Source organism: Mycobacterium shunyiense (genome assembly GCF_058270035.1).
The window spans coordinates 213,538-271,208 of sequence record NZ_JBZDPT010000019.1 but is presented as its reverse complement, the minus strand read 5'-3'; the positions used below and the strand labels follow the sequence as shown (position 1 = coordinate 271,208).

The following is a 57,671-nucleotide window of genomic DNA, read 5'->3' as shown; positions in this document are numbered from 1 at the left end:
CGGCGCTGGACCCGCGCCCTGGCGCTGCCCGCGGTGGCCGGCGTGGCGTTGCTGGCACTCGGGGTGCCGGTGTGGGCGTGGGTGCTGTGGGGGTTGTCCGTCGGGTGCGCGGCTCTGCTGGCCGCGGACCGGGCCCGGTCCCTCGGGCACCTCGTGCGCGACGGCTGGCTGGTCGCCGGCGCCGGCAGCCTGGAGCGGCGCCGCGACCACCTGGCTGCCGCCGGGGTCATCGGATGGACGGTGCGGCAGACGTTCTTTCAGCGTCGCGCCGGTGTGGCGACCCTGATCGCCGCGACCGCCGCCGGGGAGAAGCGCTACGCCGTGATCGACCTCCCCGCTGCACAGGCGTGGTCCGTGGCGGCGGCCGCCTCGCACTGGGTGGCCGACAACAGGTGGGCCTGCGGACCGGCAGGCCCCGAGTTGCGCTGAATTCGCGGACGTTTACTGTCGCTGCATGGCTATCGGTGGAGTGCTGTTCGACATCGATGGTGTGCTGGTGACCTCCTGGCAGCCCATTGACGGCGCGGCGGAAACTTTGCGGATGCTGGCCGAGCGGCAGATCGCCCGGTCCTATCTGACGAACACCACCACCCGGACCCGCGCGCAGATCGCCGACCTGCTGACCGCCGCCGGAATGGACGTCGCCGCCGACGAGGTGATCACCGCGGCCGCCCTGACCGCCGAATACGTCCGCGACCGCTATCCCGGCGCCCGATGCTTCCTGGTCAACAGTGGGCAGATCGGTGAGGACATGCCGGGCGTCGACGTGGTCTATTCGAGCGAGTTCACCGGCCCTGCCGCACCCGACACCCCCGACGTGGTGCTGCTCGGCGGTGCCGGGCCGGAGTACAACCACCTCACGCTCAGTTGGGTCTACGACTGGATGGCCCAGGGCGTGCCCGTCGTGGCCATGCACCGCAGCACCGCGTGGAACACCACCGACGGCCTGCGGGTCGACACCGGCATGTATCTCGCCGGGATGGAAGCGACCTCGGGCCGCAAGGCCACGGCCGTCGGCAAGCCCGCCCCGGAGGGGTTTCTGGCCGCAGCCAACCGCCTCGGCGTCGACCCCGAGGAGATGTACATGATCGGCGACGACCTGAACAACGACGTGCTGGCCGCCCAGGTGGTGGGCATGGCCGGCGTTCTGGTGCGTACCGGGAAGTTCCGTCAGTCCACGTTGGATCGTTGGGCCGCAGACGAATTCGCGATGCAACCCAACCATGTCATCGACTCGGTCGCCGATTTGCCGGAGCTGCTGGGCTTGTAGGGCGTGAGTGCTCGGCCGCGCCGGGCCGCGCCGGCCGCTCGGCCGCTCGGCCGCTCGGCCGCGCCGTTTTCTACACCAGGGTCGCGATTCTTCAACGAGGACGACCCCTGGGTAGAAATCGGCGCTCGCAGTGCCCGCGGGAAGTGCGCTCCTACACCGTGTAGCGGCGGTCGTACCCGGCCTGACGGTCGGCGATCTGCTGCGCGCGGTCGTAGTCGAGCTGGTCCGGGTTGTAGTTGGGATCGTTCGGGTCGTTCACGATGCCCGGGACCTCCGACGCCTTCACCACTCGCGTCGTCACCTTCGGCATGTTCGTGGCATCCGGATCCACCCCTTGGAAGCGCATCGAGATGGTGCCCTGGTTCAGGCCGCCGGTCGACACCCAGTTCGCCACACCGGGATCAGTCTTGGACACGACGATGGTGTACGTGCCGTCCGCGTTCTTGATGGCCTGGCTGTTGTTCAGGCTGGTCTGCTGATTGCGGGTGTCGCCGGTGATGGTCCAGTCATTGGTCACCGGCACCACGAAGTACTCCGCATCACCGGGATCGACGGTGATGACCATCGCCTCGTCGTCCTTGAGCTGGAAGTAGCCGGCACTCTGCAACTGCGTGGAGAGGAACTGCGCGTTGTGCTGCGGCTGGGACAGCACGTTGGGCGCTCCGGTGGCGGTCGCCACGGACATGTAGGTGTTCTCGCCATTGATTCCGGTGACCAGCATCAGGATGGCCGTCTCGGCGGACGACAACAGCAGCGGGGCCCGGTCGAACGCCGGGACGATCGACACCAGGCTCATCAGGAGCGGATTCTTCACCACCGTCTCGCCGATGACCGGGATCGCGAATCCGCCGATCTGGCTGAACAGGCTGCTGGGCGGCCCGGCCGTCTTCTCGATGGTCAGCGTCATCGGCGTCTCGGTGTTCCAGTCGCCCAAGGTGTTTCGGGTAGCGAGGATGGTCGAGTTGGCCGGGGCCTGAATGTAGTTCATGCCCTTCTCGGGGTTGGCCGGTGCCCCATTGGGACTCACCACGATGGTGAACGTGCCGTCGTCGCGGATACTCAGTTCTTCGCCGTTGAGATTGGCGGCGGTGACCCCGTTGATTCCGGTGAGCACACTGAAATTGGTGTTCGCCGAAGTGGGGTGGGTACTCGGGTCGGCCGGGTCATACCCCGCGACCTTGCCCTCGATCTGGTAGGTCGATGCGCCGTTGATACCGGTGAAGCGGTAGACGGTATCGGGGTTGTCGTACCAGATCCGGGTGCCGCCGGCGTTCTGCCCGTTCCAGCTGTGCGGTGGGTTGACCTGCAGCAACAGCTTCGGATCGTTGGAATTCAGCAGCAGGAACTCGGTCGCCGACTGGTTGGCGAACTCGGTGGCGGCCTGGTTGAGCTGGGAGAAGTTCGTGAAGTCGGGTCCACCGACGGTCGCGAAGTTCTTGGCCGCCTCGACGTACCAGGCCGCCATCAGGACCACCTTGGCCAGCTGGACGAACGGTGTGTTGACGATCTGGCTGACCTGTTGTTCGGCCGCGAGCTGGTCCTCGGTGGCCAATATGCTCGTCGCCTGCGTGGTCACCTGGGATGTCACCTCCGGAGTCACCTGCGACGTCGTCTCCGGTGTGGTGACGCGTCCGATGGGGACGAGGCCCTGGCTGCCATCGCGGCGCGACCAGCCCAGCAGCGCCGCCAGTCCGAGGTCCTGCAGCGGGCTCACCGGAGTCTCCGGGAGACGCGGTTTGAGCCGCTCCGTGGCCGCCGCCACGATCTCCGGTATGGACTGCGCTGCCGGAGCCTGCGTGCGTGCTGACGCCGGGATCAGGCGATCTACAACGTCTTTCGCCACCGTCTTGGTGACGACCGTCAGTGTCTCCAGTGGCGCGGTTGCCTCGGCCTCGACCTCGGCCTCGGCGGACTGCGGCCGGTTGTCCAGTGCGGCCGACAGCTTGCGGGGTGTGTCGGTGGCCTTGGTGAAGGCCCGCGACACCGACTGGCGCACATTGTCGGCCGCGTTCTCGACGGCATCGGCCGCCGTGGATTTTGTGGTGCCCTTGCTGCTCTTTCCGTCCTTGCCGTCTGTCTTGCGGTCGGTCGATGCTGCCGCCGAACGACGCTCGCCGACCTTCGAACTGCCGAGCGCGGACTCCACCTTGGCGGCCGCGTCACTGACCCTCTTGGCCAGCTTCTGCGGGTCCGAGAAGGACGGTTTGCGGGGGCCCTTCTTCGGGGTCGAGCTGTCGGTCTTGGTATTGCCGGTCGCCTTTGAATGTGTTCCCGACGAGTCCGAACCGCCGGTTTCGGCGGACGCGATCGCGGTGCCGTTGGCTACCGCGACACCTATTCCCAGTGCGACCGCGAGCGTGCCCACCCGCCCGATGAACCGGGCACCTCCAGCGGTAGCGGATGTCGTCGGCATAGCTTCTCCCCCAACTGTTCTGGCTGCAACAGAACGCAATTGGCCGACTGTAACAAGTTCCAGTTGAGTCTCGGGGGAGTTTGAGGGACTCAGATTTTATCGCGATCGAACGCCGCGTCCGCCTGTGTCAGGCCTTCAGATCCCGCACGGCTTCGATGCGTGCCTTCAACTGATCGGTGGTCGCGGCAGCCACCGGGGGCCCGCCGCAGATGCGACGCAACTCGTTGTGGATCCAACCGTGCGGCTTGCCGGTGCGGTGATGCGCGATGGTCACCAACGCATTGAGTTCACGACGCAACTCGCGCAACTGGCCGTGCGTGGTGCGCGACGGCGGCGGTCCACCCGACACGGCGGCCTCGGCTGTGCGCTTGGTGAGTTGCTCATCCTGCCTGCGCCGCAACAGGTCTCGCATCTGCTCGGCATCGAGCAGGCCGGGGATGCCCAGATAGTCGGCCTCCTCGTCACTGCCGGCCGGCGTTGCAGTGCCGAAGGATGAACCGTCGAAGATGACCTGGTCCAGCTCGGCGTCGGCACCCAGCGACTCGAAACCGTTCTCCAGCTCGCCCTTCTCGTCCTTGCGCTTCTCGGCAGCTTCGAGTGCCTCGTCATCCAGCCCGTCGGATTCCCGGTGTGGCTTGCCCAGCACGTGGTTGCGCTGGGCTTCCATCTCGCTGGCCAGCAGCAGCAGGTTGGGCACCGACGGCAGGAAGATGCTGGCGGTCTCACCCGGGCGGCGCGACCGCACGAACCGGCCGATGGCCTGTGCGAAGAACAACGGCGTCGAGGCGCTCGTGGCGTACACGCCGACCGACAGCCGCGGCACGTCGACACCTTCGGACACCATGCGGACGGCGACCAGCCATCGGCTGGTGCTCGCCGAATACTGACTGATCCGGTCGGACGCGCTGGGGTCGTCGGAAAGCACCACGGTGGGCACCTCGCCGGTGATCTTGGTGAGCAGATCGGCGTAGGCGCGGGCGGTGGTCTGGTTGGTGGCGATGATCATGCCGCCGGCGTCGGGCACATGCTGACGCTTCTGCTGCAGTCGTTTGTCGGCGGCCGCGATGACCGCGGGCATCCACTCGCCCGTCGGGTTCAGCGCGGTGCGCCAGGCCCGTGCGGTGTGCTCGGCTGTCAGCGGCTCGCCGAGGCGCGCCGCGTGCTCCTCGCCGGCACTGTCGCGCCAGCGGGCCTCACCCGAGTAGGCCAGGAACACCACGGGCCGGACCACGCCGTCGGCCAGCGCGTCGGAGTAGCCGTACACGTGGTCGGCCTGCGAGCGCTGGAATCCGGCCTCGTCGGGCTCGTAGTTGACGAACGGGATCGGGCTGTCGTCGCTGCGGAACGGGGTACCGGTCAGGGACAGGCGCCGCGTCGCGTCGTCGAAGGCTTCGCGCATCGCGTCGCCCCAACTCTTCGAGTCACCGCCGTGGTGGATCTCGTCGAAGATGACGAGCGTCCTGCGGTTCTCGGTGCGAACGCGGTGCCGGGTGGGGTGGCTGGCCACCTGGGCATAGGTGACGACGACGCCGTGGTACTCGGCCGAGGTCTGGGAGTCGGAGTTGCTGAACCTCGGATCCAGTGCGATGCCGTTGCGTGCCGCCGACTCGGCCCACTGGATCTTGAGGTGTTCGGTGGGCACCACCACGGTGATCGCGTCGACTGTGCGGTCATTGAGCAGTTCGGCCGCGATTCGCAGCGCAAACGTCGTCTTCCCCGCGCCAGGGGTGGCGACCGCCAGGTAGTCCCGCGGTTTTGCCGTCAGATATTTCACCAGCGCCTTGCGCTGCCAGCCCCGAAGTGCCTGGGTGCTGGGCGCTGCATCAGCCCGCACCCTAGGACTCCTCTCCGTCGGAAAGCAGTCTAGGCCAGCGCGTTACGTCGGCGCATATCCGCAGGAGCTCGCCGGGCGTGTCGCTCGCCGAGCTGGTTGTCTGCCGCCGACCCGGGTCGTTCGCTCATCCGTGGTGTGCCGTATTCACGCCGTGCAGTCGTGGCGATGGAGCAAACGCTCAGCATCGTTCGTACTCGCGGGCCAGCTCGGTCTCGAGTAAGGACGCCACGTGTGCCTTGTCGTGCCGGAAACAGCCGCCGACGGTGATCTCCACCCATCGGTGGCCGCCCTTGACGATCAGATCGACGGGTCGGTCGAGCTCGACCAGAGCGGCTGCGACGGCGTTGGCGATCTCGTCGTCCCGCGGCTTGGTGTTGGGCTTCATGCTGATCGCGACACTTGAGACCGGACGGTCTGTGGTCGGGTCGGTGCCGAATTCGCCCATCACCAGATGCGGCCCGGCGATCCGGACGATCTCGTTCCAGGCCTGCGCAGTGGCGGCGTCGGGGATCACGCCGTACGAGGTGTAGGTGCTGGTCGACTCGAATTCGCTGATCTTCGGCACTTGCAGCAGCCACTGCGCATCACCGAGCTCCGGGTGCCGACGCAGCAACTCCTCTGCCGCGCCGGTGTCGACGGGTTGGCGCAGCGTCACGATCGCGGGGTGGTCGGCGCCCATCGCGACGCGTTCGACCACGGGGGAGGACATCACGTCGAACCACTGCGCCACCACATCGGTGCCCGTGCCGGACAGCGGACGCAGCGTCACGCTGCCCTTGTCGTTGCCGATCTCCAGCACGGTGTAGTGGGTGTCGAACTCGACGCTGTGCGCGGCCGACACGAACGTGGGGACCACATCCTGGGCCTGTTCGGTGGTGGCTGCTGTGGCCAGCACGACGTCGAGGTTGAAGAACTCGCCGTTGGTGAAGTCGTTCTTGTAGTCGACCTCGACGGCCTCGACGCCGGGTAGCTCGCGGATTTTTGTGCCGATCGACTGGGCTTCACTGCCCCGGTCGTCCACGCATCCGGCGAGCACCGTGGACGCCAGCGCGGTGCAGGCGAGGGTCAGCCAGCGCTTCACGGTCAGAGGAAGTAGTTGTCGTTCTTGACGAACCACTCGGCGCGTTCCTCGTCCGTGAGGTCGGCCAACTGGGCGAACCCTTCGAAATAGGCCTCCCGGGGGGCGCCAGGAGCAAACAACATCAACAGAGATGTCGGTGCGTCGGCCTCGTTGCGGAAGCCGTGGATTCCGCCCGGCGGTACATACAGGAAATCGCCCTGGTTGCCGTCGCGCCAGTCGTCTCCGTCGTACAGCCTGACGGTGCCGGACAGGACGAAAAAGGCCTCCGACATGGCCCGGTGGAAATGCGGGCCGGGGCCGCCGCCCTGCGGGCTGATGTCGACGCGGTACAGCCCATAGTCGCCATTGGTCTGCTGCTGGTTGGCCAGGTAGTGGTACTTGACGAGGCCCGATGAGTCGTAGTCGGGCGGCTCGTCGCCGCGCTTCAGCCAGGCGCTGACTTCTGGCTCGTCCTTGGTGTAACGAGCCGGGGGATAGGGCGGCACATTCCTGGGATCCCAGAACGACACGAGCGCCAGCCTAGACGCGGTGCGGTCGTTCGTGTCGAAAGCGGCGACGAGGATTCAGGCGCGCGCGTCCTGCAACGCCGGGAAGGTGACTCCCGTCAGCTCCTCGGACACCGTCCACAGGCGGTGCTGTGCGGTGGTGTCGTGTGACGCCGTGCTGGAGGCCACGACTTTCGGGTAGCCGCGTTGCTCGGCGAACCCGTCCGGACCGAAGTACTGGCCGCCCAGGACATCCGGGTCCGTGGCAGCGCGAAGGGTCGGCAGCGCGCCCATGTCGGCGCTCTGGAACAGCGGTTCCACCAGCTTCGTCACAGCGCCGACCACAGGCGGCAGATTGCGGGTGAGCTCGGTCCGGGAACCCCCGGGGTGGGCCGCGGCGGCGATCGTGCGGGTGCCGGCCAACCGGCGCTGCAGTTCGTAGGTGAACAGCAGATTGGCCAGCTTGGCCTGGCCGTACGCGCCGACCCGGTTGTAGCCGCGCTGCCACTGCAGGTCGTCGAACCGGATGCCGTTGCGGGCGAAGCGGTGCCCGACGCTGCTGACCGTCACCACCCGCGAGCCGGGTGCCGCCAGCACGTGGTCGATCAGCAAGCCGGTGAAAGCGAAGTGCCCGAGGTGGTTCGTGCCGAATTGCAGCTCGAAGCCGTCGTTGGTTTTCGCCTCAGGTGTGAACATCACGCCAGCGTTGTTGATCAGCAGGTCGATGCTGTCGTGTTTGGCCCTGATCTCATCGGCGGCTTCACGTACCGAATCCAGCGACCCCAGGTCGAGGCGCTGCAGCTCCAGGTCGGCGCCGGGGACGGTGTGCGTGATCCAGTCGACCGCGTCCTGGCCCTTCTGGAGGTTGCGGACGGCGAGGACGACGTGCGCGCCCTTGGCCGCGAGCGCCCTCGCGGTCTCGAGTCCGAGGCCGGTGTTGGCGCCGGTGACGACGGCGGTGCGGCCCTTTTGGTCTGGAATCTTGGCGGTGGTCCACTTGGTCATGGGAGACTCCTGGTGAGCTAAGCGGAGTGAGTACCCCGGTTGCGTTCGAATATACGGAACGTACGCCCCGCTTTGTCAATGGTTCGGCGCTGACAGGTCTGTGAGGTGATGGCGAATGCGTGCGGATGCTGCGCGGAACCGTGCCCGGGTACTCGAGGTCGCCTATGAAACATTCGCGGCCGACGGGCTGGCGGTGCCCATCGACGAGATCGCCCGCCGGGCCGGGGTGGGTGCGGGCACCGTCTACCGCCACTTCCCGACGAAAGAGGCGTTGTTCCAGGCCGTGATCGCCGAGCGGATCCGCGGCGTCGTCGAGGAGGGCCGGACCTTGCTCGCCGAGGCCGACCCGGCCGACGCCTTGTTCGCCTTCCTGCGGTCGATGGTGCTGCAGTGGGGCGCCGCCGACCGCGGGCTGGTCGACGCCCTCGCCGGATCGGGCATCGACGTCAACACCGTGGTGCCCGAGGCGGAGGGTGAGTATCTCGCCGTCGTCGGCGACCTGCTGGCTGCAGCGCAGCGCGCGGGCACGGTGCGAGGTGACGTGACGGTCGCGGACGTGAAGGCACTTCTGGTCGGCTGCCAGGCCATGCAGAGTTACAACGCCGACGTGGCCGAGCGGGTCACGTCGGTGGTGTTCGACGGATTGCGGGCGGAAGGGCAACGGTGACGGCGCTTCATTTCATCTCGGGTCTGCCGCGATCGGGCTCGACGCTGTTGGCGGCCCTGCTGCGACAGAATCCGCGCTTTCAGGCCGGGATGTCGGGGCCGCTGGCCGGGTTGTTCGACGCACTGGTCGTCCAGATGAGCGCCCGCAACGAGTTCTCGGTGTTCCTCGACGACGCCAAACGGGAGCGCATCCTGCGCGGGTTGTTCGACAGCTACTACGCCGACTGCAACGCCGAGGTGGTGTTCGACACGAACCGGGGCTGGTGTGCGCGGATGCCGGCGATCGCGCAGCTGTTTCCGGACGCGAAAGTCGTTGCCTGCGTGCGTGAATTGCCGTGGGTCATCGACAGCATCGAACGCCTGGTGCAGCGCAATGTTTTCAGCCCCTCGTCGATCTTCAACTACAGCGCCGGCGGCACGGTCTACACCAGGGCCAACGACGTCGCTTCGCAGGACGGCATGGTCGGCGGTCCCTACGACGCCCTCAAGCAGGCGTGCTACGGCGCTCAGCGTGACCGGTTGTTGGTGGTGCAGTACGAAACCCTGGCCGCCGACCCGGCCAAAGTTCTGGGCGCCATCTACGACTTCATCGGCGAGCCGGCCTTCGAACACGACTACGGCCACGTCGATTACGACGTCACCGCATTCGACGAACGGGCCGGTACGCCCGGGCTGCACACCGTGCGCGGCCAGGTGAAAGCCGAGCCGCGCGACACCGTGCTCCCACCGGATCTGTTCAATCGTTTTGTCCACGACGCGTTTTGGCGTGACCCGAGCAAGGTTCCGGACGGTCTGCGCGTCGTCTAGTCGCCGACAAGCACAGGCCCCGCACACCGGAATGTGTGCGGGGCCTGCGCTTTCGCGCCGTCGACTACGGGCTGCCCGCCCCGTCGGCGGTGGTAATCGTCTGGTTCTGGATCGGGCTTCCGGGCTTGGCAGTCGCCCCCGGTGCGGATTGGGTCAGATTCGCGCCGTTGCCCCCGGTGAACGCGACGCCGGTGCCATTGCCGCCGTCGCCTGCCGTCATCGAGTTGTTGGTGTAGGTGGCACCGGCGAGGTCGTTGATGCTGTACGCGCCGATCTGGAAATAGCCGCCCTTGCCGCCGGTGCCGCCGTTGATCCCGTCACCACCGTCGCCGCTCATCGCGGTGACACCCGTTGCGATGGCGTTCGGGCCCAGCGCGCTGATCGACGAGATGCCCTGATCCCCACCGCCGGTGCCGCCGTTGGTGGCGTTGCCGCCCTTGCCGCCGGTGATGGTGCCTTCGGTGATCGAATTCTGACCGGCGGCGTTGATCGCCACCCTGCTGCCGTTGCCGCCCTTGGAACCTGTTGTGCCGGTGGCAGTTCCGCCGTCGCCGCCAATCGCGGTCCCGCTGGCCTTGGCGTTGTTGCCGGGGGCGATCGTCACATTGCCGGTGGGACCGGACACCACCAAGTTGTCCCGGCCCGCACTCATGTAACCGAACCCGCCTTCGCCGCCCGTGTTGCCGGCGCCGTCAGCGTCGCCGCCGCGCCCACCGCGGACCTCGCCGTAAACGGTGCCGCCGTTCAGCGCCACAAACTCGGTCTGGCCGGCGCCGAGCCCGTTGGTGCCACCCGCTCCTCCGGTGCCACCGTTGGTGCCGTTGCCGCCATTACCGCCGGTGGCGGTCGCGGTGTGGTTGGCGTCGCCGATGTGACCGCCGGAGCCGGCGGTCATCTTGACATCGCCACCCTTGCCGCCGATACCGCCGTTGGCGTCACCGAGTCCGGCGTTGCCGCCTGTTGCCGTGGCGTTGGTGATGGTGGTGCCGGTGCCGGAAGCAGTGATGGCGACGTTGCCGCCGACCGCACTGTCGGATCCCTTGCCGCCCGTTGCGGAGGTGTTGGTGACCTTGGCGCCGCCGGTGACGGTCAACGACGCGTTTCCGCCGCTCTTGCCGGTGCCCGCGTCACCGCCGGTGACATGGGTGTCGGTGACTGTGCCCGTTGCACTACCGGTGACGTCGATGCTGGCTCCGCCGCCGACGGCTCCGGTGGAGTCCTGACCCGCAATCGCGGAGCTGTCGGTGATCGAGCCAAGGCTGGTGTTGAGCGACGCGTTGTTGCCGTTGGCCCCCGTGATGCCGTCACCGCCGGTCGCGGTGCTGCCGGTGATGGAGTCGTTGAGGCCTCTGGCCGTGATGGTGCCCCCGCCTCCGGCGCCGCCATTGACGCCGCCCTGACCGGTGCCGCCATCACCACCGGTCGCGGTGCCCTGGGCCGTGCTGTTGGCGCCACCGACACCGGAGCTCTGGCCCGCGCTGATGATGGCCTGACCGCCATTGCCACCCGTGACGCCGATGCCGTTCCCGCCGTCGCCGGCGGTGGCAGTGCCGCCGGCGTTGGACGAGTTGCCCTTGGCCACGATCTGCGCCCGCGCCCCACCGCCGCCGGTACCACCCGCGGAACCGTCTCCGCCCGCGCCGCCGTACGCGGAACCGCTTGCGGTAGAGGCATTTCCGGTGGTGAGCACGGTTGCGAACCCGCCGGCTCCGCCATGGCCGCCGGTGGTCGCGTCGCCACCCGCACCGCCCCGGGCGTACCCGTCGGCCTTGCTGTTGTCGCCGAGACCGGCGTAGAGCCCGGTCTGCACCCAGCCGCCGCCACCGTTGCCGCCGGTGCTGCCGGCGCCGTCGGCGGATCCGCCGCCTCCGCCGATACCTGTGCCGGTGGCCGTGCTGCCGGTCCGCTGGGCGACCACACCGCCCTGGGCGCCGGCGCCACCGGTACCGCCGTTGCTTCCGTCGCCGCCCGCGCCGCCGGTGCCTGTGCCGCTGGCAGTGCTACCGGCCGAGGTGGCTGAAACGATGCCGTCACCGCCGGCGCCGCCGTGCCCGCCAGTGGTGCCGTTGCCGCCGTTGCCGCCGGTTGCGGTCGCATCCGTGACACCGCCCCCGTTGCTCGCGGTGACGGTCGCGGCACCACCCTGACCGCCGGTGCCGCCATTGGCGTCACCGAGCCCCGCGTTGCCGCCGGTGGCGTCGGCATCGGCCACGGTGCTGCCGGTACCGGTCGCGGTGATGGTGGCGTTACCGCCGGCGGCGGTGGCGCTGTTGGTGCCGCCGGTCGCGTGGCTGTCGGAGATGCTGCCGCCGTTGGTGGCGCTCACCGTGGCGTAGCCACCCAGACCGCCGGAATTGCCGTCGGCGGCGGTGGCACTGCTGTTGGCGATGGTGCCGTTGATCGCCTCGACCATGCCGATGCCGCCCTGACCGTTGACAGCGTCGCCGCCGATAGCGGTGCTGCCGCTGATGTCGCCGCCACTGTTCGGGTCACCGAAGGTGCCGGCGAACACGTAGGCCTGTCCGCCGAGGGCACCGGTGCTGCCGTTGGTGGTGGCGTTGCCGCCGTCGCCGCCGGTCGCGGTGCTGTCCGTGGCCTTGCTGTCGGTGGCATTGGCGACGATGCGGCCCTGGCCGCCGGTGCCGCCATGGCCACCGTTGGTGGCGTCGCCACCGTCACCGCCCGTGGCGGTGCCGCTGGCCTCGCTGTCTACACCGAACGCCTGGATGTTGCCGATGGTGCCGTTGCCGCCGATGCTGCCGGCGCCGGTGGCATCGCCGCCGTCACCGCTGCGCGCCGTGCCGCTGGCCTGTGCGCCCTCGGCGAAGGCGCCGACCTGCCCGCTGCTGCCGTTGCCTCCGGTACCACCGGTCAGACCGTTGCCGCCGCTGCCACCGAAGGCGTCGCCCTCGGCCACCGCGCCGGTGCCGCCCGCGACGACGCTGCCGGTTCCGCCGTTACCGCCGTGGCCGCCGCCCGACGCATTGCCGCCGGCGCCGCCGGTCGCGGATCCGCTTGCGGTGCCGTCGTTTCCGCCGATACCCGTTCGGACGAAGCCTGCCTGGATGTTGCCGGATCCGCCGTTGCCGCCGAGGCTGCCTGCACCCGTCGCGTCGCCGCCGGCGCCGCCGGTGGCATCACCAGAAGCGGTGCCGCCGGTGCCACCCTCGAAACCTGCGGTGATGTTGGCCGCACCGCCCGTGCCGCCCTTGCCGCCGTCGGTGCCGGAGCCGCCGTTGCCGCCCCTGGCGTTCGCGTCGGTGACGTCGCCGCCCAGCTTCGCGCCGACGAATGCCGCACCGCCCATGCCGCCGGTGCCGGTGCCGGTCGAGTTGCCGCCGTCGCCGCCCCGGGCGGTGCCGGTAGCACTGCTGGTCGCGCCGTCGGCCGAAACCGTGCCGATGCCGCCGGTGCCGCCGTCGCCGCCGGCCGCGGTCACCGAGCCATTGCCGCCGCGGCCACCGTTTCCACCCGTGGCAGTGCCGTCGACGGTTCCGCCATTGGTGGCGCTCAGCAGGGCGCCGCCGCCACCACCACCGCCGCCGCCGCCATGTCCGGCTCCGGCAGTGGTGGACTGTGCACCGGACCCCCCGGCGCCACCGGACCCGCCGGTTGCCGTCCCGGAGGCGCCGCCGGTGATGAGCCCGAATCCCATGCCGCCGGCCCCGCCGTCGCCACCGCTGCCCTGATTGCCCGTACTGCCCGCGACGCCGCTGTGGCCGAGGAGATTCAAGAACCCGCCGCCGGCTCCGGCCGCGCCGCCGATGCCGCCGGTGCCACCGCCGGTGCCGCCCGTTCCGCCGGTGCCACCGCTGAGATGAGCGGCGTCGCCGTTGGCGCCGGCTCCACCTACACCGCCGGTGCCGCCGTCGCCGCCATCTCCGCCGTTGCCGCCGCTGGCGAACAGGAACCCGTTGGCGTCACCGCCGTCGCCACCGTTACCGCCGTTGCCGCCTCCGACTCCACCGTCCTGGCCGTTGCCATATCCGTTGCCGTAGTCGACATTCCAATCGCCGGCCGCACCACTGGCACCGGTGATGCCGTTGCCGCCGCGACCACCATCGCCGGCGATGCCGAAGAACCAGCCGTTGGCGTCGCCACCGCGGCCGCCGTTGCCTGCGGGCTGGAGATCAAACGATGCGCCGCCGTCGCCGCCGTCGCCACCGATGCCCATGAAGCTGCCGCCGTCGCCACCGTCACCGCCGTCCATGCCGGCCCAGCCGTTACCGCCCTCGCCACCGTCGCCGAACCAGCCGGCATCACCGCCGTCGCCGCCGGCCTGACCGGTGGCGACACCGTCGTAACCGTCACCACCGTCGCCGATCCACAGACCGCCGTCGCCGCCATCGGGGTTCGCTTCGGTGCCGTCGGCGCCGTTGCCGATCAGGTACTGCCCCGAGATCTGGTTGATGGTGTTGCCGACGGCGGACCCGAGCGGGCTGGTGATCCACAGCTGCGCCCCGTAGTGCACCGGTTGGTAGATCCACCGGTTGACGATTTCGGTCGGGTCGAGCACCGCCGAATTCAGCGTGGGGGCAACCAATGTGTCGCGCGCAGCGGCCGTGTTGTTGTCCACGGTGAACGCTGATTGCCTACGCGCCCAGGCCATCACGGCCCAGACGCCGGGCATGTCGGCGGGCTCCGTCGGCGCGTTCGGGGTCATGATCGTGCCCAGCGTGACCGCGGACAGCAGCCCGGTGATCGGGCTGATCGGCGCGGGTGCCGGGGCAGGTGTCGGGGCGACGAATGCCTGTGGCTCGGTCGGCGCAGGATCCGCCGATCGAGCGCCGAGCCAACCGGTCGTGACGCCGGAGTCGAGCTGCTTGTCGTTGGGGGTGGGATCCGGCAGGGCGGCCGCGACCCGTTCGGTCAGGTCGCTGACGCGGTGGGAGATCGGGTTGTCCTGCAGCACATTCGCCGGGGTGCGCTTCCATTGCTGCTTGGGCTCATCGGCAGTGGTGGGGTCCAGACCGTCCTTCGAGCCGGTCTTCGAGTCGGTCGAGTCGGCCTTCGAGGATGCGGGCAACTTCGGTCGCCACAGCGGGCCCCGGGTCTCGTTGTCATCGGTGGCGTTGCCGCGCTTGAGCCCGACGCCATCGGCGATGTCGTCGACAGCCTTCTTGGCCTCGGCGGCACGGTCGTTGAAGGCCTTCGTGGCTTCGGTGGCGCGCTCGCGCAGACGTTCCTGGACCTGCTTGGCGGAGGGGAGACCTGGTTTCTTGGCTTTGGAGTTGGCCCCGGTGTTGCCGGTGGTTCCGGTCGTGCCGGTGTTGCCGGTGGCGCCCGAAGGCTTGTCCGCACCGGAGTTGTCTCCACTGCTCGGGCCCTCGGTGTTGACCAGCCTGACATCTGCGGACACCGACCTCATCGTCGGTGAGTCCGGTCCCAACAGAAGCATGACGCCGGCACCCGCCAACGCCACACTCGCCAGTCCTGCCGTCGCGATCGGACCTACCGCAGTCCGCCGACCACGGCTTTGCGCAATGCTGTGTTTCCCCACGGTTCTCCCTGGTCTCCCGGTGCCAAAGTGACGTCAGCGTCAATAAATCTGACGACGCTGACGCGAGCCACTTCCAACGACTTTCCCCTAGCTGGCGGTGAAACTAACGCACCGGTAATCAAGATCTCAGCTTTTTCTCAGGTGGATTTTGGCGGTTGTTGCGCACGCAATCAATCGGGATGCAGTTTTGCGTGATGCAAACGTTGAGGGCAGGGGAACTGTGCAGATCAGCAGGGGTTTGGACGTTTGCCATACTTTTGATCTTGTGTACAAAACTCATCGTCGAGTCGTCCGGCGTGTTCGCATGTCGGGCTGAACACTCCTGTGGCACTGGCGGGTTAACGGTCCGACCGGGAACAGCCGGCCCCTTTGCTCCTCGGCCGATGCACTGAGGTGGGTTGAGCTCCGAGTTGGCCAGCCGCCAGGGCCCCGACTCCCGGAGTAGCGTCGGCCAGATGAAGTTCGGCATCGCCACCTTCGTCGACGACGACAGCATCGACCCCGTATCGCTCGCCCGGGCCATCGAGGAACGTGGATTCGCCTCGCTCATCGTGGCCGAACACAGCCACATCCCGGTCAGCCGCGAATCGGCCTATCCGAACGGTGGAGACCTGCCGCCGTGGTACTACAACACGCTCGACCCGTTCGTCACCCTCGCCGCCGCGGCCGCGGTGACATCCACGATCGAACTCGTCACCGGCGTCGCACTGCTGATCCAGCGCGACCCCATCCACACTGCCAAGGAAGCCGCCAGCATCGACGTCATCTCCGACGGTCGGTTCGTACTCGGCGTGGGCGCAGGGTGGAACCTCGAAGAGATGCGCGATCACGGCACCGATCCGAAAACCCGTGGCGCACTGCTCGATGAGAGCATCGAAGCCGTCACGGCGCTATGGACCGACGAGCCCGCCGAGTATCACGGCAAGTACGTCGACTTCGAGTCCTCCTACTGCCGCCCCAAGCCGGTGCAGAAGCCCCACCCGCCCATCTACATCGGCGGCAACTCCGATGCCACGGTCAAGCGCGTGATTCGTCATGGGGCCGGCTGGATCTCGAATCCGCTGCCCAGGGACGTGCTGGCCAAGCGCATCGGGCAGATGCATGACGGTGCGGCGCGCGACGTGCCGTTGATGATGTTCGGTGCACCCGTCAAGGCCGACTATTGGCGTGCCGCCGAGGATCTCGGCTTCGGGCAGCTGGGGCTCTTCCTGCCGTCCGTGGGCAAAGACGAGTCACTGCGCCAGCTCGACGAGTTCGCCGCGACGGTGCAGAAGTATCAGTCGGGAAGCTGAGTTTTCTCGGGCCGCGGTTTCGCTGCCTTCTCTGCGCAGTTTTCTACCTGGGGGTCGGCAGAGCGCGCTGAGAGCAGCCCTGCGGTAGAAACCGGCGACCGAACGTGTCCGCAGTCAACCCACAGCTGATCGCAGGCCGACCTACAAGATCCGCGCCTACCGTCCGGCATATGATCACCAGGCGTTCATTCCTGACGGCGACCGCCGTCGGTTCGATCGCCGCCGGGTATGCGCTGCGTGCCGGGGTGGTGCCGACCGCTCGCGCCGACCCGAACGCCGTCGACCCGCCTTCGGTCGCAGTGCTCAACAAGAGGCGTCCACCCACGCAGTGGGGAATGGCGCTGCCCGGCATCACCTCATCGTTCGCCGCCGCCGGCCGCCAGATCGCCCTGACGTTCGACGCGTGTGACGGAGCCTGCGACGACGCCCTGCTCGATACCTTGCAGCGCAACGGTGTTCCGGCGGTGCTCATGCTGAACTCGAGATGGATCGACCGGAATCCGGACCGGGCCCGGCAGTTGGCGGCCAATCCCCTGTTCGAGATCGGCAACCACGGCACCCGTCATGTGCCCCTGTCCGTGACGGGTCGGTCTGCCTACGGGATCGCCGGGACCCGGTCGGCCGACGAGGTGGTCGGTGAGGTGTGGGGCAACCACCAAAAGCTGACCGCGCTGACCGGCCGGGCCCCGACCTGGTTTCGTCCCGGCACCGCGCACTACGACGACGTGGCCGTCGAGATCGTGCACGAACTCGGCGAGCAGCCGTTGGGGTTCACCGTCAACGCCGACAACGGTGCGACGGCGTCCGCGGCCGCCGTGCGATCCAACGTGATGAACGCCGCGCCGGGATCGATCGTGCTCGCCCACATGAACCACCCCCAGTCGGGTACCCACGCCGGATTCGCCGACGCGATCCCCGCGATGCAAGCGGTGGGCTGGCAGTTCGTACTACCTCGCTGACACGTGCCGCGGGGTAACCGTCTCGAGGGTCAGCTGTCAGACGGCCGCCGGTTTCTACCCAGGGGTCGCCAGACGGCGCGGGCAACCGCCCTGAGGTAGAAATCGGCGAGGGCCAGGCCGACCGCCTGCTTCGTTTCGCCACGGGCGAAGGCGAGAACCCGCAGTGGCCCCCTCGCAACCTTGCACTCGCCATGGTCGAGTGCTAAGAATGCAGTTGGCACTCTCGATCAGTGAGTGCCAGGTCGGGCCGGTGAGGCAGGGACCGCACCTGCGGGAGCACACCCCAGCCGTCCGTCGCGGGCACTGAACCTGACCACACAACGTGCGATCCCCTATCCGGAGGAATCACTTCGCAATGGCTAAGACAATTGCGTATGACGAAGAGGCCCGTCGCGGCCTCGAGCGGGGCCTGAACGCCCTCGCCGACGCGGTAAAGGTGACGCTGGGCCCCAAGGGTCGCAACGTCGTCCTGGAGAAGAAGTGGGGCGCCCCCACGATCACCAACGATGGTGTGTCCATCGCCAAGGAGATCGAGCTGGAGGACCCGTACGAGAAGATCGGCGCTGAGCTGGTCAAAGAGGTCGCCAAGAAGACCGACGACGTCGCGGGTGACGGCACCACCACCGCCACCGTTCTGGCCCAGGCACTGGTTCGCGAAGGTCTGCGCAACGTCGCTGCCGGCGCCAACCCGCTCGGCCTGAAGCGCGGCATCGAGAAGGCTGTCGAGAAGGTCACCGAGACCCTCCTGAAGTCCGCCAAGGAGGTGGAGACCAAGGAGCAGATCGCTGCCACCGCCGGTATCTCCGCCGGAGACCAGTCCATCGGCGACCTGATCGCCGAGGCCATGGACAAGGTCGGCAACGAGGGTGTCATCACCGTCGAGGAGAGCAACACCTTCGGGCTGCAGCTGGAGCTCACCGAGGGCATGCGCTTCGACAAGGGCTACATCTCGGGCTACTTCGTCACCGACGCCGAGCGTCAGGAAGCCGTCCTGGAGGATCCCTACATCCTGCTGGTCAGCTCGAAGATCTCGACCGTCAAGGACCTGCTGCCGCTGCTGGAGAAGGTCATCCAGTCCGGCAAGCCGCTGCTGATCATCGCCGAGGACGTCGAGGGCGAAGCCCTGTCGACCCTGGTGGTCAACAAGATCCGTGGCACCTTCAAGTCCGTCGCCGTCAAGGCCCCGGGCTTCGGTGACCGCCGCAAGGCCATGCTGCAGGACATCGCCATCCTCACCGGTGGCCAGGTCATCAGTGAAGAGGTCGGCCTCTCCCTGGAGACCGCCGACGTCGCGCTGCTGGGCACCGCCCGCAAGATCGTGGTCACCAAGGACGAGACCACCGTCATCGAGGGTGCCGGCGATGCCGACGCGATCCAGGGCCGTGTCGCCCAGATCCGCGCCGAGATCGAGAACAGCGACTCCGACTACGACCGCGAGAAGCTGCAGGAGCGCCTGGCCAAGCTGGCCGGCGGTGTTGCGGTGATCAAGGCCGGCGCTGCCACCGAAGTGGAGCTCAAGGAGCGCAAGCACCGCATCGAGGACGCCGTGCGTAACGCCAAGGCTGCCGTCGAAGAGGGCATCGTCGCCGGTGGTGGCGTGGCCCTGCTGCAGTCGGCTCCGTCGCTGGAGGAGCTGTCGCTCACCGGTGATGAGGCCACTGGCGCCAACATCGTGCGCGTCGCGCTGTCGGCCCCGCTGAAGCAGATCGCCTTCAACGGTGGCCTGGAGCCCGGCGTCGTCGCCGAGAAGGTCACCAACTCGCCCGCCGGCACCGGCCTGAACGCCGCCACCGGTGAGTACGAGGACCTGCTCAAGGCCGGCGTCGCCGACCCGGTGAAGGTCACCCGCTCGGCGCTGCAGAACGCGGCGTCCATCGCGGCGCTGTTCCTCACCACCGAGGCCGTCGTCGCCGACAAGCCGGAGAAGGCCGGAGCGCCCGCGGGCGACCCGACCGGTGGCATGGGCGGTATGGACTTCTAAGTCCTGCGCTTACGCGGAAGATCACACGGGAAAGCCCGGTCTGCTTCGGCAGACCGGGCTTTTTCGTTTCTGCAGGGGAGCGCTCAGGTGGACAGGGTCCGGGCCAGGTAGTTGAACACCGTCTGGTGTAGCTGGTACATGGCGCCTTCATGGCAGTGTTGACCGGCGCCGTCGAGGCTGTGCAGTACAACGTGTTCATGCGGGGCCCGCAGCTCAGCGGCGACGGCGGCCGCTTGTCCGGCAAAGACTTTGTCGTCTTCTCCCTCGAGTAGCAGGACCGGTGTCTGAATGGCGCCGATGTCGTCGGTGGTGAGGGTGTATGCAGCGGTGCTACGCACGTATTCGGCGAAGTTGGCGGTGCCGTTCACCCACACGCCGTTCTGCAGGCCCCACCGCGCGTTGGTGTCACTTTCGGCCATGGCGTCGAGCGCAGGCAGCGCCTCTGTGTCTCGGTGGTTTTCGATCAACGCCAGCAGATCACCCGGGATGGGCGGGTAGGACGCATAGAACGACCTCAGCCCGTCGTTGCAGACGATGGCGGCCGACCTGTGATCGCGAGATGCATAGCGCGCCACCAGATATCCGCCGAGGCTGTATCCGAAATGCGCGATCTTGTCCGGCGCGATGTCCGGGATTGTCAGCGCCCAATCCACCACCGGGCCCAGCACGTTCTCCCAATCGGGGCGGTAGGGGACCTTCTGCTCGCGAATCATCCAGCCCTGGCCGGGGCCGTCGTAGGCCAGGAAGTTGTAACCGCGACGCAGAGCTGCCGCGCCGATGACGAAGTATCCCTCTTCGGCGGTCGAGTCGAAGCCATTGGTGTAGATCACCGTTGGCCGCGGGGTGCCGGTGTCATCCACGAGGAACAGGTAGCCGGGCAGTTCGGTGTTCTCGAAGGGAATCGCGACCCGCTTGACCGGCCCGTCGAGCAATTCCGCGGCTTTGAGCAAATAGTCGCGGGACAGCCCGGCCAGCTCCAGCACCAGCGGATCGTTGAGTGGGTCTGCGCGCCGGTAGAACTCGGCCGAGCGGTAGTAGCTCGAAGCGCGGAAGAACGCCTCGCGTGCGCTGACAGGGTCCCCGGCTTTCAGCGAGTCCTCGCCGCGCATTGCGATGCGGTCGGCAAGGGAGGTCCAGGCCCGGGTCCAAGCCTCCTCGTCTCCCTCCGGGATGAGGGCGGTGGTGGCGACGACCTCGCCTATGTCGGCGCCCGCGTCCGGGGCGAATCCGGCGGCGCGCAGGGTCTCGAATTTGAATGCGTCATCTTTGAAGATGAATTCCATGGGGCTTCCCTCCTCGAAAATCGGTGCGCCCCAATGGTCTCGACAAATCGCGCAGCCGTCTTTGCCGCTGGCACCGATAAGGGCTGGCCGATGTCACCCAACGGGTCTACCGGCTAGCTGGAAGATCGCGTTACCGCTGCCGGTTCTGTCGCTGGGCGCTAGCGTGGATGACTGCGGCCGGCGTACGGGCCAGTGTTATCGGTACCCGAGAACACAGGAGGCTCAGTATGACCACATTTTCGGAGCGGATCAGCCATGCCGGCTCCCTGCTCGCCGGTGAGATCGTCGAGGAGAACGAGTTCGGATCGATGCGGCGGGTGACGGCCGACAATCTGTCCATCCTGAAGAACCTGTCGATCAAGCGGGTGCTGCTGAACCCGGGTGCCATGCGTACCCCGCACTGGCACGCCAATGCCAACGAGCTCACCTATTGTGTCTCCGGCACCGCGTTGGTGTCGGTGCTCGACAATCACAGCCGCTTCGCGAGCTTCATCGTGACCGCCGGGCAGATGTTCCACATCGATTCCGGTGCCCTACACCACATCGAGAACATCGGCACCGACGTCGCGGAGTTCATCATCGCGTTCCGCAACGAACGTCCCGAGGACTTCGGGCTCGGTGCGACGTTCGGTGCGTTCACCGATTCCGTGCTGGGTAACACCTACGACCTGCCGTCGGCCGATATGGCCAAGATCCGCCGTACCACCACCGACCACAAGCTGGCGGCCCGCGTCGGCGCCCCGGATATCCCCGCGGCGGCGTACTTCGACGACCCGCACAAGTTCGACATCGAGGCCCAGGCGCCGGGCCTCAATTACGCCAGCGGCAACGCACGCTTTGCCCGCGATCAGTTCTGGCCGGCGCTCAAAGACATCTCGATGTACTCGCTGCGTGTCGCCGAAGACGGTATGCGCGAACCTCATTGGCATCCGGTCACTTGCGAGATGGGCTATGTCCACCGCGGTGATGCCCGGATGACGGTGATGAATCCCGATGGCACCCTTGATACTTGGACGTTGACCACCGGTGACATGTACTTCATCCCGGCCGCCTATCCCCATCACATCGAGAACATCGGTGCCGAGGACTGGCACTTCCTGATCTTCTTCGACCAGCCCTTCCCTGCGGACATCGGTTACAAGGCTTCGGCCAGCGCGTACTCGCGAGAGGTTCTGGCCGCTGCGTTCAACACGCACATCGACGATCTGCCCGTGTTTCCCTTCACGCCCGTCGACCCGCTCGTGGTCAATCGCATCAACCCCGTCGACCCGCCCGCCACGGTCTGACCGGACCCCGCCCCGTCACGCAGCCAAGGAAACCGACATGCGCATATCAGCGACGATCTGCTGGAACTCCTCAGCGCCTGAGTTGGTGTTCGTTGGCAGGCAATGGGATATGAGCGCTGACGGTGGTTCCGGCGCCGGCTTGGCTGGTCACCTCGAAGCGTCCCGACAGCGCTTCCACACGGTCCTTCAAACCGATCAGTCCAGAACCCGCAGCCGGGTTCGCTCCGCCGACGCCGTCGTCGGCGACCTCGATGTGCAGGGCGGTCTCGTCGGCCGTCACCCGAACGATCACCTCGTGTGCCTTGGCGTATTTGGCGGCATTAGTCAGGGATTCGGCAACCAGGTAGTAGCCGGCCACTTCGATCGATTCCGCCATCCGGCCAGTCAGCTCGGCAGTGAGGTCGACCGGCACCGGTGATCGGCGGGCAAGGGTCTTCAGGGCGGGCCCGAGGCCGCCCCGGGACAGTACCGCCGGATGCAGGCCGCGAGACAGTTCTTGCAGGTCGGTGTGCAAGTTGGAAAGGGAGTCGACGAGGGCGCCCATCCGGGGTCGAAGCACGGTGTCGTCGTCCGGCAGCGTGGCTTCGATGGCCCTGACTTCGAGTCCCATCGACACGATGCGCTGCTGTGCTCCGTCGTGGAGATCCCGCTCGAAACCACGCCTGGCCTGGTCGGCGGCGGCAACGATACGGGCGCGCGACGCAGTCAGCTCTGCGCGGGTCTCGGCGTTGTAGATCGCAGTGGCAACCAGGTCGGCGAAGTCGGTGACCCGTACTTCGATGTCCTCGGGCAACGGTTCAGAGCTGACACTGCTCGCGATGAGTGCACCCCAGATACGGTCGCCGACCAGGATCGGTGCCCCGGCCCCCGAGCGCATGCCGAGGTCGTCCAGCCGCGCGGCGGCCGCACTGCCGCGGTGCCGGTATGTCGTCACCCGGGCCGGCGCCCCGGATCGGGCGATGAGGCCGACAACGGTGTCAGAATCGAGCCCGAAGCGTTCTCCGCTGGGCAGGCGGCGGTCGTGGGAATCTTGAGATCGAGACGCCAGAACTACTGCGTGAGAATCAGATTCATACCGGAGTAAGGTGGCGTGCTCGATGTCGAGGCCGCGTCCGAGCTCGTCGACGACCACCTGATAGAGGTCGGCAGGTTCGACACGGCGGGCAACCAAAGTGGCGACCCGGCGCAAGGCCGCCGCCCCTCGCAGCATCGTGCGCGCCAGCTCTGCGGCAACATCGGCTTCCCGCCGCCGTTGTTCGGACTCTACCGCGCGCAAACGCGCCTGCCCGACAAGGAGATTCGTCAAAAACGCCAAGGTGAGGAAAACGACGATGGCGGGTGCCAGGCTGCCCTGCCACTCACTGACGTGAAAGTAGACGTAGGCCAACGTGCTGGCGATCGACATCGTGATGGCAAGGCGAAAACCCCACCCCGCCGAGACCACCAACACTCCGAACAGGAACACCGCACCGAACGCGTTGTCCGGCGCAATCCGCTTCAGCTGTTCGACGATGACGAATTCCAGTCCGATGAGGACAACGGCCGTGACGATTCCCCACCGCACCGGTGGGGTGGTGGGGCGGAGCAGAACGGCCAACAGCCGTTCGCGTCTGGTGCGGCCGCGCGGAGGAGTATCCGTCGTGGCCGACGGGGTGGTGGTCACGACCGCGAATTTCTTCCGGGTAGCCGCAATGCCGGTTGGTTGCTGGATCTGTCACTCTCGAACAATGCGGAGCGTAATGGAGACACCATGCGCTGTCTGATCGTCGACGACAGCTCAGCGTTCGGCGATGCCGCACGCCGCATCCTGGCGGGCTCTGGGGTCGATGTCGTGGCGGCGGCGGCGACCGGCGCCGAGGCGCTCCGGTACACCCGCACCTTGCGACCCGACATCGTGCTCGTCGACGTGGATCTCGGGGATGAGAACGGTTTCGACGTCGCCGAGGACATCCATCGCCAGATATCACCGTGCCCGGCGGTCATCATGATCTCCACGCACGACCAAGAGGATTTCGCCGATCTGACCGCTGCCAGCCCGGCGCTGGGGTTTCTGCCGAAGATGAGCTTGTCTGCCACCGCCATCCGCAGGTTCATCACCGAGCTTCCAGGTACATGATGACGGCACGGACCCGCCGGTGGTCGTCGCCGGTCTCCGGCAGGCTCAGCTTCGTCAAGATGCTGCGGACATGCTTTTCCACGGTGCCCTCGGTGACCCACAACCGCCGTCCGATACCGGCGTTGGACAGTCCTTCGGCCATCAGCGCCAACACCTCGTGCTCGCGCGCGCTGAGCGCGGCCAGCGGATCGTCGCGGCGTTGCGCCGAGATGAGTTCTTGGACCAGCGCCGGGTCGACGACTGACGCGCCATTGGCTATCCGCTTGACCGTGTCGATGAAGTCATCGACATCGGTGACGCGACTTTTCAGCAGATAGCCCACGCTGTGGCCGCCGGCCAGCAGCTCCACCGCGTGCTCGACGTCGACGTGTGCCGACAGCACCAAGATGGCGGTCTCGGGGTACTTCTGGCGAATCAATTTCGCCGCATCGAGTCCTTCGCTGGTATGGGTGGGCGGCATCCTGATATCGACGATCGCCAGTTGAGGTTTCAGGTCGTGAACCAGATTGACGAGGTGCTCGGCGTTCCCGGCTTGCCCGTCGACCTGCAAGCCGCCACGCTCGAGGAGGCTGGCAAGGCCCTCCCTGAGCAACACGTCGTCATCGGCAACGACCACTCGCGTTTCGTGCACGGGGTCATTCTCGCATCGCAGGGAGCGCGATGTGAGGCGTGGATTCTCGCTGTTCAGTGGGCAGTTCTCGCGTGGTCGGCGGGCCTGGCGCGTTGGGTCAGTTCTCCGACAAGACGATGCAATCGCTGTCGCACTGGCCCGGCGGGCCGGGCGCGGCCGCTTTGCGATGCAGTACCGCGCGACTGGGCACGATCTGATGCGCCTCGTCCTCGGTCGCACCGGCTCGGCCCCGCCCGTCGACGATCAGCGAATACCCACCGGACTGCCGCGGCGGACAGACCAGCGTCGCGTGCTCGTGGGACGCGAGGTTTCTGCGGGTGTGACCGCCGACCGGGCCGACGTGGATGACGCCGTTGACCAGGTGTGGCTCCACCGCGACAGTGTGCGCGTGGTAGTTGTCGTCGACCGTGACGAGATAGGCGAACGTGTAGTCCGCCAGCTTGTCGGCCAGCTGGTTGAGGTCCACTTTCACGCTCATGACGTGAGAATAGGCCGGTTGACGGCCCGGGGTGCCCGACCTGTCAGACCGGTGAAGATTGGCGTCCGCGCACGAGCCGGGGGGTGCTTCGGGCGGGCTCGGCTAGGCTCACCGATACCCCGGCAACGCCGGGGCCGTGGTGTCCAGTGAAGTCGAGTGCCCAGGTGATTCTGGAATGTCCGCGCTGTCCCGCAACTGTGAAGCCGCGCCACCCGGTGCGGATAAGCCAGGTCAGCTGAGCCACGGACGACAACCTCCTCGGATGAAGGACTGGTTCTAGTGAGACGCGTGGGCTGCCGGTTGGCGGCAGTGTCGGCAAAGCTCATCCTCGCCGCCAGCGCACCCGCCCCGGATCCCGGCGGGAGCGGCGGCCAGTCCCCACCTCAGCGCATCGTCTCACTGAGCCCCTCGGCGACAGAGACACTCTGGGCGCTCGGTGCCGGTAATCAGGTGGTGGCCGTCGACGGCCAGTCGAACTATCCGAGCGAAGTGCCGATGCCCGTTCGGGACGAGGTGCGTCCATGGACGTGATGTTGTTGGGCACCGGCAGTGCCGACGGCTGGCCCAGCCCGTTCTGCGCGTGCCGGTCATGTCGGTGGGCGCTGGTAGCCGGCGAGATTCGCGGGCAGACGGCAGCGCTCATCGACGACACTCTGTTGATCGATTGTGGTCCTGAGGCGCCGCGCGCTGCGCTGCGCGGAGGACGGACTCTGGCCGCGGTTCGCCACATCCTGTTGACCCACGGGCATTTCGATCACGTCGGACCCGCAGCTCTGGTCATGCGGCACTGGGTGGGCCGGACGGAGCCCCTCGACGTGGTGGGGCCGCCCGGTGCGCTGGATCAGTGTCGCGACTGGGTGGGGCCCGATGACCCGATCCGATTCCGCGCGGTACACCCGGGCGACGAGTTGATCCTGCCGGCGCCCGGAGGCGACTTTACCGTTCGCGTGGTGGCTGCCGAGCACTCCGATGGAATCGTGGACGACGCCGTCCTCTATGACGTAACCCGCTCGGGGACAAGGTTCCTATGGGCTACTGACACGGGCCCGCTGCCGGAGGAGACGCACGCGGCGGTGGCAGGCGCCGGGTTCGACGCCGTCTTTCTCGAGGAGACCTTCGGTACCCGTACCGAGCACCGCGCTGACCACCATGACCTTCGGTCATTCGCGCGCACGCTGGCCCAGTTGCGGGAATCGGGTGCGGTGCAAGCACATACCGATGTCATCGCTGTTCATCTGAGCCATTTCAACCCACCGGGGCCCGAACTGGCCCGGGTGCTGCGCCGATACGGTGCGCGTGCCGGCCGGGACGGAGAGGTGGTGTCGTTGGGGGAGTCAACGGCGTCGGTGGCGGTCCCGCCCTCGCGCACATTGGTTCTCGGTGGCGTGAGGTCAGGCAAATCGGTACAGGCCGAAACGATGCTGGCCGGCCAATCGCAGGTGGTGTACGTGGCGGCCGGCGGCCCTCGGCGAGGTGACTCGGACTGGGCACAACGTGTTCAGCGCCACCGGGACCGTCGACCCATGGAATGGCAAACCGCCGAAACCTCCGACATCGCAGCAATATTGCGTGCCACCGAGGTGCCGGTCCTGGTGGAGTGCCTGGGTACCTGGCTGGCGGCGCGGATGGATCGGCACGGTTGCTGGGACGGTGCGCCGCTGGCGTCGGTCGAGCGCGATGTCGATGAACTGGTGGCGGCCTGGCGGCACTGCGATGTCACGGCAGTGGCGGTGAGCAACGAGGTCGGCAGCGGCGTAGTGCCGGATACCGTCTCAGGGCGCCTCTTTCGTGATCTCCTCGGAATCGTGAACACGCGGATCGCCGCGGAATGCGACGAGGTAGTGCTCATGGTGGCAGGTACCGCGGTCCCGCTGCCGGGGCCCGGCGCCGGGCTCAGGCGGGAGCGCCCTGCCGCCCCCTGACCAGCCGGCCGGGTCGCGCGTCGGTCGGTACACCATTCTCGGCGATGACCTCACCGGAGACGACGGTCGCGACGTAGCCGTCGGCGGTCTGGTCGAGGCGACGTCCACCGCCGGGGAGGTCGTAGGCGACGACGGGACGGTGCAGCCGCAGTGCCGCGTGGTCGATGACGTTCAGATCGGCCTTGTAGCCCAATGCAATTCGACCGCGATCTGCCAGCCCGGCGACCCTGGCCGGCACCGAGGTCAGTTCCCGGACGGCGTCGGCGATGCTCAGCGTGCCCGTGCTGCGGTCGCGGACCCAGTGGGTCAGCAGGTAGGTGGGGAAGCTGGCGTCGCAGATCATCCCGTAGTGCGCCCCGCCGTCACCGAGCCCCAGCACCACGTCGTCACGGCGGAGCAGCTCGGCCACGATGTCGAGTGAGTTGTCACGGAAATTGGCCAGCGTGACCAGCAGCATGGCGTGCCCGTCGTCGTCGAGCAGGCGGTCATAAGCCTCCTCGAGCGGGTCGACGCCGCGGGACCGGGCCCGCGCACCGATGGAGTTCGACGGGTCGGGCTCGTAGTCGGGCTGTTCACCCAGCGGGTACATGTAGTCCCAGGCCTGCACCGCGAACATCAGCGGATGCCCGTCACTGGCCGAGGTGTCGTTCAGAATGCGTTGACGCACTTCGGGTTTGCGCATCTCCGCGACCCGCTCGGCCAGCGGTAGGTGGGCGATCTCGCGGTAGCTCGGGTAGAGGACGAACGGGTTGCCGGACAACTCCAGGCCGAGCACGAGTCCGATCGGCCGCGGGAAGATCTGGGCGGTGATCTCGCCGCCGTTGGAGTTGGCCTTCTCCACCATGCGCAGCGCGTCCTCGAAGAACGCCGGGCCGGCGTTGCCGATCGCCAGCGTGAACGTGACCGGCAACCCGACGTCTGCGGCCACGTCGAACACCGTCTGCAGCGCCGGCTCGTAATCACCCGCGACCAGGTCCGGCACGAACTGGATCAGGCCGCCGCCTGCGTCGTCGACCCCTCGGGCGATCGCCTCGATCTCGGCGTAGCCGGCGTCGTAACTGGGAATCGGCCGGCCGCTCTCGGTCTTGTGGATGGTCAGCCGCGACGAGGCGAACCCCAGCGCGCCGCAGTTGACCGCCTCGGCGGCGAGCTTGCGCATCAGCGCCAGATCTTCGGTGTTCGCGGGCTCGCGGTCGATGCCGCGTTGGCCCATGACGTACACCCGCAGGGGAGAGTGCGGCAGGAACGCCGCCACATCAATATCGAGCTGTCTGGCCCCTAGTGCGTCGAGGAATTCGGGGAACGTCTCCCATGTCCACGGCAGTCCGTCGACCATGACCACCCCGGGGATGTCCTCGACGCCGGCCATCACGTCGACGAGCACGTCGTGGTCGTCGGCGCGGCATGGTGCGAACCCGACACCGCAGTTACCCATGACGGCCGTGGTGACCCCGTGCGCCGAGGACGGGTTGAGCCGTTCCGACCAGATGGCCTGCCCGTCGTAGTGCGTGTGCAGGTCGACGAAACCGGGCGTGACCAACAGTCCGGTGGCATCGATCTCGCGCGTGGCGGTCCCGGTCACGGAACCGATCTGGGCGATGACGCCGTCGCGTACGGCGATGTCTCCCACGTACGGTTCGCCGCCCAGGCCGTCGACGATGGTTCCGCCACGGATGCACAAGTCGTAGGTCACCTAACTAACGTACGACGCCACGGCCGATCACGGAACAGGCGCGACGTGTCGGTGCCGGATGCAAGGATCGACCGGTGATCGATCACTTTGGAATCAATTGCACCGACTGGGCCAAATCAAAGGAGTTCTACGACTCTGTGCTGGGCGTACTCGGGTACAGCCGACAGCTGGACTACCAGGTGGCGATCGGCTACGGCAGTGAAGGTAAGCCCGACTTCTGGATCGCCGATGCCAGTGCCGGCGATGCCGGTGGGCCCAACCGGGAAATCCACGTGGCGTTTCACGCGGCCGACGCCGATGCCGTGCAGGCGTTCTACGACGCGGCCCTGGGTCTGGGTGCCGAGTCGCTACATGCGCCACGCCTGTGGCCCGAATACCACCCGGGCTACTTCGGTGCATTCGTCCGCGATCCCGACGGAAACAACGTCGAGGCGGTGTTCCACGGGGCTGCCCCGCAGTAGCCCTTAGAGCTGTTCCAGTTCCGAGATCCGCCAGTCGCCGTCGATGCGGGTCAGGCTGACCCGGTAGGCCACCGCGTCCTTGGTCGACGGACCGCCGGCGGTCTCGGAACTCTGGTCGACGAACGCCACCACCTTGGCCTCGTCGGCGGTCAGCGATTCCACTCCGGTGTTGCGGACAATCGCCGACTGGGTGACGTTGTCCGACTTCGCGCGGATCGTTTTCCGGTATTCGTCGACGGCGGTGCCGGTCAGGATTTCGGTGACCGCGTCGATCTCGGCCCGGCTGGTGGTCGGGGTGAAGCTCAGCGCCTTGACCACATTGGTCTTCACGAAATCGGTGACCTGCTCGCGCGCCTGGTCGTCGTCGGCGATCGGGGCGGGCGCCGGAGTGCTCTTGACCGACAATTGCCAGAAGCCAAGGCCGCCCGCGACGACGATCCCCACGATCAGCGCGATGACCGACAGCGTCCAGCCACGTGTGCGTGTGCCCATCAGTTCACGAACTCCAGCTTCGAGGCCTTGTAGCTGCCGTCGACGTGCTCAACGGTGACCCTGACCCGTTGCAGTGAAACCACACCGACCCGATTGACTGTGACGGTCACCTTGGTGTCGACGGTGACGAGCACGACCGCCTCGTTGGAGAACAACGATTCGACGCCGGCCCCGGTGACCGTTCCGTCGGTCTTGACGCCCAGATCCGTGGCCTTCTTTTTGATCTGCGGTGCTTGGTTCTGCAGGTCGGCGCGGAACTCGTCGGTGGCGCCGTCCATGATCGTCGCGAGATCGGTGTCGACCGTGTCTGCGCTCACGGTGACGGTGTGCAACGCGAAAGTCTGGGCGGCGTCCACGTATGGCTGCCACGACGGCGTCGTTCGCGCCACCGGGGCATCGCGGACGAACTGGCTGATCGCGAAGCCGATGGCGCACACCAACAGCACTGCGAGCACGGTAGGCACCACAACCCTTGCCGCGCTGCTCTTCTCGGGGCGGCGCGGCTGCGGGATCGGGCTGGGCCCCGACCAGTGGGGGGAGGAGTGCGATGGGCCGGCCACCGGGTGGGTGGATGCCGTGAAGCTCGGGGCCGTGATGACCCGCGGGGGCTCGGGAGAGAACTGTTGCGGCCGTGGCGATACCGACACCGGCGGCTGAGGCTGCGGTTGCGGCGTGGGGGGCCGCTGCGTGAGGGGAGCGGCCGTCGGCCGGGCGTCGGCGAGCGCCTTGGCGAAATCGCTGCACCGCGGGTAGCGGCCGGCCCGGTCCTTGGCCATCCCCTTGAGCATGACCTCGTCCAGGTAGGCCAGTTCGGGACGTTCGGTCCCCAGGCTCGGTGGGGGCTCGTTGAGTTGCTTGCTGATCACCACCGCCGGGTTGGAGTGGTGGAACGGCGAGTGCCCGGCCAGGAGCTGAAATGCACTGGCTGCCAGCGCGTACTGATCGGCCCGCCCATCCATCGACTGCCCGAGGAGCTGCTCGGGAGCCGAGTAGGCCATGGAACCGACGGCCATGTTGGTGGCGGTGATCCCGCTGATGTCATCGATCCGACGGGCAACGCCGAAGTCGGCCAACAGGATTCGACGACGAGCCGCTTCGGGTCCGGTCAGCAGGATATTGGCAGGCTTCACGTCGCGGTGCAGCAGGTTGCGCTCGTGGGCGTAGTCGAGCGCCTCGGCGATGGCGGTGACGATCTCGACCGCTTCACGTAGGGGGACGCCGCCGGGGTGCCGCTCACGCACGTGCCGCGCGGCGTCGGTGCCGTCGACGTAGTCCATCGCGATCCACAGCTGGCCCTCGTACTCGCCGCGATCGTGCAAGCCGACGATGTGGGGATGCCAGAGCGAGGCGGCGATGTCGGCCTCGCGGTTGAACCGTTCGCGGTACTGGGCGTCACTGGTCAGCGAGGCCGGCATGATCTTCAACGCATCCTGGCGGGGGAGCCGCGGATGTTGGGCCAGATATACCTCGCCCATGCCGCCTGAGCCGAGTAGACGTTGAATCGTGTACCCGGCGAACACGTCACCGGTATTCAACGGCATGCAGTGATGGTAGTCGGACCGGCCATCGGCCGTTTCGCGAGTAGCGTCGATGCCATGGCTGCCGCTGACTCCAACGCCGGTTCCGATGCCGTCCGCGAATTGCTGCGCGACGCGTTCACCCGGCTCATCGAGCATGTCGACGATCTCACCGACGGGCTGACCGAAGAGGTGTCGAGTTACCGGCCCACACCGCAGGCCAACAGCATCGCCTGGTTGATCTGGCACAGTGCTCGCTGCCAGGACCTGCAGTTGTGCGACATCGCCGGGATCGAGCAGGTGTGGACCCGCGACGGCTGGAAGGATCGGTTCGGGCTCGATCTACCGGGCAACGACATCGGCTACGGCCACAGCCCCGAGGACGTTGCGAAGGTGCACGCCTCAGCCGAACTGCTGGCGGGCTACTACCTGGCAGTGCACAAGGTGACGCTGGCCTACATCGCCGGGGTGACCGCCTCCGACCTCGGCCGCATCGTCGACAGCCGGTGGGATCCGCCGGTGACGGCAAGTGCCCGGCTGGTCAGCATCATCGATGATTGCGCCCAGCACCTGGGCCAGGCCGCGTATCTGCGCGGCATCATCCCTTGATCGCCCGGTGGTGGCCCGTCGTCGGCCTCACCGTCATGGTCCTGCTCGGCTGGGCCGTCCGTACGGGACCGGTGCCGATCGACAACTGGTTCCAGCAGATCGGCGTCGAATTCGGTTCGTATCGGGACGTCTTCCTGGTGCTCAGCCAGCCGCTGCTGGTGGCGGCCGCGTTGCTGGTCGGCATCGTCGTGGCGCTGCGCCAACACCGGAAACGGTTGGCGCTCGCCATGGTGGTGAGCCCGCTGGTGGCGATCACCGTCGTTCGCGTCATCAAGCCGATCTTCGGTAGGGAGAAAGGTGGTGCGCTGGCCTATCCCAGCGGTCACACCACGTTTCTCGTGGCAGTGACGAGCTTGCTCGTGTTGGTGGCAGGCATGAGGCTGTGGGTGCTGGTGGTGGCGGTCTGCGTTGTCCTGCTCGCCATGTTCGGCCTGTCGATGACCTTTCACTACTTCACGGACACGATCGGCGGGGTGCTGCTGGGCACCTCGGTGGTGTGCGTCGCCGCGACGCTCGCCCGAGATGGGCAATATGGCCAGGTGGATGACGCCTCGCCTGATCTTCGCTGAGCGATCATTTGTCCGGTGCGGACTTTTCGCCCGATGGCTACCCGCGATGCGGAGCCCTCAGGTGCGAGATGGCGCGCGATGTCCACGGGGTACTTTCAAGATCGGCCAACCATCAAGGACCAGTTGACGGTTCAGGAATGTTGGTCGTCGCCCGGTGTTGCATTCCGCAATGCTTTTAGATCTGGCGTAGCCCCACAGCAAACTCTTCGTGCGGGTGCGAGCTGCGCAGATGGTTACTTTCTGATTTTTGCGGCAACCGTGCCGGGAGCGAAGGTAGTTGCGCATGCAACAACCGCAAAATTTCCACCTGAGAAAAACCTGAGATCTTGATTAGTGCCAGGTAAATTCCGGCGCGTACCGAGTCGTCGGTCAGCCCAAATAGCAAGTCATCGAGGGGATTTCATCAATGAACAGTCGTGTCAACAGTCGTGTCTCGAGCGGTCTGGCCGCATGCGTCGCCGTCGCCACCGCCGGTGTCGTCGCGATCACTCCGGTCGCGGTGTCGACACCCACGCCGCCGCGTGTTCTCGACGCGTCGACGGCCTTGATGGCCAGCTTCGAGGGCATGAATCAAGCGGGGCTGGTGTTCATGGCCGGTCAGCGGCTCGCGGACCAGTTCGTCCAGGCGCCGCTCACGCCCTTTGTCCTCGCGGCTCAGCTCGTGGCCGGCGACAACGAGCGGTTGTTCTCCCAGATTCGGCAGATCGTCGATTCACCGGTCTATGTCGCCGATCCACTCATCGAGGCGATTGCCATCACGCTGCCCGAGGAGTTCGGTGGCGGCTCGGACCACGTAACCAACACCTCGGCCGGTGACGGCGCCTTCATGCAGTTCCGCAACAACGAACTCCTGGGCCTCCGGGATGACATCAACGCGCAGTTCGCGCAGGTGCTCGACGTCGACACCCCGTGGCCCAACGACAACTACACCGCGGCGCTCGCTCGGGGGCTGCAGGAATCGGCCGTGCGCAGCGTCAACGGCGCCGTGCTCGGGGCGGTCGGCCTGGTGTCCGTCGCGCAGGCGGTGGCATCCGGCGACGAGCTCGCGGTCTACAGGGCGGTGAAGGAATACATCGATGCGCCGATGTGGGTCGCGGACCCGGCGATCGAGGGTCTTGCCGAAGCGCTCCCGGCCGGGCTCGGTGGCGGCACCAATCACGACCCGACCGACCCGACCGGTGACGGCGCCCTCATGCAGTTCCGTAACAACCAACTGATCGGTGCGCGCGATTCCGTGCGGATCGCAGCCGCCAACGTGCTCGGTGTGCGCGACAAGGTGGACAGCACCGGCAACGTGCTCGCCAACAACAGTCTCAATCGGAGCCGGCTGCTGTCGGCCGCCGACGACAAGTCCGACCAGAAGCCGAAGGTGAACAACCTCAAGCCCCACGTCACCAACCTCAACGCCGCGCTCGACGGCGCCAAGGACAAGGCCGAGAAGCGGCGGGAAAAGGCCAAGGCGAACGTCGACAAGGTCGTCAAGAAGGTGCGCGAAGCGGCCGACAAGACGGCCAAGAAGCTCGGCCCGAAGAAGGGTTCTGAGGACTGAGGTGATGCCGGCGTAGAGCGCGGTGATGAGGGGTCGCCACGCTCTCGGTAAGTTCCCCTCGAATTCGACGAGATGGCCGCTCACGCACTCCGCGGGGCGGCCATTTCGTCGATCTGGACACCCCGGCGCGGCCACCAACTTGACAGGTGTCAACCCCGGTGCGACGTGCGTCACAAACGCCGATTAACATAGGCCGCATGACAGCGACGCCAGATGTAGCTCTGACCGGAGAGTTCACGGGCTCCGGCACCATTTACAACCCCGCGACCGGCGCCGTCGCCGGCCAAGTGACCTGGACCGACGCGGCCGACGTGCCGCGTATCGCGGCGGGTCTGCGGGAAGCGCAGAAGGAGTGGGAGGCCCGAGGCGCCAAAGGCCGCGCCAAGGTCCTTTCCCGCTACGCGGTATGGCTGGGGGACCACCGCGACGAGATCGAGAAACTCCTGATCGCCGAGACCGGCAAGTCGGCCATGGACGCCGCACAAGAGGTCCCGCTGCTGATCATGATCCTCTCGTACTACATCAAGGTCGTCGAGGAGGCGATGGCCCCGGACACCCGGCCGGCCGCGCTGCCCATCATGTCGATCAAGAAGATCGCCGTGCATTACCGGCCGCGCGCAGTCGTCGGGATCATCGCGCCGTGGAACTACCCCGTGGCCAACGCCATGATGGACGCCATCGGCGCCCTGGCTGCCGGGTGCGCGGTGCTGCTCAAGCCGTCTGAGCGCACCCCGTTGACTGCCGAGGTGCTGCTGCGCGGCTGGCTGGATTCCGGTGCCCCCGAGGTGTTCGCCCTGGCGCAGGGTGCGCGTGCGGTGTCGGAGGCGGTCATCGACAATTCCGACTACGTCCAGTTCACCGGTTCCTGCGCGACGGGAGCCAAGGTGATGGAGCGTGCAGCCCGCCGTCTGACCCCGGTGAGCCTGGAGCTCGGCGGCAAGGACCCGATGATCGTGCTCGAGGATGCCGACGTCGAGCTGGCCGCCAACGCCGCGGTGTGGGGCGGGATGTTCAACGCCGGCCAGACCTGCGTGTCCGTCGAGCGGGTCTATGTGCTCGATCCGGTCTACGACCAGTTCGTCGCCGCCACCGTGAAAGCCGTCGAGAACCTCAAGATGGGGACCGGGGAGGGCTACCACTTCGGCTCCCAGATCGACGACAGTCAGGTGGCGATCACCGAACGCCACGTCAACGAGGCCGTCGCCGCCGGCGCCAAGGCGCTGACCGGAGGCAAGCGCCCCGAGGGCGGTGGCAGCTTCTTCGAGCCGACCGTGCTGGTCGACGTCGACCACTCGATGGCCTGCATGACCGAGGAGACCTTCGGTCCGACCCTGCCGATCATGAAGGTGTCCTCGGTCGAGGAAGCCGTTCGGCTGGCCAACGACAGCCCCTACGGGCTGAGCGCCTCGGTGTTCTCCAAGGATGTCGACCGGGCCAAGGCCATTGCGCTGCAGCTTGATTGCGGTGCGGTCAACGTCAACGACGTCATCTCCAACCTGATGTGCACCACCGCGCCGATGGGCGGCTGGAAGACCTCCGGTATCGGTGCCCGCTTCGGCGGCGTCGACGGGGTGCGCAAGTTCTGCAAGCAGGAGACCGTGGTGGTGCCGCGCACCAGTGTGGGCGCCGGCGGCAGCTACTACAACAACTCCGAGAAGGCGATCGTTCGGATGAACAAGCTGCTGACCAAGCTGGCGCTGGCGCGTCCGCGCCGCAGGGCCAAGTAGGGCACTACCAGCCGTTCACCCCGGCGACACCTTCGTGTTCGCCGGGGTGGATACCGTCGGCCGGTGACTCTCGACATCACCGGGTACACGGTCCGCGACGACGACGATGACGACCCCGAACTGCTGCTGCAACCCAGCGGCGAGGTCGTCGACACCTGGCGGGAGAACTACCCGTACGACGACCGCATGTCGCGTCAGGAGTACGAGGAACAGAAGCGCCTGCTGCAGATCGAACTGCTGAAGCTGCAGAAGTGGAGCCAGGGCAATGGACTCCGGCACGTCATCGTGTTCGAGGGGCGTGACGCCGCAGGCAAAGGTGGCACCATCAAGCGGTTCATGGAACACCTGAACCCCCGCGGAGCCCGCGTGGTCGCGCTGGAGAAGCCGACCGAAAAAGAACGCACCCAGTGGTACTTCCAGCGCTACGTGCAGCACCTGCCCGCCGCCGGCGAGATCGTGCTGTTCGACCGCTCCTGGTACAACCGCGCCGGGGTGGAACGCGTGATGGGCTACTGCTCGCCCAAGCAGCACGCCGAATTCATCCGGCAGGCCCCGCTGTTCGAGCAGATGCTGGTCAACGACGGCATCAGTCTGACCAAGCTGTGGTTCTCCGTCACGCAATCCGAGCAGCGCACCCGGTTCACCATCCGTCAGGTCGACCCGGTGCGGCAGTGGAAACTCTCACCCACCGACCTCGCGTCGCTGGACAAGTGGGACGACTACACCGCCGCCAAGGAAGACATGTTCGCCTGGACGGACACCGAAATGGCGCCTTGGACCGTGGTCAAGAGCAACGACAAGAAACGTGCCCGCATCAACGCCATGCGCCACGTGCTCGGTAAGTTCGATTACGACAACAAGGATTTTGAGGTGGTCGGCCACGCCGATCCGCTGATCGTGGGGCGAGCCCTGTCGGACTGAGCAGTCTGGCCGCTGCCCGGGAGCTAGGAGGACGGCGTGCGCTTCGTCATGACGCTGTTCCTGTGGGTGTTGACGACGATCCTGCTGGCCGCGGCGCTACCGTCGGCGTGGGTGCAGAAAAACGTCATCGACGAGCAGGGCTACTCGTCCTTCGCCGCAGGCGCCGCTGCCGACCCGCAGTTGCAGCAGGCCGTCGCCGGGGAACTCACCACCCAGGTGCAATCCCTGGCCTCGCAGAACGGTGCCGATGTCGACTCGCGCCGGATCCGCGCCGTGGCAGGTGCCTACACCGCCGGGCCGGACTTCCCTGGACAGTTCGCCCTCGCCAACCAGCTTGCGCACACCTGGATGTTCACCGACCGGCTGTCGCGGGACGAGAACGGTAGTTGGGTGATCGATGTGGCCCCGATGCTCAGGGACACCTCGTTCCGTGAAACCTTGTCCAACTTCGGTGTCGAAGTGCCGCAAACACTTACGGTCCCAATCGCCTCATCGGCACCGGATAATCTGCGGCCGGGGATCCTGCGACCGCTGGCCGTGTGGGCCCCGTGGGTCAGCGTCGGCGTGACAGTGCTGGCCGGCGTCTTCGCCCTGCTGACTCTCGCCGCCGCACGCGCCCGCGGCAAAACCCTTGCTGCACTGGGCATCTCCTCCTTGTTGGTGGGCGCCGCCGGTTGGGCCGGATTGGAGGCGGGCCGACGTTACCTCAACGAGGCCCTCAACCACACCAGCGGCGACATCCGACAGATCGCCGATGCCATGGTCGGGCATGCCATCGACAGCCTGCACCAATGGCTCAACCTCGCCCTGGCGGCCGGCGGTGCGCTCGTGGTGTTCGGGATCATTGTGGCGCTGCTCGGTGGGTTGCGGCGTCGACCAGCTTGAGTTCGAATTGCGCCCACTAGCTTTCGCCGGCTACGACACGTCGCTGGCAGGGGATAGCCACGTATTGCATTCGCCGATCTTGTTCAGGCGGTAGCCCTGATCCCACCAGGATCCATAGTGCTCAGGCGATCCGTGGTCGCGTGGCGAAACGGCATCCCAATTGCCGTTTGCAATCACCTGGTAATCGGCCACGGTGAACCGGCCTCCGGTGTCGACGATGGAACCGACGAACATGCCGGAGAAGCACTGCGCCTGCAGCTCCATGCGGCGCGACAGTTCCAGTCCTGGTTCGGACTGCTCGCCAACGGCTCTGGCCTGTTTGTACATCTCATCGGAGGTCCCGATGAGGTTCTGGACGTGGTGGCCGTATTCATGGGCGAGCACTGCCAGGTTGAAGATCACCTCGGCGGTGTCTTTTTTCGGGGACAAGCTGGACAGCGGCACGTACAGAGTTTCCGTCTTGCTGCAGTACAGGCCTGCGAAGCCGCGCATCCCGTCGCTATCGCATCCTTCGGCCAGGGACACCTTGGGACTACGGAATTCCATTCCCGCCGCAGTGATCAGGGGCTTCCACGCCGTATCCATGCACGACACGGCTGTCTCGTAGAAAATCCGGGCCGCCGCTGCGTCGCTCGGCCAACCGACGGGATTGCATGGTTGTTTTGCCAGGCCGGCGTCGAAGTTGGCAGCGATCCGGTTTTGTCCCAGCGCCGCGTCACCTGTGGGCAGGGCCTGCGCCGTGGTGGAGGTCGGGTGCGGCGTCGTGGTGGCGGTGTATGACGGCGCGGACGTGAGCTCGCTGGTGGGCACGGCGACTGCGGGGCTGACCGGCTCGCTGGCGCTGGCGGTGCCCTGCTTGTCGAGCACGAAGACCCCGGCGGTGACCAGTGCGATCACCACCACGACGGCGACGGCCGAGCCGATCAGGATGGCGGCGCGCCGAGAGCTTTTCGGCAACGGCGCAGGCGCCGGATAGGCGGCGGACGGAGCGCCCCACGGATCGGCAAAGTGCTGCTGGGGAGGCGGGCCGGACGGAGCGGTTGCCCAGGGATCGACAGCTGAAGTCCACGGGTCCGCCGGCTTGGCGGTGCTCTTTTCGGCCGGCGTGAACGGATCGGCGCCCGCGGCGAAGGGATTGTTGTTATCCCAGGACTTGGGCGGCGGACCGAACGGACCCCACGACTGCATTTCGAGAACGATACTGGCCTGACCAGGCGCGGCTGCGCACGAATTCCCGGCAGGGCCCCGCTAGCCGCTCAGCGTTTGCCAGAGGAACTCGTACGTCAGCGCGGACCTGAACGCCGCCTGCTTGTTGTCGGCCGCGCCGCCGTGGCCACCCTCGATGTTCTCGAAGTACAGCACCCGGTGCCCGGCGGCCTCCAGTGCCGCCGCCATCTTCCTGGCATGGCCGGGATGCACCCGGTCATCGCGGGTCGAGGTGGTGATCAGGATAGGCGGGTACTTCGCGCCCTTTGAAATATTGTGGTACGGAGAATATTTCGACATGAACTCCCAGTCCGCCGGATCGTCGGGATTGCCGTACTCGGCCACCCACGACGCACCCGCCAGCAGCAGGTGGAAGCGCTTCATGTCCAGCAGCGGCACGCTGCACACCAGCGCTCCGAACAGCTCGGGGTAGTGGGTCAGCATGACGCCCATCAGCAGCCCACCGTTGCTGCCGCCGGAGGCGCCCAGCTGCTCGACCGTGGTGATACCGCGGTTCACCAGATCAGCTGCCACCGCGGCGAAATCCTCGTACACCAGGTGGCGGTTCTCCCGCATCGCCTGCTTGTGCCAGTCCGGACCGTACTCGCCGCCGCCACGAATGTTGGCCTGTACGAAGGTGCCGCCGCGGGCCAGCCAGGCTCGGCCCGCGCCGCCGAGGTAGCTCGGGGTCAACGAATTCTGGAACCCGCCGTAGCCGTAGAGGTGGGTGAGGCTCGGTTCGTGGCGGCGCCCGACCACGAAGTACGGCACCTGCGTGCCGTCCTTGGACGTCGCGAAGAACTGCTCGACGTCGATGCCCGTGGCGTCGTAGAACGCCGGTGCCGACTTGACCTCGACCAGCGGGCCTCCGGCGGTGCCGTACAGCAGCTTTGACGGGGTGGTGAATCCGCTTGAGTTGTAGAAGACTTCGTCTCCGAGGTGATCGCTGTCGACGACGATGGTGTCGGTCGCGGGTGGAATGTCCGGTGCGTCCCTGTGCTCCCAGGTGCCGGGAGTGACGATCTCGACATGGCTGGCGACATCACGCAGCGTGACGAGGATCAGCTTCTCTTTGGTCCACTGCACACCGGCCAGGCTGCTGTGCTCATCCGGCTCGTAAATCATCGCAAGATCGGCTGTGCCGGAGAGAAAGTCGTCGAACTTGGTGCCCAGTAGCGCCCCGGCCGGGTAGGTGACGTCACCCACCTGCCAGTCGCTCCGCAGGGAGATCAGCAGCCACTCGCGGTGCAGCGACAGCGACGAGTCGGTCGGGATCTTGATCTCGATCAGCTCACCGTCGCGCAGCTCGTAGCGGATGCGGTGGTAGAAGTCGGTGTAGCGGCCCAGGCGGGTGTGCTCGAAGCCCGGGCTCCGGTCGACCGAGGCGATCACCCGGACATCGGTTGGCTCCGCCTCATACACCGTCTCGGCCTCGGCCAACGGCCGCCCACGCCGCCACCGCTTGGCGATCCGTGGATACCCGGACTCGGTCATCGAGCCTTCGCCGAAGTCTGTGCACACCAACAGGGTGTCCTCGTCCTCCCAGGACACCGACGACTTGGCTTCGGGCAGCTCGAACCCGCCCGGCACGAATTCTCTTGTCCGCATGTCGAACTCGCGCACCACGGCGGCGTCGGCGCCGCCGCGGGACAGGCTGATCATGGCGAGTGTGTGATCCGGCTCGATCACCTCGGGCCCGGACCACACCCAGTTCTCGTCCTCGGCGCGGGCCAGCTCGTCCAGGTCCAGGATCACGTCCCAGTCCGGATCGTCGGTGCGGTAGCTCTCCAGCGTGGTGCGCCGCCACAGGCCGCGCGGATTCGTCTCGTCGCGCCAGAAGTTGTACAGGAACTCACCACGCCGGCCCGGGTAGGGGATCCGCGCATCGGTGTCCAGGATCTCCAATATCTCGGAGCGCATCGTCTCGAAACGTTCACCGCTCAACTGGGCGAGCGTCGGCTCGTTGTGGGCACGCACCCACGCCAAGGCGTCGTCGCCGGTGATGTCCTCAAGCCACAGATAGGGGTCCTCAGCCACCTGCCCATTGTGACTGCGCGAGTACTGTGAGCTGAACAACACCACTGGCCCGTGGAAGTGAGGACGTGATGAGTCGAGCACCGGCGCGGGCCCTGATCACTGTGGCCGCCGCCGATCTGCTGGCGCGGTTGCAGCAGCGTCACGGGGCGTTGATGTTCCATCAGTCCGGCGGGTGCTGCGACGGATCGTCGCCGATGTGTTACCCCGACGGCGAGTTCATCGTCGGGGACCGCGACATCGTGCTGGCGGTGCTCGACGTGGGCGGTGCGGACGCGAGGAGCAAAGGCATCTTCGGTGTGCCCGTGTGGATCTCCGGCCCCCAGTTCGAGGCGTGGAAGCACACCCAGTTGGTGATCGACGTCGTACCCGGTCGGGGTGGTGGGTTCAGTTTGGAAGCGCCCGAAGGCATGCGCTTCCTGTCGCGTGGCCGGGCGTTCACCGACGAGGAGAATGCCCTGCTGGCCGAGCAACCCCCGGTGACGGGCGCGCAGTACAGCGCCGGCGCCCGCCCGCCCGATACCGGCAGCCACCTGGTCGACGAAGCCGCCGACGCCTGCCCGGTACCGGCGCGAACGGTGCCTACTTCGCCAAGGTGAACTGGACCACGTCGGTCTGGCGACGGCGGAACAGCTTGGCGCAGCCCGTCAGATACTTCACGTAACGCTCGTAGACCTCCTCGGACTGGGTCGCGACGGCCTGCTGCCGGTTGGCCTGCAGATTGTCAGCCCAAACGTCGAGGGTTCGGGCGTAGTGCGGCTGCAACGACTGCTCCCGAGCGACCGTGAATTCGGCCGCGGTCGCGTGCTCATGGACCATCGGAATCGACGGCAACTGCCCACCGGGGAAGATCTCGGTCAGGATGAACTTGATGAACCTGGCCAGCTCGAAGGTGACAGGTACTCCCATCTCATGGGCCGTGCGGGGGTCGATCCCGCAGATGGTGTGCAGCAACATCACCCCATCGGACGGCAGGGCCTGATACGCCTTGTCGAAGAAGGCGGGGTAGCGGTCACGACCGAAATGCTCGAACGCGCCGATCGAGACGATCCGGTCGACCGGCTCGTCGAACTGCTCCCAGCCCTGCAAGAGCACTCGCCTGCCGCGGTCGGTGTCCATACCGTCGAACATCCTGCTGACGTGCGCAGCCTGGTTCTTCGACAGCGTCAGTCCCACCACGTCGACGTCGTAGCGTTCGATGGCGCGTCGCATCGTGGCACCCCAACCGCACCCGACGTCGAGCAACGTCATCCCCGGTTCCAACCCCAACTTGCCCAGCGCGAGGTCGATCTTGGCGATCTGCGCTTCCTCCAAGCTCATGTCGTCGCGCTCGAAATACGCGCAGCTGTAGGTCTGCGTCGGATCGAGGAACAGGCGGAAGAAGTCGTCGGAAAGGTCGTAGTGAGCTTGGACGTCGGCGAAATGCGGAGTCAGGGATTTCGGCACAGGGGCGCCTTTCTGCTGCTCGTCGGTCGAGAGACAGATCGCGGCCGCGATCCTCATAGACCATTCGGAGCCGATCGGGCCACGGATGGCTACGAATCGATATCGGCCGGGGCGCGCCGCACGCGTGCCGCTGTCGTACGGGATCGCGGCGTTATCGTCGAAGGGTGATTCCGCTGCCACGGGCGTGGCTGCTGACCGGCGCAATGTCGGTCGGCGTAGCGGTCGGCCTACTGGCCGGGATTGCCACGACACTGCTGGTGACGGTCTCCGTCCGGCCCGATGTGGTGATCGCCCTCGTCCTCGGAGTTCCCGGCGTCCTCGGGACGCTCCTCGTCCTGGTCGCGGGGCGGCGCTGGGTCACCACGCTCGGAGCCTTCGCGCTGGCCATCGCGCCCGGCTGGTTCGGCGCACTGGCGATCATCCAGGTGGCATCCCATGGCTGAGGACGTCGACACCTCCACCGCGGACTTCGCCCCGCTGTTCGACACCGGGGAAAACGAGATTGTCGCCGACGAATCGTCGGCCGCCACCACGCCTGCGGAAGACATGACGCCGGACCAGACGGAAACCGACGACGCACCCTCGGCGCCGTTGCCCGCCCCGGCCCCGTCCGTCGTGGTCGAGGGGTCCTATCTGTCGGTGAAGTGGTGGACGTTCGTGGGCGTGCTGGCCGGGGTCTGGTTCGTCTCGGCCGCCGCCGGCGCGGGCCTGTACTACTACTGGTATCAGTCGGCCGACAAGACCTGGCCGGTGTTCGCGGCGCTGGCCTACGTCGTCACCACCACGGTCGGCGCGCTGCTGGCATCGACGGCCCAACGCAAACCGGTGGTATCGGCCCTGGCCATCGCGCTGATGTCGGCGCCGGTGGCGGCAATGGCCGCAGCAGCGGTTTTCTACGGCGCCTACGTGTTCGGCTGGATCGCCCGGTAGCACCATTGCGCCGCCCATTAGGGTGGGGTCGTGACCCACTTTGACGTTGTCGTTCTCGGAGCTGGTCCCGGTGGATACGTCGCGGCCATTCGTGCCGCCCAACTGGGGCTGAACACCGCAATTGTCGAGCCCAAGTACTGGGGCGGTGTGTGCCTCAATGTCGGCTGTATCCCGTCCAAAGCGTTGCTGCGCAACGCGGAACTCGCACACATCTTCAACAAGGAAGCCAAGACCTTCGGGATCAGCGGTGAGGCCACATTCGACTACGGCGCCGCCTTCGACCGCAGTCGCAAGGTCGCCGACGGCCGTGTGGCCGGCGTGCACTTCCTGATGAAGAAGAACAAGATCACCGAGGTCCACGGTTACGGCACCTTCACCGGCCCCAAGTCGATGTCGGTGAAGCTCAACGAGGGTGGGACCGAGGAGCTCACGTTCGACAACGCGATCATCGCGACCGGGTCGTCGACCCGCCTGGTGCCGGGCACCTCGCTGTCCGAGAACGTGGTCACCTACGAAACCCAGATCCTCTCGCGCGACCTGCCGGGCTCGATCATCATCGCCGGCGCCGGTGCGATCGGCATGGAATTCGCCTACGTGCTGAAGAACTACGGCGTCGACGTCACCATCGTCGAATTCCTGCCGCGCGCCCTGCCCAACGAGGACGCCGAGGTCTCCAAGGAGATCGAGAAGCAGTACAAGAAGCTGGGCGTGAAGATCCTCACCGGCACCAAGGTCGAGGGCATTGCCGACGACGGTTCGACAGTCACGGTGACCGTCAGCAAGGACGGCAAGACCGAGGAGCTCAAGGCCGACAAGGTGCTGCAGGCCATCGGATTCGGGCCCAACGTCGAAGGCTTCGGCCTGGAGGCCGCGGGAGTCGCGCTGACCGACCGTGGCGCCATCGCGATCGACGATTACATGCGCACCAACGTGCCCGGCATCTACTCCATCGGCGATGTCACCGGCAAGCTCCAGCTGGCCCACGTGGCAGAGGCCCAGGGCGTCGTCGCCGCTGAAACCATCGCCGGCGCAGAGACTCTCGCGCTGGGCGACTACCGGATGATGCCGCGCGCTACGTTCTGCCAGCCGCAGGTCGCCAGCTTCGGGCTCACCGAAGAGCAGGCCAAGGCCGAAGGCTACGACGTCGTCGTCGCCAAGTTTCCGTTCACCGCCAACGGCAAGGCGCACGGCCTGGCGGACCCGACCGGTTTCGTGAAGCTGATCGCCGACAAGAAGCACCTCGAACTGATCGGCGGACACCTGATCGGGCCGGACGTCTCCGAACTGCTGCCGGAGCTGACCCTGGCGCAGAAGTGGGACCTGACCGCCAACGAGTTGGCCCGCAACGTGCACACCCACCCGACCCTGTCGGAGGCGCTGCAGGAGTGCTTCCACGGGCTGACCGGCCACATGATCAACTTTTGAGAAACGAAATCGTCGCCGGCATAGCCGGATTGGTGGTCGGCCACATAGTGTGGCTGGCCGCCATCACATTGGCGACCGAGGGCTCCCGCGTCAACATCTGGGTGCTGTTCGTCGCGGCCCTGTCCTTCATCGGCGGGGCGGCGGGGGTCTACTTCGGTCGACGTAAGTACCAGCAGAAATCCCACACCTGGGCGGCATTCCTGTGGACTCTGCCCGTGTCCCCGGTGTTGTTCTCACTGGTGCTGCTGGGCGTGACGTACCTGTAGTGCTGTAGTGCCGCGCCGTTTTCTACTACGGGGTTGTTGATCGGCGGCGCGTACAACCCGGATGTGGAAAACGGCGCAATCGGTAGGCCTAGTCGGGGAAGTCCAGCGGGACTCGCAGCGTCGTCATCGTGGCGGCCAAACCGTCGTATTGGGCTGCCAGCAAGCAGAATTCGATGAGCTGCTGCTTGGTCATCAGCTTCGACAGGGCGGCCCAGGTCTCGGAGGAGACCGACCGGGTGACGACGAACTCATCGGTCGCAGTGACCAACACCCGCTGTCGATCGGTCAAGCCTTCAGCGTCAGGCCCCTCGAAGATGCGGGCCTGAGTCTCGGCGTCGACACCGCGGCTGCGGGCCAGCCGGCGATGCTGCTGCAGCTCGTATTCGCAATCCCGCAGATGCCCGACCCGCAGGATGACCAGCTCGGCATCCTGACGTGACAACTTGCCCAGCGGGCCGAGTAGCAGGCCCGAATACGGCAGCCAGGCCAGGAACAGCAGCTTGTGCTGGCCAAGCACGTTCATCAGGGTGAACCTCGGTGCCCGGATAGCCCTGGCGCCCAGTTTGGCGATGGCCCAGTTGACCGGGCCCAGCTCGCGGAATCCGCCCGGCGCGATGCGGGCCGGCTCGAGTGCACTCACCCCGCCGAGTCTGGCACAGGTGGCGCGGCTCAGAAGGTCCAGGCGCCGGTGGGTTCGATGACGAACCCACGATTCGTATAGCCGTCGATGCAGGCGATGCGCTGTTTCGGTCCGACAGCGCAAATCTTGTCGCCGAGCCCCGGGTTGTTTCGGCTCCAGTCAAGGACGATCTTCTGCCCGACATCCAGAAGTGGATAGGCGCTGGGTTCGCAGCCGTCCTTGATTCGTTCGATTGTGAAACCCCGGTCGTAATTTACCGTTCCCACCCGCAGCTGTGAGACATCGGAGCAGGTGCGGTCATCGGGTCCGTAGAAGTCCGACGAGAACCTGCCCGAGCATCCGATATCGCCGAGAGAGATCTGGCAGCTCAATCCGGTCGGCGTGCTGAACCGGTAGACCGGGCCTCCGCGCAGCGGGATATAGAACCTCTCCGGATCGGCGGAAGAGAAATCCTGCAGGTTCGGGACAACGTGCGGTGGTGGCGCGGGACGCGCTGTACCGGAGACCGGTTGGGTGCAGGCCGTCAGGCCGGCCGCGGCAAATGCGACCAACCCAAGCGCAAGAGGCCATTTGCTCGCCGGTGCGATGAGTTTCAGGAATGTCCATCGCCGGTCGGCGACGGCGCTCAGCCGCCAGCGGGCCCCGGTCATTCCCAGATCTTATGGGCTGCTCGCGGGCCCCTGGAGCGCCAGTTCGCTACGGCTCACGCACCAGATACGGCGACACCGTCGAGCGGTGCTCGTTGAGGTCAAGGGCCTTGCCGAGCGCCGGGAACGCACGTTGCGGGCAGTTGTCACGTTCGCACACCCGGCAACCCGACCCGATGGGGGTCGCGACCTCGCCCGACAGATCCAGTCCTTCGGAGTACACCAGCCGATGGGCATGGCGCAGTTCGCATCCCAACCCGATCGCGAAGGTCTTGCCGGGCTGCCCGTAGCGCGAGGCGCGGCGCTCCACGGTGCGGGCCACCCACAAGTAGTTGCGGCCGTCGGGCATCTGCGCGATCTGCACCTGGATCTTGCCCGGGTTGGTGAAGGTCTCGTACACATTCCACAGCGGGCAGGTGCCGCCCGAGGAGGAGAAGTGAAAGCCGGTGGCGGACTGTCGTTTTGACATGTTCCCGGCGCGGTCTACCCGGACGAACGAGAACGGCACGCCGCGCATCGACGGACGCTGCAGCGTGGAGAGCCGGTGCGCGATGGTCTCGTAGCTCACCGAATAGAACGCCGACAGCCGCTCCACGTCGTACCGGAAATTCTCGGCCACATCGTGGAATTGGCGGTAGGGGAGAACGGTCGCCGCGGCGAAGTAGTTGGCCAGGCCGAGCCGGGCCAGGGTGCGGGATTCGTCGCTGGTGAACATGCCCTCGTCGACCATCTTGTCGATGAGTTGGCCGAACTCGAGGAAGGCCAGTTCGGCCGCCATCTTGAACACCTGCTGGCCGCGGGAGAGATGATTGCCCATCTCCAGCGTCTTGGTGGCCGGGTCATAACGGTGCAGCACGGTGTCGCCCAGATCGATGCGCCGCACGATCCGGACCCCGTGCTCGGTGGTCAGCCGGTTGGCCAGCTCGCCGGCCAGATCACCGCGGTGCATCCGGATCTTGGCGGTCAGATCCTCGGCGGCGGTATCGAGCTCGTGCAGATAGTTCTGCCGTTGGTAGAAGTAGTCGCGCACTTCTTCGTGTGGCATGGTGATCGACCCGCTGCCGCTGCCGTCCGAGTAGCGGTCTTCGGTGGCGGCGGCCAACTGGGTGGTGGTGAGCCGGTACCGACGGTGCAGGTTCACCATGGCGCGGGCGAAGTTCGGATGCGCCGCCACCATGTCGGCGACTTCGGCGACATCCATGCCGGCGCCGAGGTCGCGGTCCATCGCCACCTCGCGCATTTCCGCGACCAATCGGGTGTCGTCGTGGGAGGCGAAGAACGTCGCGTCCACCCCGAAAACCTCGGTGATGCGGAGCAGTACCGCCACGGTGAGCGGCCGGACGTCGTGCTCGATCTGGTTGAGGTAGCTGGGGGAGATCTCCAGCATCTGGGCCAGGGCCGCCTGGCTCAATCCACGCTCGCTCCGCAGTTGACGCACCCGCGACCCGACGAACGTTTTTGCCACGGTGAACTAGGCTACCGCCGGATTAACACAGTTGCGAAGACGTCATTGGCTCCCTTGGCAGTTCAGGCTCTACTGGCAGTATCGGGCTGCCTGGCATGATCGGCTCAGGCGACAGCAACTGGGAGATGACCATGACGGGAACCGCGCAAACTTCGACCACCGGGCTCAACAAGGTGATGATGCCGGTGCCTGATCCCCATCCCGACGTCTTCGACCGGGAATGGCCGCTGCGGGTCGGCGATATCGATCGGGCCGGACGTTTGCGGTTCGACGCCGCCGCCCGGCACATCCAGGACATCGGCTCCGACCATCTCCGCGAACTCGGCTTCGAGGAGACCCATCCGTTGTGGATCGTGCGGCGCACGATGATCGACCTGATCAAGCCGATCGAGTTCCAGGACATGCTGCGGATGCGGCGGTGGTGTTCCGGAACGTCGAACCGGTGGTGCGAGATGCGGGTGCGGATCGACGGCCGCAAGGGCGGCCTCATGGAATCCGAGGCGTTCTGGATCAACATCAACCGGGAGACGCAGGGGCCGGCCCGCATCTCCGACGACTTCCTGTCCGGCCTGCGCCGCACCACCGACGAGGCGCGGCTGCGTTGGAAGTCCTACCTGAAGGCCGGCAGTCGTGAGGATGCGGCCGAAATTCGCGAGTATCCGGTGCGGGTGTCCGACATCGACCTGTTCGATCACATGAACAACTCGGTCTACTGGACGGTGATCGAGGACTACCTGTACTCCCATCCCGAGCTGCTGGAGAAGCCGCTGCGGGTGACCATCGAGCACGACGCCGCAGTGGCGCTCGGCGAGAAACTCGAGATCCTGTCGCACGTTCACCCCGCCGGTTCGACCGACAAATTCGGCGAAGAGCTCTCCGACCGCACTGTTAGAACGCTCACATATGCCGTCGGCGACGAGACAAAAGCGATCGCTTCACTGTTCTCGCTCTGACCCCTCCCGGTTTAACAGTACGAGCGTACTGACCTGCGCCTTTGGGCTACCCGTCGGTAGCTTCTGAACCGGTACAGCCATCATATTTCTTCGCAATCTTCGCAAGTTAACTAAGCGCTTTGGCGAAAGTTGGCAACTGAAACGGGTGGACCTGCGGATATGGGTTATGACATCTTCGGATTAGCACACCAGTGAAGCTGCTGCGGCGTTAGCAAGAAACCGCGGTGGTCGAACCAAACCGAAGGAGCAGTCCTATGTCGACCGTGGGCACCCCCAAGTCACCGGAGCAGATCCAGCACGACTGGGATCACAACCCCCGCTGGAAGGGCATCACCCGTACCTACACCCCGGCCGACGTGGTTGCCCTGCAGGGAACCGTCGTCGAGGAGAACACCCTCGCCCGCCGCGGCGCCGAGGTGCTGTGGGAGCAGCTCCACGACATGGACTTCGTCAACGCGCTCGGCGCGCTGACCGGTAACCAGGCCGTGCAGCAGGTCCGCGCCGGCCTGAAGGCCATCTACCTGTCCGGGTGGCAGGTCGCCGGTGACGCCAACCTGTCCGGCCACACCTACCCCGACCAGAGCCTCTACCCGGCCAACTCGGTGCCGCAGGTCGTCCGCCGCATCAACAACGCTCTGATGCGTGCCGACCAGATCGCCAAGGTCGAGGGCGACACCTCGGTCGAGAACTGGCTCGCCCCGATCGTCGCCGACGGTGAGGCCGGCTTCGGTGGTGCGCTCAACGTCTACGAGCTCCAGAAGGCCATGATCGCCGCCGGTGTCGCCGGTTCGCACTGGGAAGACCAGCTGGCCTCGGAGAAGAAGTGCGGCCACCTCGGTGGCAAGGTGCTGATCCCCACCCAGCAGCACATCCGCACCCTGACCTCGGCCCGCCTCGCTGCCGACGTCGCCGACGTGCCCACCCTGGTCATCGCGCGCACCGACGCCGAGGCGGCCACCCTGATCACCTCCGATGTGGACGAGCGCGACCGCCCGTTCATCACCGGTGAGCGCACCAACGAGGGCTTCTACCGGGTGCAGAACGGCCTGGAGCCGTGCATCGCCCGCGCCAAGGCCTACGCGCCGTACGCGGACCTGATCTGGATGGAGACCGGCACCCCGGACCTGGAGCTGGCCAAGAAGTTCGCCGAGGGCGTCAAGAGCGAGTTCCCGGACCAGATGCTGTCCTACAACTGCTCGCCGTCCTTCAACTGGAAGCAGCACCTGGACGACGACACCATCGCCAAGTTCCAGCGCGAGCTGGGCGCGATGGGCTTCAAGTTCCAGTTCATCACGCTGGCCGGCTTCCACGCCCTCAACTACTCGATGTTCGATCTGGCCCACGGCTACGCCCGCGAGCAGATGAAGGCCTACGTCGAGCTGCAGGAGCGCGAGTTCGCCGCCGAGGAGCGCGGTTACACCGCCACCAAGCACCAGCGTGAGGTTGGCGCCGGCTACTTCGACCGCATCGCCACCACGGTTGACCCGAACAGCTCGACCACCGCGCTGGCCGGTTCCACCGAAGAGGGTCAGTTCCACTGAGCTTGCGAAGTGGAACCGAACAGCCGGAGCCACTGAGCTTGCGAAGTGGAACCGAACAGCCGGAGCCACTGAGCTTGCGAAAGTGGAACCGAACAACCGGAGCCACTGAGCTTGCGAAGTGGAACCGACGAGCCTGAGGCACTAAACCCAGTGGCTTGACAGCAGCAGGCCCCGCTCAGAATTCTTGGGCGGGGCCTGTCGCATGTCTGCGTATTGAGAAAGTGAAGTCGTGAGCAATCAAATTGAACGTGTAGGTGTGATCGGTGCCGGCCAGATGGGTGGCGGGATCGCCGAGGTGTCCGCGCGCGCGGGCGTGGACGTGCTGGTGTTCGACACCGCCGACGCCTTCGTGACCGCCGGACGCAACCGGATCACCAAGTCCCTCGAGCGCGGAGTCAGTGCGGGCAAGATCACCGAGGGGGAGAAGGACGCCGCGCTGGGCAAGCTGAAGTTCACCACCACGCTCGCCGATCTGGCCGATCGTCAGCTGGTCATCGAGGCCGTGATCGAGGACGAGGCCGTCAAGACCAAGATCTTCGCCGACCTGGATCGCATCGTCACCGACCCCGATGCAGTGCTGGCCTCGAACACCTCCAGCATCCCGATCATGAAACTCGCAGCAGCTACCCAGAATCCTGCCAGGGTTCTCGGCCTGCACTTCTTCAACCCGGTTCCGGTGTTGCCGCTGGTCGAATTGATCACCGCCCTGACAACCGACGAGGCCGCCGCCGCGCGCGTCGAAGACTTCGCCAGCACGGTTCTCGGAAAACAGGTTGTCCGTTGTTCGGACCGGTCCGGTTTCGTCGTCAACGCGTTGCTGGTGCCGTACCTCCTGGCGGCGGTCCGGATGGTCGAGGGTGGCTTTGCCACAATTGACGATGTCGACAAGGCAGTGGTGGCCGGGTTGTCCCACCCGATGGGGCCGCTGCGCCTGTCCGATCTGGTCGGATTGGACACCCTCAAGCTCATCGCCGACAAGATGTTTGACGAGTTCAAAGAGCCTTTGTACGCCGCGCCGCCGCTGCTGTTGCGCATGGTGGAGGCGGGACAGCTGGGCAAAAAATCGGGCCAGGGCTTCTACAAGTACTGAGAAAGACCGCGCTGGCACTATGGCCGAGGCTTAGCTAGTCTACCCATGGTAGGGCCTGCTGGCTCGCTCTATAGAGTCTGCATGTAAAACAGTGTCGGCCCCTAAACCATTGGTCGTCAGCAGCAGAAACGCAAAGAGGTAATTTTTCGCATGTCTAACGTCGAGTCCGATCTTGCTCCGTACTACGAGGAGTCGCAGTCGATCTACGACATCTCGAATGAGTTCTATGCTCTCTTCCTCGGGCCGACCATGGGCTACACCTGCGGTTACTACGAGCGCGAGGACATGAACCTCGAGGAATCGCAGAACGCCAAGTTCGATCTCGCGCTGGGCAAGCTCGACCTCAAGCCGGGTATGACCCTGCTGGACATCGGCTGCGGGTGGGGCGGTTGCCTTGAGCGGGCGCTGATCAACCACGACGTCAACGTCATCGGGATCACGCTGAGCAAGGAACAGTCGGACTACGCCCGCAAGCGGCTGGCCAAGATCGACACCAACCGCAACGTCGAGATCCGGTTGCAGGGCTGGGAAGAGTTCAACGAGCCCGTCGACCGCATCGTCTCGATCGGCGCGTTCGAGGCCTTCAAGCAGGAGCGTTACCCGATCTTCTTCGAGCGGGCCTACAGCATCCTGCCGGACAACGGCGGCCGCATGCTGCTGCACACGATCCTGGCGCACACCCAGCAGTTCTTCCGCGAGAACAACATCAAGCTGACGATCAGCGACCTGAAGTTCATGAAGTTCATCGGTGAGGAGATCTTCCCCGGTGGGCAGCTGCCTGCGGTCGAGGACATCGAGAAGCTCGCCGACGACTCGGGCTTCAAGCTGGAGCGCATCCACCTGCTGCGGCCGCACTACGCGCGCACGCTGGACATGTGGGCGGCCAACCTGGAGGCCAAGAAGGACGAGGCCATCGCCCTGCAGGGTCAGGAAGTGTACGACCGGTTCATGAAGTACCTGACCGGTTGCGCCGACTTCTTCCGTCGCGGCATCACCAACATCGGCCAGTTCACGCTGGTCAAGTAGTTCGCTTTTCTTCTCACGCCGAAACTACGGTTTCTGATGGATTTCGCTTGGAATCCGTCACAACCCGTAGTTTCGGCGTGAGTGCTTTAAGGCGTGGTGCACCAGAGCGACGATCGGGCTGCCGGCACCGCAGTTGACGGGCGCTGACCCGCCCGATCGTCCATCCGCGTGACGCCAGGAATTCCAGTCGGCCGATGTCGTAGTAGGTGAAGCTCGTCGGCGGCGATGACGCCGGTGTGGATCAGGATCCAGGGCGGCGAGGGCTGGCGGATGCGGGCCAGTTCGGCCGGCGCGTCGTCGGGGAGCCATTTGCTGCCCAGTACTGCCGCGGCGGAATACCCGGCAAGCGTGGCGTTGCGGCCCGACCACAGCCACGCGGTCATCGCACGGTCATGCGTGGTCAGCAGCAAACCTGTTGGCGCATAGACATTCTGGTGCAGCATCACATATTTGGACCGCAATGTCTGGCGGGTGGGGGACCCGCCGCCATCGCCTCGCTGCCTACGATGATCTGCCCCACGGATATTGGACGTGGGGTGCACATAGCCAGGCCAGGCGAAAGAAACTCAGGCCTCAGCCAACCGCTTCTTCTCAGTCTCGACGTCGAAGTCCGCAGGCGGCCACGACATGTTGAGGCCCTTGAGTGCCTCAATGAGCAGTTCGGTGATGGCCAGCCGGCTGTACCACTTCTTGTCGCACGGCACGATGTGCCAGGGCGCGTAATCGGTGGACGTCTTCTCCAGCATGGCCTGATAGGCCTCCTGATATTTGGGCCAGAGCAGCCGCTCGTCGATGTCGGCCGGGTTGTACTTCCAGTACTTGTCGGGCCGTTCGAGCCGCTCGGCCAGCCGCTCCTTCTGCTCGGCGAGTGAGACGAACATGGCCACCTTGACCAGGGTGGTGCCGGCATCGACCAATTCGCGTTCGAAGGCGTTGATCTCGTCGTAGCGGGTGCCCCAGACGTCCGGCGGCACCAGGTTGTGCACGCGGACGATCAGCACGTCCTCGTAGTGCGAGCGGTCGAACACCCCGATGTGCCCGGCAGGCGGGAGCGCGTTGCGGATCCGCCACAGGTAGTGGTGGGCACGCTCCTCCTCGGTGGGCTTACCAAAACTGGTATAGCGGATGCCCTGCGGATTTGCCGCTCCCACAACATGTTTGACGATCCCGCCCTTGCCTGCGGTGTCCATGCCCTGCAGGATCAGCAGCACCGAGCGGTTGTCGTCACCACTCTTGCTGCGGGCGTAGAGCATTTCTTGCAGCGAGGCGAAGCGCATGTTGCGTTCAGTCTGCAGGGTGGGCGCATCGCTCTTGTTCCCGCGGAATCCCGGCGTGCTGTTGGCGTCGATGCGGGCGACCTCGTCGCCGGGGCGGAAAGCCAGCTGGTCATGTGGTTCGTGGGTCCACAGGGCAGGCAGATCTCTGTCGCTCACCCGATCAGTCAAGCAGTTGTGGCGGCAAAACCGGTGATGGATGTGGCAGTGAGTTGAACTTCTCCAGCGAGCCGCCGACTTCGACGATGCCGCACAGCGCGTTCCACGACAGCATGGTCAGGTAGTCGATCAGTTCATCGGCGGTCATCCGCGGGTTCGACATCCAGGAGTGGGTGGCCAGCTGGACCCCGCCGACGGTGTGGAACGCCCACGCCTCGGCGCCACGGGTGTCCATGCCGACCGAGGCCATGCGGCGGCGCAGCATGACGGCGAGCATGCGCGCGATGATCTGCTCGGAATCGGCGACGGCCTTGCTCTTGCTGGCCGAGTTGTTGGCCATCACGAACGGATAGATCTCGGGCTCGGCGGCAACGGTTTCCACGTAGACCTTGATGATCTCGCGGGTCAGATCGAATCCATCGAGATTCGAGGACAGGGCGGCAGCCATGTTGGGGATCAGGGTGGTCTGGGCGAACCGCATCATCACCGCGGTGGTGAGGTCGTTCTTGTCGACGAAGTAGCGGTACAGCACCGTCTTGGAAACGCCGATCTCAGCGGCGATCTCGTCCATGCTGACGTTGCTGCCCTGGCGCCGGATCGCTTCGAGGGTGCCGTCTACCAGCTCATTGCGCCGCTCCACCTTGTGTTGGTGCCAGCGCCGTTTGCGTCCATCGGTCTTCACCGTCACCGGCGGAGTCTGCTGTGCCACTGTCGCAGTAGTCCCATTCCCTAGTTCCACTTGATACTACGGCGAATCTGCGGTTACCGGCTTGAGGGTCAGGCCGTCAGTCGCGGCGATAGCGCAAGATGGAAAGGTGGCACATCGAACCGACGCCGGAGTCCGCGTGAATGCGGGCCCGCGGCAAAGTTTTGCCGAAACGCTGGCCGGTGCGGACAGCGCTGCCGACGCCGAACGCCTACGGGGTTTGCGGAGGATGAAGCTGGTAGCGCTGAGCTTCCTGGTCGGCGCCACGGTGATCTTCCTCCTGTGCACCTGGGCGCAGTCGCGGGGCGCGGCCGGCTGGGTCGGTTATCTCCGGGCCGCGGCCGAGGCGGGCATGGTCGGCGCGCTGGCCGACTGGTTCGCGGTGACCGCGCTGTTCAAGCATCCGTTGGGCCTGCCCATCCCGCACACGGCCATCATCAAGCGCAAGAAGGACCAGCTGGGGGAGGGTCTGGGCACGTTCGTGCGGGAGAACTTCATGTCTCCCGAGGTGATCGCCACCAAACTTCACGACGCCCAGGTCGCGGGCCGGCTGGGCAAGTGGCTGTCCGACCGTCCGCATGCCGAGCGGGTGGCCGCCGAGGCGTCGACCGTGCTGCGGGTCGGGGTCGAGATGCTGCGCGACGAGGACGTCCAGCACGTGTTGGACCGGATGATCGTCAAGCGCATCGCCGAGCCCAAATGGGGACCACCGATCGGCCGGGTGCTGTCCACGCTGCTGCAGGAGGGGCGCCAGGAAGCACTGATCCAGCTGTTGTGCGACCGGGCGTTCCAATGGTCGCTGAACTCCGGTGAGGTGATCGAGCGGGTGATCGAGCGGGATTCGCCCACGTGGTCGCCCCGCTGGGTGGACCACCTGGTCGGGGAGCGGATCCACCGGGAGCTCATGGACTTCACCGACAAGGTGCGGCGCAACCCAGACCACGAGCTGCGCCGCTCGGCGACCCGGTTCCTGTTCGAGTTCGCCGACGATCTGCAGAACGACGAGGCGACGATTCAGCGCGCCGAGAACGTCAAGGAACAGATCATGGGCCGCGACGAGGTGACGCGGGCGGCCGAGAGCGCGTGGGCGGCGGCCAAGCGGATCATCCTGGAGTCGGTGGACGACCCGTCCTCGGCGCTGCGCACCCGGATCGCCGACTCGGTGATGCGCATCGGGGAGTCGCTGCGTGACGACGCCGAGCTACGCGACAAAGTCGACAGCTGGATCATCCGAGGGGCGAAACACCTGGTCGCGGAGTATGGGACCGAGATCACAGCAATCATCACCGAGACCATCGAACGCTGGGACGCCGACGAGGCGAGCCGCCGGATCGAACTGCATGTGGGCCGTGACCTGCAATTTATCCGGATCAACGGCACGGTGGTGGGATCGCTGGCGGGCCTGATCATCTATTCGGTAGCCCAACTACTCTTCTGACCTGCGCTAACTAGTGCTTGCAAAAGTTAGCACCCCGTCGTAGCGTGAATTTTGTCGTTAACGGATACACGGCCTACGAGGGGAATGACATGGCGCAAGACGAAAATCTCGCCGCTGTCGTCTCCAACGCTGCGCAGGACATCGGAAGCTTCATCCGGGCCCAGCGCGAGGCGGCGCAGGTATCGGTTCGGCAGTTGGCCGAGAAGGCCGGCGTCAGCAATCCCTACCTGAGCCAGATCGAACGGGGATTGCGGAAACCCTCCGCCGACGTGCTCAACCAGATCGCGAAGGCACTTCGGGTGTCCGCGGAAGTCCTCTATGTGCGCGCCGGGATCTTGGAGCCCAGCGAGCCCAGCGAGGTCCGCGACGCCATCGTCAACGACGTGGGGATCACCGAGCGGCAGAAGCAGGTGCTGCTCGATATCTACACATCGTTCCGGCAGCAGAACGAAGCCGAAGCAGGTGAGGAGCAGACATCTGATCCGACTGACTGACACCTCACCAACTGACCGATAACCATTCGCACGAAAAGCCATCCTGAGAAAGGAATTCGCATGACCGAGAAGACTCAGCCCACCATCGAAGACCTCAAGGCCCCGCTGTTGGCCGCCGTCGGCGCTGCCGACCTGGCCCTGGCCACGGTCAACGAGATCGTCGCCAGCCTGCGTGAGCGTGCCGAAGGCGCGCGCACCGATGCCGAGGCCCGCGTCGAGGAGAGCCGTGCCCGCCTGAACAAGCTGCAGGAGGAGCTGCCGGCCCAGTTCGGTGAGCTGCGCGAGAAGCTGAACTCCGACGAGCTGCGCAAGGCCGCCGAGGGCTACGCCGATCAGGCCACCGCGACCTACAACAAGCTGGTCGAGCGTGGCGAGGCCGCGTTGGAGCGCCTGCGCAACCAGCCGGCCATCGAAGAGGCCGCCAGCCGGGTCGAGGGCTACACCGACCAGGTCTCCGAGCTGACCCAGGAGGCTCTGGGCACCGTGGCGACCCAGACCCGCGCGGTCGGCGAGCGCGCCGCCAAGCTGGTCGGCGTCGAGCTGCCGAAGAAGGCCGAAAAGGCCGAGGCCCCCGCTGCTGCGGCCCCCGCCAAGAAGGCCGCCCCGGCCAAGAAGGCCCCGGCTGCTCCGGCCAAGAAGGCTGCCACCCCGGCCGCCAAGAAGACCACGGCCACTCCGGCCAAGAAGGTCACCCAGAAGTAATACCGGTGTCGATCGGCCGGGCATTGAGCCCCGTCGGTCGACGCTGACGATGAGGCCCGCATAGGCTGGTGAGGTGCAACTTGCCAACCTTGCGGGCCTCATTATTTCCGTACTCGGTTACGTGGTCGTTCTCGTGACCGTGTACGCCTTCGTGCATGCGGCGATGCAGCGTCCGGACGCCTACACGGCCACCGGCAAGCTCACCAAGCCCGTATGGCTGGCCATCCTGGGTGTGAGCGCGGTGCTGACGCTGCTGGTGGGTGGTGTGTTCATCCCCGTCATCGCGGCCTGCGCCACCGGTGTCTACCTCGTCGATGTGCGGCCCAAGCTGCTCGAAATCCAGGGAAAGTCGCACTGACCTGATGCGTTCGTCACTGGCTGCGTTCGGCGCGGCTTGTCTCGCGCTGGGCGCGACATTGACCTCGATCCCCGTCGCTGCCGCCGACCCGGCTGCCGACCACGTCTACGTCGACCACGTCGAATGGGCCAAATGGGGTGACCTGTCGAGCCTGCGCGTCTATCCCACCGACGCTGCCCGGGAGCTGGCCCGTCAGCCTGGCAACGTCGCGCAGGCCGACCAGGCCTGGGCCGAGGTGCTGGCCCTGTCGCCCGATGCCGACCTGCCCGGGATGCGTGAACAGTTCGTGTGTCACTGGACGTTCGCCGAACTCACCGAGCCCGGCAAGACCAGCTGGAATCTGGAGCCGTGGCGGCCCGAGGTCGCCCCCGAGGCGATGCTGGCCAGCGGATGCAATCCCGGCGGCAGTGAGGAACCGTTCTGATGGGCAGCTACACCC

General features: G+C 66.3%; 54 protein-coding genes and 1 pseudogene (2 of these 55 only partly in view). 33 read left to right on the top strand and 22 right to left on the bottom strand.

Features of this window, described 5'->3' with window-relative positions; genetic code table 11:
- On the top strand, positions 1–429 hold the final stretch of the coding sequence (locus AC4ELS_RS13445; RefSeq protein WP_499047707.1) for a PH domain-containing protein. It extends 1,044 nt beyond the left edge of the window; only the last 429 of its 1,473 coding nucleotides appear in the window; the start codon falls outside the window, past its left edge; its stop codon occupies positions 427–429.
- A 25-nt stretch (positions 430–454) separates the two neighbouring features.
- Positions 455–1,270 carry an HAD-IIA family hydrolase gene (locus tag AC4ELS_RS13440; protein WP_448443883.1) on the top strand — a complete coding sequence of 272 codons (816 nt, stop codon included), beginning with the start codon at positions 455–457 and terminating at the stop codon, positions 1,268–1,270.
- 151 nt (positions 1,271–1,421) lie between these two features.
- On the opposite strand, the gene AC4ELS_RS13435 is transcribed toward AC4ELS_RS13440, so the two are convergent.
- From AC4ELS_RS13435 to AC4ELS_RS13415, 5 genes are all read right to left on the bottom strand, one after another.
- A complete protein-coding gene (locus tag AC4ELS_RS13435; RefSeq protein WP_499047705.1) occupies positions 1,422–3,683 on the bottom strand; it encodes a DUF1214 domain-containing protein in 2,262 nt (753 codons plus the stop codon).
- Positions 3,684–3,810: 127 nt separating this feature from the next.
- Positions 3,811–5,517: a DEAD/DEAH box helicase gene (locus tag AC4ELS_RS13430; RefSeq protein ID WP_055110517.1), complete on the bottom strand. Its 1,707-nt coding sequence runs from the start codon at positions 5,515–5,517 to the stop codon at positions 3,811–3,813.
- A 178-nt stretch (positions 5,518–5,695) separates the two neighbouring features.
- Complete coding sequence (locus AC4ELS_RS13425) at positions 5,696–6,598, bottom strand: hypothetical protein (protein WP_499047703.1); 903 nt, start codon at positions 6,596–6,598, stop codon at positions 5,696–5,698.
- Positions 6,599–6,600: 2 nt separating this feature from the next.
- Complete coding sequence (locus AC4ELS_RS13420; protein WP_174554199.1) at positions 6,601–7,107, bottom strand: cupin domain-containing protein; 507 nt, start codon at positions 7,105–7,107, stop codon at positions 6,601–6,603.
- Between the two features lie 54 nt (positions 7,108–7,161).
- Positions 7,162–8,088: an SDR family NAD(P)-dependent oxidoreductase gene (locus AC4ELS_RS13415; RefSeq protein ID WP_498885968.1), complete on the bottom strand. Its 927-nt coding sequence runs from the start codon at positions 8,086–8,088 to the stop codon at positions 7,162–7,164.
- A gap of 115 nt (positions 8,089–8,203) precedes the next feature.
- Here AC4ELS_RS13415 and AC4ELS_RS13410 point away from each other — a divergent pair, with 115 nt between their 5' ends.
- Together AC4ELS_RS13410 and AC4ELS_RS13405 are read left to right on the top strand one after the other, a co-directional pair.
- Complete coding sequence (locus tag AC4ELS_RS13410; protein WP_064957125.1) at positions 8,204–8,755, top strand: TetR/AcrR family transcriptional regulator; 552 nt, start codon at positions 8,204–8,206, stop codon at positions 8,753–8,755.
- A complete protein-coding gene (locus tag AC4ELS_RS13405) occupies positions 8,752–9,561 on the top strand; it encodes a sulfotransferase family protein (protein WP_498885966.1) in 810 nt (269 codons plus the stop codon). Before AC4ELS_RS13410 ends, AC4ELS_RS13405 begins: the two co-directional genes overlap by 4 nt.
- A 64-nt stretch (positions 9,562–9,625) precedes the next feature.
- Here AC4ELS_RS13405 and AC4ELS_RS13400 read toward each other — a convergent pair whose 3' ends face one another.
- A complete protein-coding gene (locus AC4ELS_RS13400) occupies positions 9,626–14,920 on the bottom strand; it encodes a beta strand repeat-containing protein (protein WP_499047701.1) in 5,295 nt (1,764 codons plus the stop codon).
- A 596-nt stretch (positions 14,921–15,516) separates the two neighbouring features.
- Between AC4ELS_RS13400 and AC4ELS_RS13395 the strand changes: the two genes are divergently transcribed.
- The 3 genes from AC4ELS_RS13395 to groL all read left to right on the top strand — a co-directional run bounded on the left by AC4ELS_RS13395 (position 15,517) and on the right by groL (position 19,293).
- Complete coding sequence (locus tag AC4ELS_RS13395; RefSeq protein WP_448443871.1) at positions 15,517–16,353, top strand: LLM class F420-dependent oxidoreductase; 837 nt, start codon at positions 15,517–15,519, stop codon at positions 16,351–16,353.
- 170 nt (positions 16,354–16,523) lie between these two features.
- On the top strand, positions 16,524–17,312 hold the full coding sequence (locus tag AC4ELS_RS13390; RefSeq protein ID WP_499047699.1) for a polysaccharide deacetylase family protein: 789 nt from the start codon (positions 16,524–16,526) through the stop codon (positions 17,310–17,312).
- Between the two features lie 355 nt (positions 17,313–17,667).
- Positions 17,668–19,293, top strand: coding sequence for a chaperonin GroEL (groL, locus tag AC4ELS_RS13385; RefSeq protein WP_064880671.1), 1,626 nt, complete (start codon positions 17,668–17,670; stop codon positions 19,291–19,293).
- Positions 19,294–19,376: 83 nt separating this feature from the next.
- Here groL and AC4ELS_RS13380 read toward each other — a convergent pair whose 3' ends face one another.
- On the bottom strand, positions 19,377–20,576 hold the full coding sequence (locus AC4ELS_RS13380) for an alpha/beta hydrolase family protein (protein ID WP_448443863.1): 1,200 nt from the start codon (positions 20,574–20,576) through the stop codon (positions 19,377–19,379).
- Positions 20,577–20,803: 227 nt separating this feature from the next.
- On the opposite strand from AC4ELS_RS13380, the gene AC4ELS_RS13375 reads away from it, so the two are divergent.
- Positions 20,804–21,862 (top strand): cupin domain-containing protein, encoded by a 1,059-nt coding sequence (locus AC4ELS_RS13375; RefSeq protein ID WP_499047697.1) that lies wholly within the window; start codon positions 20,804–20,806, stop codon positions 21,860–21,862.
- 70 nt (positions 21,863–21,932) lie between these two features.
- Here AC4ELS_RS13375 and AC4ELS_RS13370 read toward each other — a convergent pair whose 3' ends face one another.
- The gene (locus tag AC4ELS_RS13370) at positions 21,933–23,525 is read right to left on the bottom strand and encodes a sensor histidine kinase (protein WP_499047695.1); all 1,593 of its coding nucleotides are present in this window, start codon (positions 23,523–23,525) and stop codon (positions 21,933–21,935) included.
- A gap of 87 nt (positions 23,526–23,612) precedes the next feature.
- Here AC4ELS_RS13370 and AC4ELS_RS13365 point away from each other — a divergent pair, with 87 nt between their 5' ends.
- Complete coding sequence (locus AC4ELS_RS13365) at positions 23,613–23,978, top strand: ANTAR domain-containing response regulator (protein ID WP_499047693.1); 366 nt, start codon at positions 23,613–23,615, stop codon at positions 23,976–23,978.
- Here the strand turns inward: AC4ELS_RS13365 and AC4ELS_RS13360 are convergent.
- Positions 23,956–24,609 carry a response regulator gene (locus tag AC4ELS_RS13360; RefSeq protein WP_064880682.1) on the bottom strand — a complete coding sequence of 218 codons (654 nt, stop codon included), beginning with the start codon at positions 24,607–24,609 and terminating at the stop codon, positions 23,956–23,958. The genes AC4ELS_RS13365 and AC4ELS_RS13360 overlap by 23 nt on opposite strands.
- Positions 24,610–24,706: 97 nt before the next feature.
- Positions 24,707–25,087, bottom strand: a complete 381-nt coding sequence (locus AC4ELS_RS13355) for a hypothetical protein (RefSeq protein ID WP_064880683.1) — start codon at positions 25,085–25,087, stop codon at positions 24,707–24,709.
- A 324-nt stretch (positions 25,088–25,411) separates the two neighbouring features.
- On the opposite strand from AC4ELS_RS13355, the pseudogene AC4ELS_RS13350 reads away from it, so the two are divergent.
- Positions 25,412–25,585 (top strand): annotated as a pseudogene (locus AC4ELS_RS13350) (ABC transporter substrate-binding protein); the annotation flags it as partial.
- A gap of 23 nt (positions 25,586–25,608) precedes the next feature.
- On the top strand, positions 25,609–27,009 hold the full coding sequence (locus AC4ELS_RS13345) for a bifunctional adenosylcobinamide kinase/adenosylcobinamide-phosphate guanylyltransferase (RefSeq protein ID WP_499047690.1): 1,401 nt from the start codon (positions 25,609–25,611) through the stop codon (positions 27,007–27,009).
- Here AC4ELS_RS13345 and AC4ELS_RS13340 read toward each other — a convergent pair.
- Entirely contained in the window at positions 26,981–28,702 is a 1,722-nt protein-coding gene (locus AC4ELS_RS13340) for an N-acyl-D-amino-acid deacylase family protein (protein ID WP_499047689.1), read from the bottom strand. The two genes, AC4ELS_RS13345 and AC4ELS_RS13340, sit on opposite strands and share 29 nt — an antisense overlap.
- 74 nt (positions 28,703–28,776) lie before the next feature.
- On the opposite strand from AC4ELS_RS13340, the gene AC4ELS_RS13335 reads away from it, so the two are divergent.
- Entirely contained in the window at positions 28,777–29,163 is a 387-nt protein-coding gene (locus AC4ELS_RS13335) for a VOC family protein (RefSeq protein ID WP_064880691.1), read from the top strand.
- Positions 29,164–29,166: 3 nt separating this feature from the next.
- On the opposite strand, the gene AC4ELS_RS13330 is transcribed toward AC4ELS_RS13335, so the two are convergent.
- Positions 29,167–29,655, bottom strand: a complete 489-nt coding sequence (locus tag AC4ELS_RS13330) for a hypothetical protein (protein WP_498885939.1) — start codon at positions 29,653–29,655, stop codon at positions 29,167–29,169.
- A complete protein-coding gene (locus tag AC4ELS_RS13325) occupies positions 29,655–31,196 on the bottom strand; it encodes a serine/threonine-protein kinase (RefSeq protein ID WP_498885937.1) in 1,542 nt (513 codons plus the stop codon). The genes AC4ELS_RS13330 and AC4ELS_RS13325 overlap by 1 nt, the downstream gene beginning before the upstream one ends.
- 54 nt (positions 31,197–31,250) lie before the next feature.
- Between AC4ELS_RS13325 and AC4ELS_RS13320 the strand changes: the two genes are divergently transcribed.
- The 6 genes from AC4ELS_RS13320 to AC4ELS_RS13295 all read left to right on the top strand — a co-directional run bounded on the left by AC4ELS_RS13320 (position 31,251) and on the right by AC4ELS_RS13295 (position 37,432).
- A complete protein-coding gene (locus AC4ELS_RS13320; RefSeq protein WP_064880718.1) occupies positions 31,251–31,781 on the top strand; it encodes a mycothiol transferase in 531 nt (176 codons plus the stop codon).
- Positions 31,778–32,350, top strand: a complete 573-nt coding sequence (locus AC4ELS_RS13315; RefSeq protein ID WP_498885935.1) for a phosphatase PAP2 family protein — start codon at positions 31,778–31,780, stop codon at positions 32,348–32,350. Before AC4ELS_RS13320 ends, AC4ELS_RS13315 begins: the two co-directional genes overlap by 4 nt.
- 406 nt (positions 32,351–32,756) lie before the next feature.
- On the top strand, positions 32,757–33,899 hold the full coding sequence (locus AC4ELS_RS13310; RefSeq protein WP_498885933.1) for a hypothetical protein: 1,143 nt from the start codon (positions 32,757–32,759) through the stop codon (positions 33,897–33,899).
- A gap of 197 nt (positions 33,900–34,096) precedes the next feature.
- On the top strand, positions 34,097–35,626 hold the full coding sequence (locus tag AC4ELS_RS13305; protein ID WP_064882204.1) for an aldehyde dehydrogenase family protein: 1,530 nt from the start codon (positions 34,097–34,099) through the stop codon (positions 35,624–35,626).
- Positions 35,627–35,689: 63 nt separating this feature from the next.
- Positions 35,690–36,547 (top strand): polyphosphate kinase 2, encoded by an 858-nt coding sequence (gene ppk2 / locus AC4ELS_RS13300; RefSeq protein WP_055110501.1) that lies wholly within the window; start codon positions 35,690–35,692, stop codon positions 36,545–36,547.
- Positions 36,548–36,583: 36 nt separating this feature from the next.
- Positions 36,584–37,432, top strand: coding sequence for a hypothetical protein (locus tag AC4ELS_RS13295; protein WP_498885930.1), 849 nt, complete (start codon positions 36,584–36,586; stop codon positions 37,430–37,432).
- Positions 37,433–37,462: 30 nt separating this feature from the next.
- Here AC4ELS_RS13295 and AC4ELS_RS13290 read toward each other — a convergent pair whose 3' ends face one another.
- A complete protein-coding gene (locus AC4ELS_RS13290) occupies positions 37,463–38,620 on the bottom strand; it encodes a neutral zinc metallopeptidase (RefSeq protein ID WP_499047687.1) in 1,158 nt (385 codons plus the stop codon).
- Positions 38,621–38,680: 60 nt separating this feature from the next.
- Positions 38,681–40,717 (bottom strand): prolyl oligopeptidase family serine peptidase, encoded by a 2,037-nt coding sequence (locus AC4ELS_RS13285; RefSeq protein WP_448443835.1) that lies wholly within the window; start codon positions 40,715–40,717, stop codon positions 38,681–38,683.
- 26 nt (positions 40,718–40,743) lie between these two features.
- On the opposite strand from AC4ELS_RS13285, the gene AC4ELS_RS13280 reads away from it, so the two are divergent.
- Positions 40,744–41,271: a DUF779 domain-containing protein gene (locus AC4ELS_RS13280; protein ID WP_448443833.1), complete on the top strand. Its 528-nt coding sequence runs from the start codon at positions 40,744–40,746 to the stop codon at positions 41,269–41,271.
- On the opposite strand, the gene AC4ELS_RS13275 is transcribed toward AC4ELS_RS13280, so the two are convergent.
- Complete coding sequence (locus AC4ELS_RS13275) at positions 41,255–42,118, bottom strand: cyclopropane mycolic acid synthase family methyltransferase (RefSeq protein WP_448444189.1); 864 nt, start codon at positions 42,116–42,118, stop codon at positions 41,255–41,257. The two genes, AC4ELS_RS13280 and AC4ELS_RS13275, sit on opposite strands and share 17 nt — an antisense overlap.
- Positions 42,119–42,282: 164 nt before the next feature.
- Between AC4ELS_RS13275 and AC4ELS_RS13270 the strand changes: the two genes are divergently transcribed.
- Genes AC4ELS_RS13270 through AC4ELS_RS13255 form a run of 4 tightly spaced genes read left to right on the top strand, consistent with a single transcriptional unit; the run spans position 42,283 to position 44,739 of the window.
- Entirely contained in the window at positions 42,283–42,561 is a 279-nt protein-coding gene (locus tag AC4ELS_RS13270; RefSeq protein WP_064882212.1) for a putative holin, read from the top strand.
- Positions 42,554–43,048, top strand: coding sequence for a hypothetical protein (locus AC4ELS_RS13265; protein WP_064882214.1), 495 nt, complete (start codon positions 42,554–42,556; stop codon positions 43,046–43,048). The genes AC4ELS_RS13270 and AC4ELS_RS13265 overlap by 8 nt, the downstream gene beginning before the upstream one ends.
- A 30-nt stretch (positions 43,049–43,078) precedes the next feature.
- Positions 43,079–44,473: a dihydrolipoyl dehydrogenase gene (gene lpdA / locus AC4ELS_RS13260; RefSeq protein WP_064882216.1), complete on the top strand. Its 1,395-nt coding sequence runs from the start codon at positions 43,079–43,081 to the stop codon at positions 44,471–44,473.
- Complete coding sequence (locus tag AC4ELS_RS13255; RefSeq protein ID WP_448443830.1) at positions 44,470–44,739, top strand: hypothetical protein; 270 nt, start codon at positions 44,470–44,472, stop codon at positions 44,737–44,739. Before lpdA ends, AC4ELS_RS13255 begins: the two co-directional genes overlap by 4 nt.
- An 88-nt stretch (positions 44,740–44,827) precedes the next feature.
- On the opposite strand, the gene AC4ELS_RS13250 is transcribed toward AC4ELS_RS13255, so the two are convergent.
- The 3 genes from AC4ELS_RS13250 to ramB are packed head-to-tail and all read right to left on the bottom strand — an operon-like array spanning position 44,828 to position 47,491.
- Positions 44,828–45,379 carry a carboxymuconolactone decarboxylase family protein gene (locus AC4ELS_RS13250; protein WP_064882221.1) on the bottom strand — a complete coding sequence of 184 codons (552 nt, stop codon included), beginning with the start codon at positions 45,377–45,379 and terminating at the stop codon, positions 44,828–44,830.
- A 29-nt stretch (positions 45,380–45,408) separates the two neighbouring features.
- Positions 45,409–46,029, bottom strand: coding sequence for a hypothetical protein (locus AC4ELS_RS13245; RefSeq protein ID WP_448443828.1), 621 nt, complete (start codon positions 46,027–46,029; stop codon positions 45,409–45,411).
- 46 nt (positions 46,030–46,075) lie between these two features.
- Complete coding sequence (ramB, locus tag AC4ELS_RS13240; RefSeq protein WP_448443826.1) at positions 46,076–47,491, bottom strand: acetate metabolism transcriptional regulator RamB; 1,416 nt, start codon at positions 47,489–47,491, stop codon at positions 46,076–46,078.
- A gap of 131 nt (positions 47,492–47,622) precedes the next feature.
- Between ramB and AC4ELS_RS13235 the strand changes: the two genes are divergently transcribed.
- From AC4ELS_RS13235 to AC4ELS_RS13220, 4 genes are all read left to right on the top strand, one after another.
- A complete protein-coding gene (locus AC4ELS_RS13235; protein WP_448444187.1) occupies positions 47,623–48,444 on the top strand; it encodes an acyl-ACP thioesterase domain-containing protein in 822 nt (273 codons plus the stop codon).
- A 254-nt stretch (positions 48,445–48,698) separates the two neighbouring features.
- Positions 48,699–49,985 (top strand): isocitrate lyase, encoded by a 1,287-nt coding sequence (aceA, locus tag AC4ELS_RS13230; protein WP_055110490.1) that lies wholly within the window; start codon positions 48,699–48,701, stop codon positions 49,983–49,985.
- Between the two features lie 229 nt (positions 49,986–50,214).
- Positions 50,215–51,075 carry a 3-hydroxybutyryl-CoA dehydrogenase gene (locus AC4ELS_RS13225; RefSeq protein ID WP_082963269.1) on the top strand — a complete coding sequence of 287 codons (861 nt, stop codon included), beginning with the start codon at positions 50,215–50,217 and terminating at the stop codon, positions 51,073–51,075.
- Positions 51,076–51,225: 150 nt separating this feature from the next.
- A complete protein-coding gene (locus tag AC4ELS_RS13220; RefSeq protein WP_055110489.1) occupies positions 51,226–52,101 on the top strand; it encodes a cyclopropane mycolic acid synthase family methyltransferase in 876 nt (291 codons plus the stop codon).
- Between the two features lie 86 nt (positions 52,102–52,187).
- Here AC4ELS_RS13220 and AC4ELS_RS13215 read toward each other — a convergent pair whose 3' ends face one another.
- The 3 genes from AC4ELS_RS13215 to AC4ELS_RS13205 form a co-directional block, all read right to left on the bottom strand.
- A complete protein-coding gene (locus AC4ELS_RS13215) occupies positions 52,188–52,544 on the bottom strand; it encodes a hypothetical protein (RefSeq protein WP_499047684.1) in 357 nt (118 codons plus the stop codon).
- A gap of 123 nt (positions 52,545–52,667) precedes the next feature.
- Positions 52,668–53,534, bottom strand: coding sequence for a polyphosphate kinase 2 family protein (locus tag AC4ELS_RS13210; RefSeq protein ID WP_498885917.1), 867 nt, complete (start codon positions 53,532–53,534; stop codon positions 52,668–52,670).
- A 4-nt stretch (positions 53,535–53,538) separates the two neighbouring features.
- A complete protein-coding gene (locus tag AC4ELS_RS13205) occupies positions 53,539–54,243 on the bottom strand; it encodes a TetR/AcrR family transcriptional regulator (RefSeq protein WP_055110487.1) in 705 nt (234 codons plus the stop codon).
- Positions 54,244–54,349: 106 nt separating this feature from the next.
- On the opposite strand from AC4ELS_RS13205, the gene AC4ELS_RS13200 reads away from it, so the two are divergent.
- From AC4ELS_RS13200 to deoC, 6 genes are all read left to right on the top strand, one after another.
- Positions 54,350–55,678 carry a DUF445 domain-containing protein gene (locus tag AC4ELS_RS13200; RefSeq protein WP_463805287.1) on the top strand — a complete coding sequence of 443 codons (1,329 nt, stop codon included), beginning with the start codon at positions 54,350–54,352 and terminating at the stop codon, positions 55,676–55,678.
- 89 nt (positions 55,679–55,767) lie between these two features.
- Positions 55,768–56,172: a helix-turn-helix domain-containing protein gene (locus AC4ELS_RS13195; RefSeq protein ID WP_055110485.1), complete on the top strand. Its 405-nt coding sequence runs from the start codon at positions 55,768–55,770 to the stop codon at positions 56,170–56,172.
- Positions 56,173–56,232: 60 nt separating this feature from the next.
- Complete coding sequence (locus AC4ELS_RS13190; RefSeq protein WP_064882233.1) at positions 56,233–56,874, top strand: hypothetical protein; 642 nt, start codon at positions 56,233–56,235, stop codon at positions 56,872–56,874.
- Positions 56,875–56,947: 73 nt separating this feature from the next.
- Positions 56,948–57,232, top strand: a complete 285-nt coding sequence (locus tag AC4ELS_RS13185) for a DUF2516 family protein (RefSeq protein WP_055110484.1) — start codon at positions 56,948–56,950, stop codon at positions 57,230–57,232.
- Positions 57,233–57,236: 4 nt separating this feature from the next.
- Complete coding sequence (locus AC4ELS_RS13180; protein ID WP_448443819.1) at positions 57,237–57,656, top strand: DUF2599 domain-containing protein; 420 nt, start codon at positions 57,237–57,239, stop codon at positions 57,654–57,656.
- A protein-coding gene (gene deoC, locus AC4ELS_RS13175) for a deoxyribose-phosphate aldolase (protein ID WP_498885912.1) crosses the window boundary here: on the top strand, positions 57,656–57,671 show its 5' end (the start). It continues 665 nt past the right edge of the window; only the first 16 of its 681 coding nucleotides appear in the window; the start codon lies at positions 57,656–57,658; its stop codon lies beyond the right edge, outside the window. Before AC4ELS_RS13180 ends, deoC begins: the two co-directional genes overlap by 1 nt.

Coding starts and splice junctions, on each gene's coding strand:
- AC4ELS_RS13325 (WP_498885937.1), bottom strand. CDS start 31,196: ATGCCGTTGAATACCGGTGACGTGTTCGCCGGGTACACGATTCAACGT.
- AC4ELS_RS13265 (WP_064882214.1), top strand. CDS start 42,554: ATGGCTGAGGACGTCGACACCTCCACCGCGGACTTCGCCCCGCTGTTC.
- AC4ELS_RS13320 (WP_064880718.1), top strand. CDS start 31,251: ATGGCTGCCGCTGACTCCAACGCCGGTTCCGATGCCGTCCGCGAATTG.
- AC4ELS_RS13365 (WP_499047693.1), top strand. CDS start 23,613: ATGCGCTGTCTGATCGTCGACGACAGCTCAGCGTTCGGCGATGCCGCA.
- AC4ELS_RS13415 (WP_498885968.1), bottom strand. CDS start 8,088: ATGACCAAGTGGACCACCGCCAAGATTCCAGACCAAAAGGGCCGCACC.
- AC4ELS_RS13345 (WP_499047690.1), top strand. CDS start 25,609: ATGGACGTGATGTTGTTGGGCACCGGCAGTGCCGACGGCTGGCCCAGC.
- AC4ELS_RS13180 (WP_448443819.1), top strand. CDS start 57,237: ATGCGTTCGTCACTGGCTGCGTTCGGCGCGGCTTGTCTCGCGCTGGGC.
- AC4ELS_RS13220 (WP_055110489.1), top strand. CDS start 51,226: ATGTCTAACGTCGAGTCCGATCTTGCTCCGTACTACGAGGAGTCGCAG.
- AC4ELS_RS13375 (WP_499047697.1), top strand. CDS start 20,804: ATGACCACATTTTCGGAGCGGATCAGCCATGCCGGCTCCCTGCTCGCC.
- AC4ELS_RS13380 (WP_448443863.1), bottom strand. CDS start 20,576: ATGGAATTCATCTTCAAAGATGACGCATTCAAATTCGAGACCCTGCGC.
- AC4ELS_RS13245 (WP_448443828.1), bottom strand. CDS start 46,029: ATGACCGGGGCCCGCTGGCGGCTGAGCGCCGTCGCCGACCGGCGATGG.
- groL (WP_064880671.1), top strand. CDS start 17,668: ATGGCTAAGACAATTGCGTATGACGAAGAGGCCCGTCGCGGCCTCGAG.
- AC4ELS_RS13395 (WP_448443871.1), top strand. CDS start 15,517: ATGAAGTTCGGCATCGCCACCTTCGTCGACGACGACAGCATCGACCCC.
- AC4ELS_RS13310 (WP_498885933.1), top strand. CDS start 32,757: ATGAACAGTCGTGTCAACAGTCGTGTCTCGAGCGGTCTGGCCGCATGC.
- AC4ELS_RS13235 (WP_448444187.1), top strand. CDS start 47,623: ATGACGGGAACCGCGCAAACTTCGACCACCGGGCTCAACAAGGTGATG.
- AC4ELS_RS13215 (WP_499047684.1), bottom strand. CDS start 52,544: ATGCTGCACCAGAATGTCTATGCGCCAACAGGTTTGCTGCTGACCACG.
- AC4ELS_RS13440 (WP_448443883.1), top strand. CDS start 455: ATGGCTATCGGTGGAGTGCTGTTCGACATCGATGGTGTGCTGGTGACC.
- AC4ELS_RS13355 (WP_064880683.1), bottom strand. CDS start 25,087: ATGAGCGTGAAAGTGGACCTCAACCAGCTGGCCGACAAGCTGGCGGAC.
- AC4ELS_RS13410 (WP_064957125.1), top strand. CDS start 8,204: ATGCGTGCGGATGCTGCGCGGAACCGTGCCCGGGTACTCGAGGTCGCC.
- AC4ELS_RS13290 (WP_499047687.1), bottom strand. CDS start 38,620: ATGCAGTCGTGGGGTCCGTTCGGTCCGCCGCCCAAGTCCTGGGATAAC.
- AC4ELS_RS13305 (WP_064882204.1), top strand. CDS start 34,097: ATGACAGCGACGCCAGATGTAGCTCTGACCGGAGAGTTCACGGGCTCC.
- AC4ELS_RS13390 (WP_499047699.1), top strand. CDS start 16,524: ATGATCACCAGGCGTTCATTCCTGACGGCGACCGCCGTCGGTTCGATC.
- AC4ELS_RS13190 (WP_064882233.1), top strand. CDS start 56,233: ATGACCGAGAAGACTCAGCCCACCATCGAAGACCTCAAGGCCCCGCTG.
- AC4ELS_RS13435 (WP_499047705.1), bottom strand. CDS start 3,683: ATGCCGACGACATCCGCTACCGCTGGAGGTGCCCGGTTCATCGGGCGG.
- AC4ELS_RS13280 (WP_448443833.1), top strand. CDS start 40,744: ATGAGTCGAGCACCGGCGCGGGCCCTGATCACTGTGGCCGCCGCCGAT.
- aceA (WP_055110490.1), top strand. CDS start 48,699: ATGTCGACCGTGGGCACCCCCAAGTCACCGGAGCAGATCCAGCACGAC.
- AC4ELS_RS13195 (WP_055110485.1), top strand. CDS start 55,768: ATGGCGCAAGACGAAAATCTCGCCGCTGTCGTCTCCAACGCTGCGCAG.
- AC4ELS_RS13330 (WP_498885939.1), bottom strand. CDS start 29,655: ATGGGCACACGCACACGTGGCTGGACGCTGTCGGTCATCGCGCTGATC.